Origin of the sequence: Microtetraspora sp. NBRC 13810 (assembly GCF_030268685.1) — a bacterium.
In the GTDB taxonomy this organism is placed as follows: domain Bacteria; phylum Actinomycetota; class Actinomycetes; order Streptosporangiales; family Streptosporangiaceae; genus BSRQ01.
The window spans coordinates 1-55,583 of record NZ_BSRQ01000031.1; the positions used below are offsets into that span (position 1 = coordinate 1).

Consider the following 55,583-nt stretch of genomic DNA (forward strand, 5'->3'; position numbering starts at 1 on the left):
GGCCTACGCCGCCGGCTGGGTGCCGTGGTTCTACTACGCCTTCGCCGACAACCGGACGATGTTCCTCTTCTACATGGCGCCGCTCGTGCCGTTCATGGTGCTGGCCATCGTGCTCGCCGCCGGGCTGGTCATCGGGCCGGTGACGGCCTCGCCGCGGCGACGCGTGCTCGGCGCCTCCGCCGCGGGCGCGCTGGCCCTGCTCGCCCTGATCAATTTCTGGTATCTCTACCCGGTGTTCACGGCTGAGATCATCCCTTACCAGGAGTGGTACGACAGGATGCTGTTCAAGAAGGGCTGGATCTGAGCTGAAAACGACCTGCTTACCACAGATTCCCTAGGCTGGGCGGCGTGCAAGACCCAATACGCACCGGTTTCGGTCATCGTCAGGGCTGGGCCAGATACGGCAGACTTCGAGGCATGCCTGCACCGGACGTGGCGGCGCTCCTGGCTGAGCTGGAGCGTTCCGAGCCCGACTACGTCGAAGACGCCAGGACCGCGGTCGAGTGGCTCACCGGCGGCGAGCCCCTGGAGACCGTCACCCAGCTCGACGTGTGCGAGTTCCTCTGGTACACACTGCCGATCAAGGTCAGTGGTGACGAGCGAGCCCACAAGGCCGTCGCCGCGGCCCTCAGCCGCCTGCTCACACTCGGCGGCCTGGACAGGTACGCGGCCATGTGCCGTTCGCACACGACGGCCAACATCCTGCACGCCTACGCCCGGTCGGGCGAGGAGGCCGGGATCGCCGCCTACCGGGCGGCCCTCGACGCCACCGGCGTGCTGCCCCCCGACGTGGCCGACCTGCGGTGGAGCTCCATCATGGGCCCCGAGGAGCTGGGCGCCCACCTGGCCTGCTCGGCCGCGCTGGAGCTGGCCATCGTCTCCGGCGCGCTGGAGGTCGGGTCGCCGTCGTGGAAGGCCCACCGGGAGGCGCTGACCCGGCGCTGGCTCACCGAGCCGCGGGCCGAGCTGGGCGGCGACAACTGGCTGCACCGCGTGCACGGCGAGCGGCTGAACCGCTGGGTGCTCGGCCGCGGCGCGGCCCGCAGGGAGCTGGCCCAGCCGTTCGAGGTGCGGCTGCACGCGCCGGTGCCGCTGCCGCCCGGGGAACACCTCGCGCCGCTGCGCTGGCTGCTCGACCGGGCGGCCGAGCCGGGCGGGCTGACCCTCACCCGCAGGCACAACCTGTCCCGCGCGTTGAGCGTGGAGGCGGCCCAGGCGTTCGGCTGGGCCGCCGGCGGGTCGCCGCGCGGGGAGGCGGACGTGCCGCCGCTGAGCGCGCTGCGGGAGGCGGCCACGGGTGAGATGGGGGCGCTGCGCCGTACGGGGCGCAGGCTGCTGCTCACGGCCGAGGGGACCGAGCTGATGGGCGACCCCGGCCGGATGTGGGACGCGGTCGCGGCGGCGCTGCTCGCCCCGGCCGAGGGCGAACGGGACTTCGAGGTGTCCGCGCGGGAGGCCGCGCTGCTCATCCTCGCCGACGGGGCCACCGTGACGGTGACCGGGCTGCGCGAGCGGGTCGCCGAGGTGGTCACCGGCGAGGGCTGGCGCTCCGCAACCGCCCCGGCCACCGCGACCGCCCGCGGCGACGAGCTGGACGTGCCGCTTACCGGCCTGCTCCGGCGGCTCACCGCCTTCGGCCTCGGGCCGGTCATGGAGCTCGACGCGGAGGAGCCGTCGATCCGGCTGACCGCCAACGGCCGGGCCGCCGCCCTCGCGGCGCTGCGCGCGCACGCCCTGCGCCCGAGGAAGTACGTGAGCCTGGGGGTGATCACCCGGCCCCGCGGCTGACCGGCCGGGTCAGGCGTCCCCGCCGGGCACGGACCGGTGGAAGTCGGCGAACGCGACGACGTTGTCGAGGTATTCGCCCTGGGACCGGTCATAGCGCCCGCCGCAGGTGACCAGGCGCAGGGCGGGCGCCCTGGTGGGGCCGTAGACCTCGCGGGCGGGGAAGGCCGCCTTGGCGTAGGCGCGCACGCCGCGCACGGTGAAGACGGCCACGCTGCCGTCGGCCCGGGTCACCCGTACCCGGTCGCCGTGCCGCAGGTCGCCCAGCCGGTGGAACACCGCCGGTCCCGAGTCCCCGTCCACGTGGCCGAGCAGCACCGCCGGGCCGCGTTCGCCGGGCGAGGCTCCCCGGTCGTACCAGCCGGTGACGTGCGCGTCGTGCGTGGACGGCACGGCGAGCGAGCCGTCCCACCGGGTGCCGACCGACTGGACGGGCGCCCGTACGGCGATCGCCGGGATCTCCACCCGTACCGGGACCGACCTGCGCATCACCGCTCTGGCGGGGACGGCGCGGTCGTGCGCGGCGGGCAGCGGCCCGGCCGGCGGCGCGGGGGGCGGGTCGTAGTGGCGGTTGACGTACGCGTCCACGGCGACCGCCACGCCGGCGGCCATGAAGAGCAGCCCGGCGGCCTTGAGCACGACTTCCGCGAGGGTCGGCACCGTCGGCTCCCCCGCTAGGCCCGGCGGGCGTTCCTGCGGCGCAGGCGCAGGAACGCCACCGCGCCCGCGATGACGCCGACCACCGCGACGCCGATGCCCGCGCTGGCCGCCGGGCTGACGGCGCGCATCGCCGTCACCCCGTCGCCGGTGGCGACCCCGCCGCTCGGCCACGGCCCGTCCTCGTCCCAGCCGCCGTCCCGGTGGGCGAACCAGCCGTCCTCGGCGAAACCGCCACCGTCGTACTGCTCCTCGGCGGACCAGCCGCGCCCGCCCCGGTCGTGGCCGCCGTCGAACCCGTCCCGGCCGCCGAGCCCCTCGAACAGGCGGCCCAGCCAGCTCTCGCCGAACCGGTCGTCCGGGTCCCCGGAGCGGTCACCCGCGCCGTCCCCGACGGTGAGCCAGGCGCCGCGCCTCGGCTCCCCGCCCCCGCATCCGCCGCGCAGCAGGTAGCGGCCGGGCGCCGCGGGCGCGGTGATCTCGACGCTGTCCCTGCCGTTGAAGCCGACCCGGCCGAACGCCTTGGAGGTCACGAAGGCGTTGGTGGCGTCGCGGCAGTCCAGGGCGACGTCGAAGACGCCTCCCGGCCGCACCGATGCCGGGCTGATCCGTATCTCTTCGGGCCCGTGGCCGGGGTCGAGGCCCCGGCCCGCCGCCACCGACCGGGTGCTGACCTCGGCACGGCTTCCGTGGCCTGACGCGACCGCCGAGGACAGCAGGATCGCGCCGGCGACCACGACCACCCCGGCCGTCCCATGAAACGCCTGCACGTTGGTCCCTTCGGAGAAATGTAATCAATGGTGTGATCCGTTCCCGGAACACCTTCACGGCACCCCCAAAGATCAACACGCCTTCTCCCATGGCCGGAGTGACCGGCGAGCCGAGCGCGTTCCCCACGCACCTCTCACCGTCTCCAGCTACGCCCGGTTGAGCCTCTATACAGGAACTCATGACGTTGTGTTGCCGATCGATTACCCTGAGTTTGCGGTTCGGGGCCGCAACAGGGCGGCCCCACTCAGCGCACAGGAGGCACCCGATGCGACGCACCGCCACCGCGCTCGGCACTCTCGCCGCGGCAGGGATGCTCGCCCTCGCCGTCCCCAACTCCGCGCACGCGGCCTACGGGGAGCTGGTCATCGGTCCGACCACCTACGTCAACCCAAGCGGCTGCTACGGAACCCGGGGGTGGTGGCCGCTCCACGTCCGCAACTGGACCGACGGGGTCGCCGCGGTCTACGACGCCCCGGGCTGCACCGGCGTGATCATCGACTTCGTCTATCCCAACGAGATCAAGACCTTCTCCATCGGACAGAGCGTCTACATCCGCTGACGGACAGCACGCCCCCTGCCGCAACGGAGCGGCAGGGGGCTGCTCCGGCCGGGCGGCGTCAGCGGGCCCGGTCGAGCAGGTCGTGCAGCAGCTTGACGACCTCGTCCGGGGCGAAGTCCAGGGTGTGCCGTCCCACGCTGACCTCGAAGGAGCAGCCGTATCCGCCGGGGGCCGTGCGCAACGCCGAGAAGAGGCGGGTGCCGTGGTCGGCGACCATGGCGAGCTGCGCCCGCTCGACCCGCGCCTTCGGGGCCGGCAGGTGGATGTGGAACATCGGGGTCTGCGGCGGGTCGGGCTGGGCGCGGGCGACGCCGTCGGCGTTGATCGCCGCCGCGATGGCGATGGCGTGCTCGCGGAAGGCCGGCATCCGGGGCAGCAGGTCGTCCAGCCCCGCCAGCGCCGCCAGCGCCAGCGGCCACGCGTCGGTGATCGCCCCGCCGAGCCGGTGCCGCCAGACCGCCGCCTGCGCCATCGTGTCCTCGTCGGCGGCGAGGACGGCGCCCCTGACCCCCTGCAGTCCCTTGTAGAGGGAGACGTAGACGGTGTCGAACAGCCCGGCGATCTCGGCCAGGGGCCGCTCGTAGTACGTCTGGGCCTCCCACAGCCGGGCGCCGTCCATGTGCGCCGCCACACCGCTCGCGCGTACGGCCTCGACCTGCTCACGCAGGTCGTCCCACTCCGGCAGCAGGCCGCCGAGATCGCGCTGCGGCAGCTCCCACAGCACGGCGGCCAGCGGCTCGCCGACCCTGGCGAGATCCGAGCCGGTCATCAGCTCGTTGCGGTCGCCCGCGGGATGGAACCGCAACCCGTGCACCGCGCCGTACCCGCGCATCTCCGCCACGTCGAGGTGGCACTGCGGATGGGCGGCGAACGCCGGCCGCCCGCGCCGCTCGGCGTGCACCCGCAGCGCGACCTGCTGCGCCATCGTCCCGGTGGGGAACAACAGCGCGGTCTCCTTGCCCAGCAGCTCCGCCACCCGCCGCTCCAGCAGCGCGACCGGCCCGTCGGGACCGTCCGGCGGGGTGTCCGGGTCCAGCCGGTCGAGCATCCGACGCAGCACGTCGACGGGCATCCGATGCTGCGCGGCGTGCAGGTAGAAGGATCGGCGAACCTGGTGGGAAGGGCGCATGAGCGCACCATATATCGGGGCGAACCATGAATTCCTCACTGCCGCCCGCTTCCCGGCGTGCTGGCCGCAACAAGATCGAGGCAATCCGCACCGCGCACGACGCGGGCTGGCTGTGGGCGGGTCCCGGTCAGTCGTTGCCCTGGTGGCGATCCTTGAGGAGCTGGCACAGCAGGCCCAGGGTGGCGCCGCCGGCCGCTCCGGCGCTGAGCAGGGCGGTGGGCCACACGGCGCCGGCCGCCAGCGCCAGGGCGCAGGTGACGGCGGCGGCCAGCGCGGCGGCCACGAGGGTGAGCAGGGCGGGCAGGGTGAACATCGGCGTCATCCTCGGTGCGCTGGAAGGGGGTGGCCGGTGGCGGTCGTCTCGTCGGCCCAGAAGTCGACGAGTTGCTCGGCGCTGTACTGGTCGTAGGGCGGCATCAGCGGGATCCGTTCCGAGCGCAGCGCCCAGATCACGACCAGCATCCCCGCCACCTGCTCGGCGCACGGGTCCGGCCAGGTGAGGGGCGGAGGCGAGGCGTCCTGACAGGTGGCGGCCATCGGCTGGGGGGCCTCGGCGAAGCACTGCATCGGGGAGTTTCCCCTTCGTCGGTCCGGTGGGTCGAGACGACGATGGCGGCTCGGCGGCGGGCGGGCCATCGCCTCCAACGCCTCCGAACGGCCTCGAACGAGATGGCGGCTCCGCCGATGGGATGTGACTCCGGTGACCGGTGGGGTTCGGGTCCGTCCTGAGCCGTTCGGGATCGTTCGGGATTCTTCTGGGTTCTTCGGAGAGCCTCGGTTCTGTCCGGTGGGGTGGGCGGTGAATCACATCGGACGATGTCGAATAGGTGATCGGCCCCGGATTGCCCTCAATTGGTGGGAGCATGCTGCCGTTACAGTCCGTCGATTCATGATCACGACCGGCAAGGGCGATGGCTGACAAACACCGCGTTGCTCATGACGCCTTTGTTGCCCAGCTCAACCAGCTGAGGGAGCGGGCCGGCTGCCCGACGTTCACTCAGCTGCACCTGCTGTCCAAGCGCGGATTCCCGGGCGAGGGCACCCGCAGGGAACTCGTCCCGAGCACCACGAACGAGATCCTGCACGGCAAGCGGGCGAACCTCCCCGCCTGGGCCTGGGTCGTGTCCTACCTCGCCGCCTGCAAGGACGCGGCGACCCAGAACCAGCTCGACGTCCACGTGGACACCCAGCGATGGTTCGCCCACTGGCGCTCCGCCCAGGACACCACCCCGCACCCCGCGAACCCCCGCCCCGGGGACACCGCCCCCACCGTCCCCGTGCCTGTCCCCGTCCCGGCCGCCGGGCACCGTCCCGCGCTCGTCGAAGACCCGTATCCCGGCGAACGGCCGCCTGCCCCCTCTCCGGGCGAGCGGCCCTCGTCCGCCCCCGCCGGACACCCCTGTTTCGGCGGTGAGCCCCGCGCCGAGGAGCGTCCGCCCGGCGTCGAGCACGGCGACCTCGCTCCCGCCCTCGCCGCCGCCGCGCAGGATGACGAGCTGTCGCTGGCCCAGGCCGCCCAGTGCTATCTGGAGGCGCACGGCAGGACCGGGGCACGGCTGTTCCGCTGGGCCCAGGACGGCGACGGCGACGCGTGCCTCCAGCTCTTCCTGATCACCCTGCTGAACGGCTGGTCCCACGAGAGCCTGCAGTGGCTCGAACGCGCCTACGAAGCGCGCAATCCCGACGCCCTGCTCCTCTTCCAGGCGGCCGACCGCAGATCCGCCGCCGCGACGATCGCCTGCCGCTACGGGTGCGCGTACGAGGCCGATGGAAAGGTCAGCATGGCCGCCCTGTTCCACGGGCTGGCGAACGCCGAGGCGGAACCCGCCGACCCGCCGGAACCCGCCGACCAGCGGCGCGGGAAGCACTCCCGCGACGAGACAGGCGAAGAGACAGGCGAAGAGGCCCGGGACGACGGCCCTGATGTGGCCTACTGGCGCACCCATCACCGCCCCACCCTGGAGGTCGGCGCGCTCAGGTTCCCGGACGACTACCCCCCGCCGCTCGGCGCCCCCCTCCCCGACGACGTCGATCTGCACTGGCCCTCCACGGTGACCGACCTGACCCCGCCCCCGCCGACCTGGTGGCGGGACTGGCCGCCCGCCCCCCAGCCGAGGCCCCGCGCCTCCGGCCATCCCGAACTGGACCCGGACCTGCGGAGCTGGTTCTCCCGGTGACCCGTCCGCCCGCCGGAGGGGGCCGAGCGGGGAAGTCCGATCTGGCACACTCGTCCCCATGGGTCGCCGATTCCGACAAGTAGACGTTTTCACCAGCAAGCCGTACTTCGGAAACGCTCTCGCCGTGGTGCTCGACGGGGAGGGGGTGAGCGAGGGGGACATGCAGCGCTTCGCGCAGTGGACGAACCTCTCCGAGACCACCTTCGTGCTGCCGCCGACCAGCGACGACGCCGACTACCTGGTACGGATCTTCACCCCGGCGCAGGAGCTCCCGTTCGCCGGGCACCCCACGCTGGGCACCTGCCACGCCTGGCTGGAGGCGGGCGGCACGCCGAAGCGGCCGGAGGTGATCGTGCAGGAGTGCGGTGCCGGGCTGGTGCCGGTACGGCGGGTCGGCACCGGGCTGGCGTTCGCCGCGCCGCCGCTGCTGCGGTCCGGGCCGGTGGACGACGAGCTGGCCGGCCAGGTGGCCGAGTCCCTCGGGGTCGGCAGGGCGGACATCGTGGACATCGAGTGGGCCGACAACGGGCCGGGCTGGATCGCGGTCCAGCTCGCCGACGCCGACGCCGTGCTCGCGCTCACGCCCGGGTACCTCGACGAGAAGGTGGGCGTGGTCGGGCCGCATCCGGCGGGGTCGCCCGCCGCGTTCGAGGTCAGGGCGTTCTTCCCGGTGGCGGGGGCCATGCGCGAGGACCCGGTGACGGGCAGCCTCAACGCGTCCGTGGCCCAGTGGCTGCTGCGCACCGGCCGCGCCACCGCTCCCTACCTGGCCACCCAGGGCACCGCCCTCGGCCGCGCCGGCCGGGTACACGTCACCGCGGACGAGAAGGACATCTGGATCGGCGGCGACACCGTCACCTGCGTCAGCGGAGAAGTCGAGCTTTGACGCGGATCACGGGGAGCGAGCGGGGTGGAGCTTTCTGATGAGGTGTGGCGGTTCGAGGGCGGGGTCGCGGTCGAGATGGCCGCGGCGGGGAGGGGGATCTCGGTACTGCCGGAGGGGATCGGCGGGCTGACCGGGTTGCGGCGGATCGACCTCGACCACAACCGGCTGCGCGAGGTGCCGTCGCGGATCGGCGACCTCGTCTCGCTCAGCGACTACCTCTATCTCAGCGACAACGGGCTGACGTCGGTACCGGCGTCCCTGGGCCGCCTGGCCCGCCTCGACTACCTCAACCTGGCCGGCAACCGGTTGAGCACGCTCCCCGCGTCCCTCGGCGACATGACGGCGCTGCGCGAGCTGCGCGTGTACGACAACCGGCTCGACCGGCTGCCCGGCTCGATCGGCCGGCTGTCCGGGCTGCGCGAGCTGCACGCCATGAACAACCGTCTCACCGGGCTTCCCCCGGAGATCGGCGACCTGGCCGACCTGCGCCACCTCGACCTGCGCAACAACCCGCTGGACCGCCTGCCCGAGACGATCGGCCGGTTGTCCCGCCTCGCCCACCTGGACCTGCGGGCCGCGAGGCTGCGCGAGCTGCCCGACGCGCTGGCGACCCTGCCGAGGCTGGAGAAACTGGACCTGCGCTGGACGAAGCCGGACCGGATCCCGGCCTGGATCGACACGCTGCGCGCACGCGGCTGCGCCGTGCTCCTGTAGGGGCTAGTCCTCGGCGAGGTCGGCCGGGATCGTGAAGAAGCGGACGAAGACCGGGCGGGATCCGGGCGGGGCGTCCTCGGGCCGGTGGCCGTGCCGCCGGAGGAGCTCGATGTAGTCCTCGAAGAACCGGTCCATGCCCTCTTCGGTGAGGTGCAGGAGTCCGCGCGATCCCTTCGTCCAGGCGGGGTGCCGCCGGGCCGCGTCGGCGAACCGGTGGAAGAGGTCGAGGTCCTCGGCGGCCTTGGTCCTGATGATCTCGTCGAGCACCGGGCGCTGCTCCTCGGGCACGTCGTCCCCGGCCGGCCAGCGCAGGTCGGTGGGGACGCCGCGCCACCAGCGCTCCCGGCCGGTGGCGCGCTCGGGCACCTCTTCGACGAAGCCCGCGCGCTGGAGGAGCCGCAGGTGGTAGCTGAGCGTTCCGGTGCTCTCGTCGAGGGCCTTGCCGAGGGCGGTGGAGTTGGCAGGGCCCTCGCGGGCGAGGTGGCGGAGGATGCGCTGCCGAAGGGGGTGTCCGAGGGCTTTCAGGGCTGCGGTGTCGACGGCGCGGGGGGCCATGCGGCCCAGTCTAGCCCGCGGAGACGCTTTGCAGAGGAAGTTCTGCAACGCCCGGACCAGCCCTTAGACGCCCCTGAGTTCACCCCTGAGATCCTCCTGCAGAGATTGTTCTGCAGAATTTCCTCTGCAAGTCTGGGTCCGCCAACCCACCCCACGGAGGATCCCCATGACGCCGCCTTCGACCGCCGCCGCCGATTACCAGATGTTCCTGTCCGGCGCCGCGCGACACCTGTCCATCACCGGAGCCATCGCCCCCACCCTCCCCACCATGGCCCGCACACTGGCCGCCATCGTCCCCAGCACACACCCCGTCACCGTCATCGAACTCGGACCCGGCACCGGAGCCGTCAGCACCGCCATCCACACCCGCCTCACCCCCGGCTCCCGCCACATCGCCATCGAAATCGACCCCCACATGATCAACCACCTCCACCACACCCACCCCTGGCTCGAAGTCATCCACGGCAACGCCACCCACCTCACCCAACTCCTCACCACCACCGGCACCCACCAAGCCGACGCCATCGTCAGCACCCTCCCCTGGTCCATGATCCCCACCCCACAACAAACCACAATCCTCCAACAAATCGCACAAACCCTCGCCCCCGGCGCCGCCTTCAGCACCGTCGTCGGACTCCACGCCCGACCCCTCACCACCAACGCCCGCCGCTTCCGCCACCACCTCACCACCACCTTCGACGAAGTCCTCACCACCAGCACCATCTGGCGCAACATCCCCCCATCCCGCAGCTACGTCTGCCGCCGCCCCCGTGTCTGACCTCCTCGGCACCCGCCGTGCACGGCGGTCACGAGAGCGCGCAGGAATGGGGATGCAAATGGGAAAAAAGCGTTAAATGTGGACATGATGGCCTGTGGTGGCGGAGATGTAGCTGAGATCAGGAGGGCTTTGATGGAGTAGAAGCGAGGCTCGGGAATGGACAACGTTGACGGACAGCACCGTCCGGGGGCGCCCCCGGCGGCGCACGGTGGATTTCCGAAAGGGAAGCGGTGGGCGCTGGTCGCCACCGTCATCGCGTGCTCGGCGGCATTGTTCTGCCACTTTCTTATGACGTTCTTCTACATCGCACCGCCGAACCCCTTGTACGAGCGCCACAGCGCGCTCGTCGACAGTTACATGCAGCCCTATTTCGCGCAGGACTGGCACCTCTTCGCCCCCGACCCGGCCGTCTTCAACCCACGGATCCTGGTCAGGGCCAAGGTCCGCACCGGCACGGCCGCGGAGCGGGAGACCTCCTGGCTCGACATCACCGGCCCCGCGGTGGCGAAGGTCGAAGGTCACGTGTTCCCGCGCCGGCTGTTCCGGGTGGTGGGCGGCGCCTCGCAGATGCTGCTCGGCGCCGGGATCAACCCGGCCACCGGACAGGCCGGACAGAGCGGACAGGGCGGACAGGGCGGACAGGGCGGACAGGAGACCGGCGAACCGACCGGCTTCCAGGCCCCCGCCGAAATGCCCGCGAACGAAGCACCCGCGAACGAAGCACCCGCGAACGGATCACCCGGGGCCGGGATGCCGCCCGGGCAGGAACCCGGCGGATTCGAGGGCGGCCAAACGGCGGCCCCCGCGGCGGACCCCGGGGCGGACCCCGCGGCGGACCCCTTCGTGGCGCGCACGATGCGCTACGCGCACACGCTGGCCACGCTCGCCGCCCGCGCCGAATGGGGGGACGGCGTGTCCGCGGTCCAGATCAGGTTCGCCGGCCACGTCTTCCCGGACTTCGCGCAGCGGAACAGCGGCCGGCCCGACCAGGTCAGCCGAAGTGACCTGGACTGGGCACCCCCGGTGAGCGTCTCCGCGGACTCGGTCCGCCTGTGGAAGGAGCGGTACCAGTGAGCGCGGAAACTCTGGCACCCCGTGCGGTGGCCGCCCGGATGGGCCGGCGGGCCGGGGATCTTCTGGACCGGGCGACCGGGCGGCGGTACGGGCTGTACGGGCTGGCCGTACTCCGGATCGGCTACGGCCTGGCGCTGATCGGCATCCTGCTGGTCAACTACGGTGACCGCAGGCTCCTGTGGGGGCCGGAGTCGCCGTGGACCGGCGACCTGTTCACCGGGACGCTGGCCGACCGGGGCTCGTTCTCGCTCTACGCGCTCCTGTCGTCCGGGCTGTGGTTCGAGGTGCTGTACCACGCGACGATCGTGGCCGCGGCGGTGTTCGCGGCGGGCTGGCGGACCCGGTGGGTGACGCCGGTGCTGCTGGTGCTGCTGTGGTCCTGGCACGAGCGGAACCCGTTGCTGGTCGACGGCGGCGACACCCTCATGCAACTCGTGCTGATCTACCTCTGTTTCGCCGACCTGTCCGCCCGCTGGTCGGTGGACGCGCGGCGCAGGGCCGGCCGGGAGGAGGACCGCGGGCGGTTGCGCTGGCGCGTCCTCACCGTGCTGCACAACACCGCCGTGCTCGCCACGCTGGCGCAGATGTGCCTGGTCTACGTGACCGCCGGGATGCTCAAGGTGCAGGGCGAGCGCTGGCAGGACGGCACCGCCCTCTACTACGCGCTGCGGATCGCGGAGTTCCAGCCGTTCCCCGCGCTCAGCCGGCTGTTCTACGACCACGAGTTCCTCGTCGTCACGTCCGGCTATCTGGCGGTGTTCGTCCAGTTGCTGTTCCCCGCGCTGATGCTCAACACGGTGACGCGCAGGCTCGGGCTGGTCGCGGTGATGGGCATGCACGTGGGGGTGGGCGTGCTGATGGGCCTGCCGTTCATGTCCTTCATCATGATCGTCACGGATCTGCTCTTCGTGCGCGACTCGACGTACGCCCGCGTCGCCGGGCTCGTCACCGCCGCCGTCCGGTCCCGGCGGGCCGCGCCGCCCGCCCCCGGCCCGGTACGGCCGGAGCGGAACGGACACGGCGCCGCCGAGCCGGAGTGGACCGGATCGGTGACGTGAGAGCGACGGGAGAGCGAGCTGGGAGCGACCGGCCCGGCGCGGGCCCGGTGACCGGTCAGCCCGGCACGTGCTGGCAGGCGGCGAGGTGGCCTTCCTCGCCGTCGTCGCTGATCAGGCGCAGGCCGGGCTCGGTGGCGCAGGCGGGCAGCGCGACCGGGCAGCGGTCCCGGTAGCGGCAGCCGCCCACCTCGGCGGTGGCGGTGGGCAGGGCCGCCGGGGGCACCGGCTCCGCCGGGATGGCGGTGGCCGCGCCGCCGGCGGCCACGTGCGTGACGAGCCGGGGCACGGAGCCGAGGAGCAGCCGGGTGTAGGGGTGCGACGGTTCGAGGAAGACCTGCTCGGTCGGGCCGGTCTCGATGATCCGCCCGCGGTACATGACCGCGGTGCGGTCGCTCACCTGGCGCACCACGGCGATGTTGTGCGACACGAAGATCATGGACAGCCCGAGGGTCTGCTTGAGGTCGAGCAGCAGGTTGATGATGTTCGCCTGGACGGAGACGTCCAGTGCGGACACCGGCTCGTCGGCGATCAGCACCTTGGGCTCCAGCGCGAGCGCCCGGGCGATCCCGATCCGCTGCCGCTGCCCGCCGGAGAACTGCCGAGGCGTCTGCCCCAGCGCCCGGTACGGCAGGCCGACCAGGTCCAGCAGTTCCCTGCTGCGCTTCGCGACCTGGTCGCGCGGCACGATCCGGTGGTAGCGGAGCAGCTCGCCGAGGATCTGGCCGACGGTCATCCGGGGGTTCAGCGAGCTGTAGGGATCCTGGAAGACCATCTGCACGAAACGCCGCTGGGCGCGGGTGGGGGTGCCGGCGATCGGTTCACCGGCCAGCCGTACGACGCCGGCGGTGGGCCGGTAGAGGCCGACGACGCAGCGGCTCAGCGTCGACTTGCCGCAGCCGGACTCGCCCACCAGGCCGAGCGTCTCCCCCTCGCGCAGCACCAGGTCCACGCCGTCCACGGCACGGAGGGCGGGCCGGGGGCGGCGGGCGATCCGGTCGGCGAGGCCGTACCGGCCCTCGAACTGCTGGACCAGGCCCTCGACGGCGAGAACCTCGCTCATCACACCTCCTCCACCGTGGCGAGCCCGGCCACCAGGTCGCTCCATCGATCGGCCTCCTCGTGACGCAGGCACGCGGTGGCCCGGTCGCCCGGCAGCGCCACCAGCGGCGGATCCTGTTCGCGGCAGGCGTCGGCCGCGAACAGGCACCGGGGCGCGAACGAGCACCCCGCCGCCGTCTCCATCAGGTCGGGCGGCTGCCCCGGGATGGTCAGCAGCCGGTGCACCGGCGCGTCCGGATCGGGCACCGACCGCAGCAGCGCGAAGCTGTACGGGTGCCGGGGCGCGCTGAGCACGTCGAGGATGGGGCCGCTCTCCACGACGCGGCCCGCGTACATGACGTAGATCCGCCGGCAGGTCTCGCTGACCACCGCCAGGTCGTGGCTGACCAGGATCAGGCCGACGCCCTCGGCCCGGCGCAGGCTCTCCACGACGCCGAGCACCTGGGCCTGGATGGTGACGTCCAGGGCGGTGGTCGGCTCGTCGGCGAGGATGAGCCGGGGGCGGCCGGACAGCGCGATCGCGATGCAGATCCGCTGCCGCATGCCGCCGGACAGCTCGTGCGGGTAGGCGCGGTAGCGGCGTTCCGGGTCCGGGATGCCGACGCGCTCCATCAGTTCGACGGCCCGCGCCTTCGCCTGCGCGGCGGACATGCCGAGCTTGCGCCGGGGCGCCTCGGCGATCTGCGCGCCGACCCGCATCACCGGGTTGAGCGCGGTCAGCGAGTCCTGGAAGACCATGCCCATGGCGCCGGTGAGCCGGCGGCGGCGTTCCCTGGCGGGCAGCGCGGTGACGTCGACGCCGTCGAGCACGATCCGGCCCGAGCTGATCCGGGCCGGCTGCGGGAGCAGGCCGAGCAGGGCGCGCAACGTCAGGCTCTTGCCCGAACCGGACTCGCCGACCAACCCGACAGCCTCCCCCGCGTCGGCGGTCAGCGATACCCCGCGCACGGCGTGCAGCGTGCCGTGCGGCAGCGGGATCTCCACGTGCAGGTCCTCGACCTCCAGCAGTGGGCTCATCGCAGGTTCATCCGTTCCACCAGGCCGTCGCCGATCAGCGCGAGCGCCAGACCGGTGATCACGACGGCGAAGCCGGGCAGTGCGGCCAGGTACCAGTGGGTCAGCATGAACTGCTGGCCGTCCTGGATCATGGATCCCCAGTCCGGCGTGGGCGGCGGCACGCCCAGGCCGAGGTATCCCAAGGTCACGATGGCGAGGATGGACAGCACGATGTCGCTCATCGAGAAGACGATCGCCTGGAGGACCACGTTGGGCAGCAGGTGCCGCAGCAGGATCCGCCAGGTGGGCAGGCCGCTGGCCCGCGCCGCGAGGGCGTACTCCTGGTTCTTGGCCACGAGCACCTCGCCGCGCACGATCCGGGCGTAGGCCACCCAGCCGACCAGCGTGATCGCGAGGTAGATGCTGCCCGTGCCGGGGCCGAGCGCGAAGACCAGCGCGATCACCAGGACGAAGAACGGGAACGCCACGACCATGTCCACGATCCGCATCACCAGCGTGTCGAACCAGCCGCCGAACCAGCCGCTGACCAGCCCGAGCACGGTGCCGATGAGGAACGGCGAGACCACCGCGAGCACGCCCACCCGCAGGTCGATGCGGGCGCCGTAGAGCAGTCGGGCCAGCGTGTCGCGGCCGAACCGGTCGGTGCCGAGGAGGTGGCCGCGCGATCCCGGCGGCAGCAGCGCCTGGGTGAGGTCCTGGGCGGTCGGGTCCGCCTTGGTGATCAGCGGGGCACAGATCGCGGCGAGCACGAGCAGCCCGAAGAGGATCAGCCCGGCCAGCAGCGGCCCGTTGAACCGGCGGGACCGGCGGCGCGGCCGGGGCGTCGTCCCGGCGGCCGGCACCGAACGGCCGGGCAGGGTCAGCGCCTTCACGACAGCCTCACCCGGGGGTCCAGGCCGGCGTGCGCCACGTCGGTGAGCAGGTTGACCGCGACCACCATGACCGCGAAGAACATCGTCACCCCCTGGACCACCGGGAAGTCCCGGTTGAAAATCGCGTCGATCATCTGGGTGCCGACCCCGGGCAGCGAGAAGACCCGCTCCACGACCAGGGTCGAGCCGACCAGGTAGGCGATGTTGACGCCGAGCACGGTCACCGAGGAGACCGCCGCGTTGCGCAGCGCGTGCCCGGCGATCGTCCGGCCCGCGCCGATCCCCTTGGCCCGCGCGGTGGTGATGTAGTCGCTGCCCAGTACGTTGATCATGCTGGTGCGCAGGCTGCGTACCAGGATCGGGGTGAGCGCCAGCGCCACCGTCAGTCCCGGCAGGATGATCCCCTGCACGTGCTGGGCGAAGGTCGTGCCGTACCCGGAGACCGGGAAGAGGCCGAGTTTGAGGGCGAAGAGCAGGATCAGCATGATTCCCAGCCAGAAGGCGGGCATGCCCAGCCCGAGCAGCGGGACGGTCCTGATCACGTGGTCCGCGAGTCCGCCGCGGCGGCTCGCCGCCCACACGGCCAGCGGCACGCTGACCAGCACGGCGAAGATCGCCCCGGCCAGGATCAGCCACAGCGTGGCGCTGATCCGGCCCAGGATCAGGCTGGTCACACTGGACTGGTAGAAGAACGAATGGCCCAGGTCACCGTGCAGCAACCGGCCGAGGAAGTCCAGGTACTGGCGCCAGACCGGCTGGTCCAGGCCCATCTGGGCGTGCAGCGCCGCCACCGCCTGCGGCGTCGCGTGGGTGCCGAGCAGTGTCACCGCCGGATCGCCCGGCACCAGGTGGATCATGAAGAACACGATCAACGTGGTGCCGAACAGTACCGGAACGGCGGCGAGCAGGCGGCGGCCGATGTAGAGGACGAACCCCATATCTGCCTCCTTCGATGTCGCGAGGCCGGGTCAGGCGGTGAAGTAGACGTTCTCAAGGTGGTAGCTGCCGGTCGGCAGCACCTGGAAGCCTGCCACCCCGCTCCGCGTGGCATAGGGGAACGGCTGGTAGTAGAGGAACGCCATGTACGCGGACTCCGCGGCCTTCGTCTGGATCTCGCTGTAGAGCTGCTGGCGGGCCGTGGTGTCGAAGGTCTTCTGCGCCTTGTGCACCAGGTCGATGGTCGCCTTGTCGTCGTACCCGGTGTTGAAGGAGTGGCCGCCGGTCGTCGGGTCCAGGGCGTACTGGGCGAGCTCGTCGGGGTCGGCGATGTCCATCGTCCAGTAGCTGTGGGTGATCTCGAAGTTCAGCTTCGTCTGCAGGTCGTGCACGGCGCTCGGGTCGGTGTTCTGGATGTTCATCGTGATGCCGAGCTGCTTGAGGGACGCCTGCATGATCTGCGCGATGGCGGCGTCCGTGGAGTCGCCGGAGGAGGCGAGGTAGGTGGTGGTGAAACCGTTCGGCACCGACGACTGGGCGAGTTCCGCCTTCGCCTTGGCCATGTCGAACTGGAGGCCGGGGGTGTTCGCGTCGTAGTAGGGGACGGTCGGCATGAAGACCGAGTTGGCCGCCTTGCCGTTGCCGAAGAGCACCGACTTGACCAGTGCGTTCCGGTCGATCGCGTAGCTGATCGCGCGCCGGACGTGGATGTCGTCGTAGGGCTTCTTCGTGTTGTTCATCATCACGTAGTCGGTGCGCGTGGAGGGGAACACGTCCACCTTGACGGTGCCGGAGGAGCGGAGCTGGTCCAGCGTGGAGAACGGCGGGTTCTCGTTGATGTCGGCCTGGCCGCCCTGCACCATGAGGTTCCTGGTGTTGTCGTCCGGCACGACCTGCCAGGTCACGCTGTCCACCGCGGGCTTGCCCTGCTGCCAGTAGTGCGGGTTCTTCTTCAGCGTCAGCGAGCTGCCCTTGGACCAGCTTCCCCACATGAACGGGCCGGTGCCGACCGGCGCGTTGTAGAAGTCGTCGGCCGACCTGCCGCCGTAGTTCTTCGGCACGATGCCGTTGTTCGGGCAGGCCAGGTCGGCCAGCAGCGGCGCCCACGGGTACTTCGTGGTGATGACGACGGTGGACGCGTCCGGCGCGGTGACCTTGTCGATCGCGCTGTTGATGAACTCCCATCCGCCTTTGGTCGAACCGGCTTTGTCAAGGGAGAATTTGACATCTTCGGCGGTGACCGGTTGACCGTTGCTGAACAGCACTCCGGAACGCAGTTTGAACGTCCAGGTGAGCTTGTCGTCCGAGGTCGTGTAACTCTCGGCGAGCCACGGCTTGACGCTCTTGCCGTCCGGGGCGTTGGTATAGAGCGTTTCGAAGATCTGCTGGAACACCCAGATCGACGCGTTGCTGAACACCATCGTGTTGTTCATGGAAACCGCGTCCTGGCTGCGGACGATCTTCAGGTCGCCGCCGACCCGCTTCCCGCCGCCCCCGCCGCCACCTGCGGCGGTGTCGGTCCCGTCGCCGCCGCCTCCGCAGGCGGCGAGCAGGCCGCTCACGCCCACCGCCCCGAACAGGCCCAGCGCGTGGCGGCGGCTCATGCGGTAACGGGAGAGCTGAGCGTGGACGGGACCGGGCACCCGGCTGTCATTCTGATCGGAATTGGGCATGTTTTTGACCCCCAGGGGACATGGTCAATCAGCGCGGAACCCGCGATAAGGGCCGGCCCTGCCGCCGAACGGCGGCTACCGACGGGCCTGACGGTATGAACTCGATGTGCCGGTCAGGCTACCTGGCCGTTACGGTCCTATTTCCGGACGTTGATAATAACTATTATCAGTCATGCCAAATTGGCAGCAATCGTTCAGGTGACCTTCAGCTCGGGCAGTGCCTCGGCCAGGAAGTCGCGCATGGTCCGCTGGAAAAGATCGAATTCCTCGATCTGCGGCGAATGCCCGGACTTCTCGAAGACGACGAGCTTCGCGCCGGGGACGAGCGAGGCGATGGTCTCGGAGCAGGAGACCGGGGTGACCCAGTCGGTCCGGCCCACCGTCACCAGCGTCGGGCACCGCACGCCCGGCAGGGCCGGCTTCACGTCGTAGTTCGGCTCGTTGTACTGGAAGCACCAGTTGTGCGCCTCGTGCCGGTAGATCCCGGCCTCCACCCTGGCCGCCGCCTGAACCGGGTCGTACTCGTAGTCGTAGAGCGGGATCAGCTCGGCCCAGCACGCCTTCAGGTCGGCGTCGTCGCGGATGTTGCCGCTCCAGTACCGATGGAAGTTGTCCCAGTCGATCTCGACCCTGGTCTGGTTGCGGGCGTTCTCGAAGGCCAGCTCCAGGCTGGAGCCGTCCGGGGAGGTGTCCCGCAGGATCATCGCCCTGACCCGGTCCGGGTAGGCGATGGCGTACTCCATGGCGATGAAGCCGCCGTAGGAGCCGCCGGCGACGACGACCTGCTCCGCGCCGATCCACTCCCGCAGGCCGTCCACGTCCGCGGCCCACTGCTCGTGCGAGTACGGCGGGACGCCCTCGCTCAGGCCGCAGCCGCGGGCGTCGAAGACGACCACCCGGAACAGGTCGGCGAGCGGGCCGAAAGTGGCCTTCGGCTCGGCCAGTGAGCCGATCCCGCCGCCGCCGTGGTGCGCGATGAGGACCGGCCGGCCCGCCTCGCCCAGGACCTCGACGTTGAGGTCGGCACCGTTGATCTCGACGATCACGTGTACACCCGCCTTTCACGCGGTGGAGTTCGCAGGTCGCCGCCTCAGAAGAGGGAGTGCCCGCCGTCGATGGAGATGACCTGGCCGGTGATCCAGGAGGCGTCGGCCGAGGCGAAGAACTTGACGCCGTTGGCGATGTCCTGGGCGGTGCCGAGCCGGCGCAGCGCGATGCCCTCGACGAGCGCGCGCTGCCCTTCCTCGCCGTAGCTCCGCCACTGCTTCTCGGTGGTCGGGTTGGAGCGGACGAAGCCCGGCGCGATGCAGTTCACCGTGATGCCGAACCGGCCCAGCTCGTGCGCCATCTGCCGGGTGAAGCCGATCTGTCCGGCCTTGGCGCCGGCGTACGCCTGGATGCCGGTGAGGCTGAAGCTGCGCCCGGCGCCGGAGGAGATGTTCACGATGCGCCCGCCGCCGGCCGCCTTCATGCCCGGCACCACCGCCCGGGTGCACAGGAAGGTACTGGTCAGGTTGGCGTCGACGACGGCCCGCCAGTCCTCCTCGGACACCTCCTCCAGGGGACGGTGGACCTGGCCGACCACCCCGCCGGCGTTGTTCACCAGCACGTGGACCGGACCGATCCGGTCGACCAGCGCCGCCACCTGGGCGGCGTCCGTCACATCCGCCGTGTCCCGGTCGACGCGGTGCACGGCCGCGCCGAGCCGCTCCAGGGTGTCGGCGATCGCCGAGCCGATGCCCTGCGCCGTGCCGGTGACCAGCGCCGTCTTCCCCGCCAGCTCACTCATTCCGCGATGCCCCTGGTCAGCAGCACCGCGACGACGAACGTCTGGTAGAGCCGCAGCGGGTCGTCGTCGGTGATGGTCACGGTCTTCTCGTCCACCCGCCGCACGCCGCGCAGCATGGCGGCCATCTCCGCGATGTCGCCGTTGCGGAACCGCACCTTCAGGGTGGCGGGCAGCTCGATCGCGGGCGGCCTGAAGTCGCCCAGCCGCTCCAGTGCCCGGCGCGCCCCGTCGTGGATCAGCTGACGGGCCCGCACCGGGTGCGGCGAGGCCGCGGCGAACCGGCTCACCGACTCCTTCACCACGACCGTCTCGATCCCCGGGCAGAACGGCTCCGCCTCCTCGCCGGTGGTCCGGTCCCCGGTGATCAGCACCACCGGCACCCCGTGCCCCAGCGCGACGAGGGCGTTGATGCCGGACTCGCCGGCGATCGTGCCGTTGAGCCAGACGTCGGAGATCGCCCTCGGGTTGTACGTGTGCGACAACGCGGAGGACGCCGAGCTCATCGAACCGTGGTAGGAGACGTAGAAGATCGCGTCGAAGGAGGAGTCCAGCCCCTCCATCATGTAGCGCGGCTTGTGCCGCCCGGACAGGTAAGCCGCCTCGCCGTGCAACTGGTCGGGCCGCAGGTTCTGCATGGTCGAGTGGGAGTCGTTGACCAGGAACTCCGTCGCGCCCGCGGCGGCGGCGCCGTCGATCGCGGCGTTCACCTCGGCCTGGAGCAGGCCCCGGTAGTACTCGTACTCCGGGCTCGGGCCGCTGCACTGGGACCAGTCGACGACGCCGGTCGTGCCTTCCATGTCGCTGGAGATGAAGACCTTCACAGCACACTCCTGTCGAGCATCGCCGGTTCGGTGTCGCCGGGTCTCATGACGGCGTACCTCGCGCCGGGCTGGGAGGCGGCGCCGCCGTGCCTGCCGTCCGGGGTGAGCGCGAGCACCCGCAGCTCGGCGCGGTACTCGTCGGGCAGGATGGCGGCGTCGGCGAGTGCCGCCCGGCAGGCCGCGGCCGGGTCCTCGCCCGCGCCGAGGAGGTCGACGACCCGGCGGGCGGTGCCGGCGCGCATGGACAGCTCGCCGCGCCCGGTGCAGGCGGCGCCGCCGGCCCGCAGGTCGCAGTAGTTGCCGGCGCCGGGGATCGCCGAGTCGCCCACCCGGCCGGGGTACTTCCACGGGTAGCCGCTGGTGCTGACCCCGACGCACATCTCGCCGTGCGCGTCCAGGGCGATGATGTTGATGGTGCCCCACGGCCCGTCGTGCGGGGCCATCCGGCGGACCAGTTCCAGCGCGGCGCGCCGGTAGAGCAGGTCGCCGTCCTGGGCGGCGGTGTTCTCGCCCTCCACCGACTCCTCGCCGGCCTGGAGCAGCGTCTCCCGCCACATCTTCTCGGCCTCGGGGGTGAGCAGCTCGGCGGTGCCGAAGCCGCACTCGGCGGCGAAGGTGGCGGCGCCCTCGCCGACCAGCAGGCCGTGCTGCGGCAGCCGGTCGAGGACGGCCCTGGCCACCGAGATCGGGTTGGGGTAGCCGCGCAGGCCGGCCACGGCGCCGAAGGCGCGGGAGGAGCCGATCATCAGTGACGCGTCCAGCTCGACCTCGCCGCGGGCGTTGGGCAGCCCGCCGGTGCCGACGTAGTGGTCGGCGGTGTTGTCCTCGCAGACCCGCATCGCGGCCTCCACCGCGTCGATGGCGCTGCCGCCGCGGGCGAGGATCTCGACCCCCGCCGGCAGCCCGACCTCGCTGCGCTCACTGCCGATCATGACTGGTGTGGATTCAGGCATGTTCCTCCGTCCGGGTCGCCCTGGAACCGTCGCAACCTCGTGGAACGCAGCCTAGACATCTGACATATCAGTTGTCGACAAGTTGTTGATGACAGGTATGCCATGCGATGGTGGACGGCATGCGCTTCACCATCATCGGCAGCGGGGCCATCGGCGGCACGGTCGGCGCCCACCTGGCCCGCGACGGCCACGACGTGCTCTTCTGCGACGCGGACGCCGCCCACGTCGCCGCGATGAACGAGGGCGGCCTGCACATCGAGGGACCGGTGGACGCCTTCACCGTGCCCGCCCGCGCGGTGCTCCCCGGCGACCTGCCCGACCGGCTGGACCGGGTCGTCATCGCCGTCAAGTCACACCACACCGAGGCCGCCGCCGCGCTCGTCGCCGGCCGCCTCGCCCCTGGCGGCTACGTGCTCTCGCTGCAGAACGGCCTCACCATGGACGTCCTGGAGGAGGTCGTGGGCGCGGACCGCCTCGTCGTGGGCTTCGTCAACTTCGGCGCCGACTACCTCGCCCCCGGCCGGATCCTGCACGGCAACGTGGCGACGTTCCGGATCGGCGAGCAGTCGGGCGAGGTCACGCCCAGGGTCGAGGAGCTCGTCAGGGCACTGCCGTGGGCGGAGGCCACCGGCAACATCAACGGATACCGGTGGGCGAAGGAGGCGTACGGGGCGATGCTCTTCGCCACCGCCGTCTCCGATCTGTCCATCGCCGACGCGCTGGACGACCCGGCGTACCGGCCGCTGATGCTCGGGCTGGCCCGGGAGGTGCTGGCGCAGTCGCCGGTGACGCCCGAGCCGTTCGACGGGTTCGACCCGGACGACCTGGAAGGGTCGATCGACCGGCTGGTGACGTTCAACCGGGCGAGCGCGAAGAGTCACAGCGGCGTCTACCGCGACCTGGCCGTGCGCAGAAGGCCCACCGAGGTCGGCGACCTGGACGAGCTGGCCGGGCCGCTGACCAAGCACGTCGCGGCGGTGATCCGCGCGATCGAGCGCGGCGAACGGCGCTGCGAGCGGGCCAACCTCGACCTCCTGGCCGCCTACGAGCGGGCCGAACGGCTGGGCCGGCCGCTCAACGCCGTCGTCGCGCTGCCGCCCGCCCCGGCGCGCGCGGCGGACGGCCCGCTGCTGGGCACCCCGGTGGCGGTCAAGGACATGATCGACATCGCCGGTCTGCCGCGCGGCAACGGCAACCCGGCCGCGATGGCGGGCCCGCCGGCCGCCGCCGACGCCCCGGTCGTCGCCCGGCTGCGGGCCGCCGCCGCCGACGTCTTCGCGACGGCGAGCCTGCTGGAGTACGCGGCCGGCGCGCCGCACCCTGACCTGCCGGAGGCGCGCAACCCGGTCGATCCGGCGTTCACCGCGGGCGGCTCCAGCGGCGGTTCCGCCGCGCTGGTCGGGGCGGGGGTCTGCGTCGCGGCGCTCGGCACCGACACCGGCGGCTCCATCCGGGTGCCGGCGCACTACTGCGACGTCGTCGGCGTCAAGCCGAGCGCCGGCCTGGTCCCGCTGGACGGCGTCGAAGCGCTCGCGCCCAGCCTGGACACACTCGGCGTGCTCGCCGCCGACGTGCCGACCGCCCGCCGGGTGCTGGCGGTGATCGCCGGCCGCCCGCTGGACGCCCCGCCGCCCGCCGGTCCTCCGGCCGGTCCGCTGCGCCTGGGACTGCTCGCCGACCAGCTCGGCCACCCCGGCGTCGAGCCCGCGGTCCGCGCCGTGCTCCAGGAGGCGGTCGAGGCGCTGCGCCGGGCCGGTCACCAGGTGGTGGAGCTGGACGGCGCGCCGCTCGCCGCGCTCAACGACGTGTTCGGCCCGATCGTGCTGCACGAGGCGTGGCAGGTGCACGGCGCGCGGTGCCTCGCCGATCCCGGCCACTACGGCGCGACGACCCTGCGCCTGCTCCGTGAGGCGGCGACCGTGGACGAGGCGGCCTACCTGGCGGCGCTGCGCCGCCGCGACGAGCTGCTCCCGGCCGCCGCCGCCCTGCTCGACGGGGTGGACGCGCTGATCGGCCCGGCCGTGGCCTACCCGGCCCCGGAGCTGACCCCGCCCATCGACACCGCGGAGGGCGAGCTGGAAGGGCTCTTCACCGGGCCCTACAACGTCACCGGGCAACCGGCGATCTCGCTGCCGGCCGGCCGTACGGATGCCGGGGCGCCGGTCGGGCTCCAGCTCGCCGGGGCGGCCGGCGCGGACGCCGCGCTGCTCGCGGTCGCCGAGAAGGTCGCCGCCGCCCTCGCCGTGCGGTGAGGGCGGGCCGCGGGTCAGAAGAGATTCTGCAGGCTGGCGCGTGACGTGCCGACCAGGTGGCGGATCTCCCGCTCGGCGGCGTCGGGATCGCGCCGCCGCAGCGCCTGGAGCAGCGTCTCGTGTGGCTGGATGTGCCCGTCGGTCACCATGCGGTTGCGGTGGCAGTAACGCCAGAAGCGCAGGTTGTGCAGGTGCAGCGACTCGGCCAGCGGGCCGAGGAAGTCGTTGCGGACCATCTCGGCGAGACGCACGTGCGCCTCGTGGTCACGCGCCAGGAAGTGCAGGTAGTCACCGGTCGCCCCGGCCTCGTCGACCGCCTTGAACAGCATGGTCAGCTCTTCCAGCTCGGCGTCGGAGACCTTGCCGCACAGCTCGCGGACGAGGCCCGTCTCCACGATCAGCCGGGCCTCCATCAGGTTGAGCACCTCGGTGAGACTGAGGTTGGCGATCACCATGCCGCGGCGCGGGATCACCCAGATGAAGCGCTCCTGGGCGAGCCGGGCGACCGCCTCCCTGATCGGCATCCGGCCGATGCCGAGCGCCTTGGAGAGCTGCAACTCGTTGACCATCTCGCCGGGAGGATAGGTGAGGTCGACGATGCGCGCCCTCAGCTCCTGGTAGGCGGTCTGGCTCACCCGCGCCGGCGGCTCCGGCGACGGCACGGCTCCCAGCTCTGCCGGCGTGCTGGGCACGGGCTGGGACCGCGTCTGTCCGGACATGATGATCAACCTCGTCCAAGCTCTCGGGGCGCCGGGGGCATCCAGAAATATCAGATGGAATCCCTTTGATATTACAGGGCGAGGATACCTGACGGAGGCCGGTCAGAACGACACGGAAAGGACCTCGAACTAAAGAGCAATATTCTGCCCGGACATATCAGTGCCGTAATTCACTTCGAAGCCGGGAATCCGCCGCGATAAGCGCTGTGCCGGCCACTCGTCATCCGAGGCAAGCCGAAGTGAGGTGACCTTCGCCGCCTGCGACGCCTCGCGGATGTCACGCGAACGCCAGGCGTCGCCGGCGTGCCTGTAGCGTCGTGCCGTGCCGATTCAACGCCTCGCGTTCGTGGCTCCTCTCGACGAGGACGACGACGTCGAATGGGACGCGGACGGCGGGTGGTGTCACGTCGTGGCCGGCCATCCGTTCGTTGCGTTCGCCGCAGAGCAGGGATGGGAGTCGATGCCCTTGCCCGAGTCGTACGAGGACGGCGACCGCGCCGTGTGCGCCTGGCGCACCGCGGACGGCACACTCGTACGGCTGACGCTGGACACGGTCATCGCGGTGACTCTTGTCGAGCTGCAGGGTGACTCGACCACGGCGACGGAGGCGATGATCCGGTCAGTCTGGGAGTGCCGGACCTGTGCCGAAGCGCTGTCCATGCTCGCCCTGGTAAGCACGCTCGGGACCGCGCAGGCCAGGCGGGAGCTCCGGTCGCTGGCCGCCACCGGGCCGGCGGATCCGGATCCACGAGTGGTCCGGGCGGTCGAGGCCGCGGTCCACGACGCGCGACCTGCGGTGCGTTCGGAGGCGATGACGGTCGTCCGGTACCTCAAGTGGCAGGAGTTCCGCCCCAGTGTGGAACACCTTGTGCGCGTGGAAGCTGACGATGCGGTCGGGTCGAACACGCGTTTCCTGCTGGACATGATGAGGCAGGCGGCCGGCACCTGACCGTCAGGCCGCCGGCAGGGTGGACAATCGACGCCATGCAGTTCGGCATCCTCGGGCCGCTGGAGGTGCGTTCGCCCGCCGGTGAGGTGATCCCGGTGGGCGGGGCCAGGCCGCGCGCGCTGCTGGTGATGCTGCTGCTCGACGCGGGCCGGATGGTGGCCGTCGGCGGCCCGAAGGCGCCCACCTTCTTCGTCTTCGCCTCCGAGCAGCTCGACTACGACCGCGACGACCCCGAGCAGCACCGGCGCGTCCTCGCCGACGCCTACCGGGGCGCGGGCTGGCGGCTGCCGGAGATCATCGCCAGGTTGCCGCGGGCGCGTGACCTCTACCTCGACTCGATCAGCAGGGTCGAGATCGACGAGTACGCCAGGGGCAGGGTGGTGCTGCTCGGCGACGCCGCCTACGGCAACACCCTGGGCGGTTTCGGCACCGGGCTGGCGGTCGTCGGCGCCTACGTGCTGGCTCTCAAGGACTATCCGGCGCTGGTGCGTCAGCGGGGCGGGCCGCCCTCCCGTCCGGCCACGGTGACCAGGCCGCTCTCGTAGGCGGCGATGACGAGCTGCGCGCGGTCGCGGGCGTCGAGCTTGGTGAGCAGACGGCCGATGTGAGTCTTGACCGTGGCGAGGCTCAGGTGCAGGTGGGTGGCCAGCTCGGTGTTGGACAGGCCGCGGGCGATCAGGGTGAGCACCTCCCGCTCCCGCTCGGTCACGCCCGCCAGGCCGCGGGCGACCGGCTGGGCGGGGATGCGCGCGAACTCCTCGATGAGCCTGCGGGTCACGGTCGGCGCGAGCAGCGCCTCTCCCGCGGCCACCACCCGGATCGCGGCGAGCAGGTCGGCCGGCGGGGTGTCCTTCAGCAGGAACCCGCTGGCCCCGGCGCGCAGGGCGGCGTAGACGTAGGCGTCGAGGTCGAACATCGTGACGATCAGCACCTTGGCCCGCCCGCCGATCCGCCGGGTCGCCTCGATGCCGTCCATCACGGGCATCCGCACGTCCATCAGCACCACGTCGGGGTTCTCCCGCGCGGTGAGCTCGACGGCCTCGCCGCCGGTGCCCGCCTCGCCGACCACGGTCAGGTCGGGCTCGGAGTCCAGCAGCAGCCGGAAACTGCCCCGGAGCAGGGCCTGGTCGTCCGCGACGACGACCCGGATCACGACGCCGCCTCGTACGGCAGGCGGGCCAGGACGCGGAATCCCGTGCCCGGCGCGGGGCCCGCCTCGAACGCTCCGCCGTACATCATGACCCGCTCCCGCATGCCGATCAGTCCGTGTCCCGCGGTCTGCGCCGGGGACGTCCTGCGGCCCGGACCGTCGTCGGTGACCTCGATCCGCACCTGCCTCCCGTCGGCCTCCACCTCCACCCGGCACCGGGCGGGGGCGGCGTGCTTGACCACGTTGGTGAGCGCCTCCTGCACGATGCGGTAGACCGACAGCTCGACGCCCTGCGGCAGGCCGGTCGCGCCGCGTACGTCGAGTTCGACGGCCACGCCCGCCTGGGTGGCCCGGTCGGCGAGCTGGGGCAGTCCTTCGACGCCGGGCGCGGGGCCGAGCTCGGCCGGGTCGGTGCGCAGCACGCCGAGCAGGTGCCGCATCTCGACCAGTGCTTCCCTGCTCGCGGTCTCGATCACCCGCAGGGCGTCGTGCGCCTCCTGCGGCCGGGTCCGCATCACGTGGTTGGCCACGCCCGCCTTGACGGCGATCAGTCCCATGCTGTGCGCGACCACGTCGTGCAGTTCGCGGGCGATCCGCAGCCGTTCCTCGATCACCGACTCGCGGGCCAGCCGTTCGGCGGTCTCGGCGGTGTGGGCCCTGCGTTCGCCGACGACGAGTCCGGCCGTCCAGGCCACGCCCAGCACCACCAGCCCGAACAGCGCGTCGTCGAAGGCCGTGCCCCACCACGGGGACGTCAGCGCCAGCGCCGCCATCACGGCCACCAGGGGGACGGCGACCGGCAGCGGCGGCAGCGGCGCCCTGCGGCCGTGCTCGCTGATCGCCACCGCGTAGAGCGCGTAGGCGGGCGCGAGGTACGGCGCGCGCATCATCTGGAGGACCACCGCGACCAGGGCGATTCCGAGGACGACGCAGAACACGCTCCTGGGCCAGAGCCGCCGGACCGCGAGCGGCAGGCCGAGGCCCAGCGGCACGGCGACCTTCGCCCATCCGGGCACGGCGGAGTCGGCCGCGGCGGGGGCGAAGCCGATGACGACGCCCGCCCCCGCCAGGCAGTCGAACGCGACCAACTGGCCACGGCTCAGCCGCCGGGTGAAGAGAAGGCGCATCTTGTCCACAGCCTGACGTTATCGGCCGTGCCCCGGTGCCCGCCTCAGCCCGTGGCAGGTCCGACCCTGGGCTGATGTGCTCGGGGGCCGCCGTGGGCCACCGTTGTACGGGTGATCGAAGCGAAAGAGCCGACCGGCCACCGTGGGAGCGTCGTCACCGTGGACGGCCGCACCGAGTCCGGGCGGATGTCGGGCGAGGAGTACCGGATGTTCCTGTCCGGCGCCGCGCGACACCTGTCCATCACCGGAGCCATCGCCCCCACCCTCCCCACCATGGCCCGCACACTGGCCGCCATCGTCCCCAGCACACACCCCGTCACCGTCATCGAACTCGGACCCGGCACCGGAGCCGTCAGCACCGCCATCCACACCCGCCTCACCCCCGGCTCCCGCCACATCGCCATCGAAATCGACCCCCACATGATCAACCACCTCCACCACACCCACCCCTGGCTCGAAGTCATCCACGGCAACGCCACCCACCTCACCCAACTCCTCACCACCACCGGCACCCACCAAGCCGACGCCATCGTCAGCACCCTCCCCTGGTCCATGATCCCCACCCCACAACAAACCACAATCCTCCAACAAATCGCACAAACCCTCGCCCCCGGCGCCGCCTTCAGCACCGTCGTCGGACTCCACGCCCGACCCCTCACCACCAACGCCCGCCGCTTCCGCCACCACCTCACCACCACCTTCGACGAAGTCCTCACCACCAGCACCATCTGGCGCAACATCCCCCCATCCCGCAGCTACGTCTGCCGCCGCCCCCGTGTCTGACCTCCTCGGCCATCTCCCGGGGCCGCTGCTGGTGATCGTCGCCGGACTGCTCCTCACCGCCGAGTCCGCCCTCGTCCTCGGACTGCTGCTGCCGGGCACCGGGCTGCTCTTCGCGCTCGGCCTGTTCACCCACCTCGGCGTGCTGACCCCGGCGACCGCCCTGACCACCGCCATCGGCGCGGCGCTGTGCGGCGGCAACCTGGCCTACTACTTCGGCCGCCGGCGGCGGAGCCTGCCGTCCATCTCGCCGCTGGCCGCCATGGTCCCCGAGCCGGCGTGGCACCGGCTGCGCGCGCTCACCGCGCGGCACGGCGGCTGGGCCGTGGCCGTGTGCCAGTGGCTCGGCGGCACCCGGCCTCTCGCCGCCCGCGTCGCCGGCTGGTCCGGGATGCCGTACCGCACCTTCGTCACCGCGCACCTGCCGTCGGCCGCACTGTGGGCGACGACCCTGGTGCAGATCGGGCGGTTCGCCGGGGAGCAGATCCAGAACCTGATCAGCGGGGGGCTCACCCTCGCCGGGCCGATCGTGATCGGTGTGCTGCTGCTGGGCTTCTGGCTCCGGCGCCGCTGGCTGCGCCAGGACGGCCACCTGCGCCGGGACGAGCTCGTCGGTTAGAACGCGTAGCGCAGGATCCGGCCCGCGTCGCGGAAGCCGGGCAGCGCGGCCATCACCCGCATGGCGATCCTGCCCCCGGCGGGGAACCTCTCGATGCCGGGCATGTCGACGGCGCGCAGGTCGTCCAAGCAGCGCAGGCCGTCGTGCCAGCCTTCGAGCTCGCGCGGGTCGTCGATGCCCCAGTACAGCGTCGCGCCGGCGTTGCGGACCGGGCGGTTCAGCTTCTGGATCCGGATGCCGAAGGTGCCGTAGCAGTCGAAGAGGAGCTGGCCGGTGCCGAACCGTCCGGTGATCCGCTGGATGAGCCGTCTGCCTTCTTCCTCGCGCAGGTACATCGTCAGGCCCTCGAAGACCGCCACGGTCGGCCGGTCCGCGGGCACCTCCGCCAGCCACCCGTCGTCGGTCACCGAGGAGGCGATCGTCCGGTAGTCGCCCCCGGGCCGCGGGAGCAGCCGCTCGCGCAGGTCGAGGACCTCGGGATAGTCGACGTCGAACCAGCGGACCGACGGCGGCGGGGCCAGCCGGTGCGGACGGGTGTCCAGGCCGCAGGCGAGGTGCAGGACGGTGGCCTCCGGGTGGGCGGCCAGGAACTCGGCGGTCCACTCGTCGAGCTGCCTGGCCCGGAGCGCGACGCCCGCCGCGGTCACCCGCCGCATCCCGGTCCCGGCGAAGTCGTAGGCGATGCGCTCGACCGCGCGCCCGGCCTCCCGGTCGCCCAGGATGGGGCTGGCCTCGCGGTTGTCCAGCGCCCTGCCGTACAGCGTGGCGAGCAGGGTCTCCTGGGCGCCGCTCAGGGTGATCTTCTCCTGGTGCATGGTTCCTCGATTCGAGACCCGCTTTCCTTAGCAGCGCTAAGCTAACTTAGCGCTGCTAAGGTCGTCAACGATGGGCGGGAACAGAGGAGCCGGGCTCACCCGGGAGATGCTGATCGGCACGGCGTTGCGGCTGCTGGACGAGGTGGGGCTGGCCGGGCTGACCGTGCGCCGGCTCGCCGCCGAGCTGGGCGTCCGGTCCCCCGCGCTGTACTGGCACATCCGGACCAAGCAGGAGCTGCTCGACGGGATGGCCGAGGCGATCGTCCTGGAAGCCGGGATGGGGCCCCCGCACGACGGCGAGTCCTGGCAGGAGTGGCTCGCCCGGCGGGCCCGCGCCTACCGCGGGGCGGTGCTCGCCCACCGCGACGGAGCCCAGCTCGTGGCCGCCGCCCGGCGGCTGAGCCCGGCGACGGTGCGCCGGTTCGAGGAGGAGCTGGCCGCGATGGTCGCCCTCGGGTTCACCCCTTCGCTGGCGCTGCGCACGATCACCGCCTTCACCTACTACATCAACGGCTCGGTGCTGCAGGAGCAGACCGCCGCCGGGGAGACGGAGCTCTCCGCCGAGCAGCTCGCCGCGCTCGCCGGCGCGCTCGAAGGCGGCGCGTCGTCCCCGTTCTTCCAGGCCGTCCGCGACCTCGGCGCCCCCATCGGCGACCAGGTCTTCGAACACGGCCTCCGCTCACTCATCGAGGGCACCGCCGCCGAACTGGCCCGGTCCGTGAAGGGGGACACCCCATGACGACCACGCCGCCGGCGGTCTCCCGCGCCGTCACCTGGGGGGTGGGCGTGCAGGCCGCCGCGCGCGGCGCCCGGTGGTTCGCCGGGCGCCGCGGGGCGGGGCTCAGACGGAGGCGAGGAGCTGCGACTTGAGGCGGTCGAGGACGCGGCGGAGGATGCGGGAGACGTGCATCTGGGAGATGCCGAACTCCGCGGCGATCTCCGCCTGCGTCTTGTTGCCGTAGAAACGCATGAGCAGGATGTCCCGCTCACGGACGGGCAGCTCGTCGATCAGCGGCTTGATCGCCTCACGGTCGATGAGGCCGGCGATCTCGTCATCCGCGTCCGGGATCACCTCGCCCAGCGAGAAGGTGTCGTCGTCGGCGCCCATCGGAGCGTCCAGCGACAGGGCGCTGTAGGCGGCGGAGGCGTCCAGGGTGAGCAGCACGTCCTCCTCGGAGATCTTCATCCTGGCGGCCAGCTCGGCGACCGAGGGGGAACGGCCCAGCTCCTGGTTCAGCTCGGCCACGAGGCGGTTCAGCTCGGAGCGGCGCTCCTGGTAGACGCGCGGCACCCGGATCGCCCAGGTGCGGTCGCGGAAGTGGCGCTTGATCTCGCCGGTCATGGTGATCATGGCGTAGCCGCGGAAGGCGTGACCCAGGGTCGGGTCGAAGCCGTTGATCGCCTTCATCAGGCCGACGTAGGCCACCTGGAGCAGCTCCTCCAGCGGTTCGCCGCGGTAGCGGTAGCGGCGGGCGATCTCCATGGCCAGCGACGCGTGCAGTTCGACGACGCGCTCACGGATCCGTGCGGTGGCGGCCGGGTCGGCACCGGGCCTCATGGACTCGGCGAGCATTTCCTCGACGGTCGGTTCGGTGCCGGTGATGTCAGTGCGGTCGGGCGCCTGGACGGTCATCGCTTGGACTCCTCTAAGAGGCAGCTGGCGCGCCGTCCACATGAAAAAAGGCCCACGCAGACAGCCCGCCTCGTACGTTCGAGACAGAGGCCGCTGCTGGACCTCGGTGACAATGTTTCCCCATACTACGGAAGATCCACCCTCCTTTGATAACAGAACGGTTGCGATCTGATCAGTGGCGCTCCTGCCGGGGCAGCACCACTTCGACGAGGATCAGTTGCAGCGCCGCCGCGACCGGGATCGCCAGCAGCGCGCCCACGATGCCCAGGAGCGCCCCGCCGATCAGGGCGGCGACGATGGTGGCCGCCGCCGGCACGTCGATGGAGGTCTTCATCACCCGGGGCGCGATCAGGTAGTTCTCGATCTGCTGGTAGACGACGAAGAACACCAGGCAGGCGATCCCCACCGGCAGCGAGACGAAGAACCCGACCATGGTGGCGACGGCCGCGCCGATCACCGCGCCGACCAGCGGGATCAGGTCCGTGATGGCCACGATGATGGACAGCGCCAGCGCGTACGGCACGCCCGCGATGGACAGGAACAGGAACGTCGTCACACCGGCGATCAGCGAGATCAGCAGGTTGCCCGCCACGTACCCGCCGACCCGCCGCAGGATCTCGTCGCCGAGGAGCTGGACGCGCCGCCGCCGGCTCCTCGGCAGCAGCCGGTAGCCCAGCCGGGTGAGCGAGCGCAGCGACGCCAGGAAGTACAGCGTGAGGATGAGCACCGTCAGCGCGGAGAACACCGCGCTGATCACCACGCCGGCCACCCCCAGCAGCCCGCCGAACGCCTGCCGGCCGAGATCCCCGCTGGTCAGGTACTGCTGGGCGCGGTCGAGCAACTGGTACTGCCGGTCCAGCTCGCGGATCTGCGGATGGTTCTGCAGTTCGGTGAGGTAGGCCGGCAGGCGGCTGAAGAACTCGCTGGTCTGGTCGGTCAGCGCGGGCGCGATCGACACGCCGAAGACGACGAAGAAGACGATCATCGCGGCGAACACCACCGCGATCGCCGCCCCGCGGGACAGGTTCCGCCGCTCCAGCCACTCCACCGCGGGATTCAGCCCCACCGCGAGGAACAGCGACACCACGATCAGGATCAGCGCGGACGCCGTGCCGGCCAGCGCCTGCGCCAGCAGCCACGCCGTGAGCACCCCGAGCGCCGCGGTGAACCCGAACACGAACGGGTTGCCGCCGAACGGGTTCCCGGGCCGCCCGAACGGCGACCGCGCCCCCTGCCCGCCATCCCCGTCCGCGTCCCGGCCGACCTCCTGGTCCGCGTCCCGGTCGGGGCCACGGTCGGGGCCACGGTCGCGGCCACGGTCGGGGCTGGTGTGGGTGCCGGGAAGGTCGGCATCCTGGGCGGTCGCGTCACGTCCGGTCATGGGGGCTCCTCAGGCACGAGAACTCGCTCCTGCCCTGCCACCCGCCCTTCATTCCCGGCAACCAACCGGCCGTGGAGCCACCCGAGGAGCCGGGCGGGGGCCGCATGAGGGGCCGCGTGAGGGCCGCATGGATGGGAGGGCACCCGGGAGCCGGGTGGGGCCGGGCGCGGATGCGGCCCCGCCCGGGGTCGGGGTCAGGCGAGCGCGGTCTCCCAGCACTTCTGCCCGAAGATGCCGTCCTGGGCGAGGCCGTTCGCCTTCTTGAAGGCGTTGATCCGGCCGCGCAGGTCCTCGTCGTTCTGGGCGTACGTGTGGGAGAACAGGTCGGCCGGCGGGAAGCCCCGGGCGTGCAGGAGGGCCCGTACCGTCTTCACATGGGTGTGCGTCATGCCCGCCCGGATCTCCGGCAGTTCGTTCACGAGCCTCTCCGTCCAGTTCGTCACCGGTCGGGGCGCGCCCCTGCGCACCCACGCGTACAACGCGTCCCCGGGGCACGCGGTGGCGTAGCCGTCCCGGTGTCCCTTGATCTCGCGGCCCGCGTTGCCCTTGTCCCGCAGGTACTCGACGGCGTCGACGATGCCGTTCAGCATGGCGTCGGACGGCCGGGTCAGCCCGGACGCGCCGACCAGCCCGAGCACGGCGTAGTGCCCGGAGTTGAGCCCCGCGCCGTTCGCCGAGGGCAGCACCAGCGGGCCGCGTCCCATGAACACGTAGCCGTGCGGGCAGACGACCATCGAGTAGCCGATGTCCGCCCAGCCGTTGCCGTCCATGTGGCCGTTCTGCACGCCGCGCACGGCGTCGTCGCAGCGACCGTGGTCGGTGGCGAGCGCGGGATCGACCCGGCCGCCGGTGTAATGCACCTTCACGCCTTTCGTACTGCTGAGGCGTGTCACACCACGGGGCCCGCGAGCCTTCCACTCGGAGCGTTCGACCAGCTTCACGTCTGCTCCTCCATCAGCAGTCCCTTCTCCTCGCCCGGACGGTCCCGAATGATGACGACCAACCTCCCGGCGCGGATTACCGCTACACGCGAAGCCACCGCTACCCAATCCACCGCGGACCGCACCGGCCGGCCCCGCCGCGCGGCACCGCGAAGGCCGCTCCCGACCGGAGGGAAGCGGCCTTCCATCGGGGAGTTCCGGAGGTCAGACCGGACTCCACACCTTGAACACGGGACCCGCCAGCCGATAGGCCTTCTTCGCCTTCTTCAGACCTTTGTCGATGTCCCCTTCGGCCATCAGCTGGAGGGCCTCCTTCGCGGAGAGGACCGCGGCCGCCCCCGCGGAGGCCGAGCCGATGATGATCAGCATTTGCGCCGTCGCGGCTATCGCCGTCGTCACACCGTAGGACTGGGCGGTCATCGCGGCGCTCTTGGCCAGGACCAGCAGGCCGTGCCCGTGGGAGGTGACCGCCAGGCCCTTGACTATGAGCGCGAGCTTGGCCAGCGCGGCCTTGCCCAGGACCAGCTTGAACAGTGCGAGCAGGGAAAGAGTGATCGGTTCCATCGGTTCTCCGATCCGCGTCTACGTCCTTCGTCGCCCACAGCCTGCCGCCCACTCCTTGCGGTGAGCTTGCCGGCACGGTTCGTGATGATCAGCGGTTCCGGGAGGCGGGACGGTCGACGACGACCCGGCCGAGGCTGAGGCCGCCGGCGATCGCCAGGCCGATGGTGGCCGCCTGGCCGATGGCGAGGAATCCGGCGCCGGCCTGGCCGTGGCTGAGGTCGAGCAGGCCCTGGTAGATGGTGTAGCCGGGGGCGAGCGGGGCGATGCCGGCGACCGTGTGCGGGAGCGCGGGGCCGTCGGTGCGCCGGGCGTAGGCGTGGCCGCCGAGCCCGATGAGGATCGCGGCGACCGCGGCGGCCAGCGCGGGCGGCAGGTCGTACTCCTGCCAGAGGACCAGGTAGACCGTCCAGCCGCCGCCGCCCGCGAGGCCGGCGGTGAGCATGGTCCACCTGGCCGCCTGGACGCTGAAGGCGAAGCAGACGCAGACCATCATCGCGGCGGGGACCTGCACGGGGAGCCCGGCCCAGCCGTCCGGGGTGAACGCGCCCGGCTGGACCGGCGGGACCCGCAGGTCGGCGCGCGCGGCGGCGTAGAGGACCGCGCCCACTCCGGCCACGATCGCGGCGACGACCACCGCGACCTCCATGGCCCGTGCGGCGGCGGTGACCAGGTAGCCGGCGATGGCGTCCTGCACGGCGCCGACGAACGCCAGCCCCGGCAGCAGCACCGCGATCCCGCCCGCGACGATGAGCGGGGCCTGGTTCGTCGCGCCGGTCAGGAAGAGCCCGGTGGCGACGGCGGTGGCCACCGCTCCGCCCAGTACCGCCTGGTGGAACGCCGGTACGCCGCGGCGTGCCAGCCGGCGGCCGGCCAGGTCGATGAAGGCGGTCACGGCCGCGGCGGCGGCGAAGACGACGAGCCCGCCGCCCAGCATCACGGTGAAGAAGCCGCCCAGGAACGCCCAGGACAGGGTGACCTGCCAGGCGGGGTGGGCCGGCCGGGCGGTCTCGATCTCGGTCAGCCGGGACGCCGCCGCGGCGAGGTCGAGCCGGTTCTCCCCGATCCGGTCGGCGAGGCGGTGCACGGCCTCGATCCGCCCGTAGCCGGGGGCGGCCGACCGCACGATGCGGACCTCGGTCAGCGGCGCCGCCCGGGGCCCGCTCCGGTAGGACAGGGTGAGGGAGCCCGACGTGACGTCCACCGCGCAGTCCCGCAGCCCGAAGGCCGCCGCCACGCCGGTGACCGTCGTCACCACGTCGGCCGCGGGCGCCCCGCTGCGCAGCAGCAGCTCGCCCATCCGCGACGCGAGCAGCATGATCTCGCAGGCGTCCTCGTCCGTCGGCGCCGCCGTGTCACGGGACTCGCCGACGGTCATCGCCCCGTCCCCGGATAGCTCATCATCACCCTGCTCGCTCCACCCCAAACCCGCACTAAAGGTACATAGGACTCCACGTGTCGAGACAACCCGTCGCGCACCACCTGTAAGAAAAGCCGCGAAATGCTCACTTCCCTGGTGATGACACCCCTCGAAATCGCCGAGTCGGTGACGGAGAAGGCGGCCGTACAAACCCCCGACACGGCCGGCCGGTACTGGCACACCCGAGGCGTCAACTCGGGCGCCCTGCTGCGCGGCGACCGGCCGACCCGCGGCGCCTGCCGGGACGAGACCTGGGTGGCGAGATCCCCGGCGGACCCGAGCTGGTGGATCGTGCACTCCTGGACCCGCCTGGACGCCGCCGAGGGCGGGGAACCACCCGGGCCGGGCGCGTCCAGCACGGACCAGGCGCACTACGCCTGCGCCCGCGGCAACCGGGCGATCACCTCCCCGGAGGGCGAGACCCCCTACGCGCAACGGCTGAACAGCTTCGCCGAGCCCGGGTCGAGCTGGCCCGACGTCAACGGCAGGGCGGTCTCCGTCGCCGAGATCGAACGCCTGCCCACCGATCCCGGGGCGTTGCGGGAGGTCCTGGTCAGGTGGCAGGGGCCCGGTGAGACCGACGACCGGCTGCGGGACCAGATCGTCTTCGACCAGGCGGCCGAGCTGCTGCTCGAACTGCCCACCCCGGCCGGGGTCAGGGCCTCGCTGTTCCGCCTGATGGCCGACCTGCCCGAGGTCCGCTCCCTCGGCGACGTACGAGACCCGCTGGGCCGGGCCGCCGTCCTGGAGTCCGGCTGGACCGACGCCGCACCTGACCTGCCGCCGGGCGTCAGCGGTAAGAAGTGAAGAACTCCCGGATGTCGGCGATCAGCAGGTCGGGGGCCTCCATCGCGGCGAAGTGGCCGCCACGGTCGAAGTCGGACCAGCGCACAACGTTGTTGATCTTCTCCTCGTCCCGGCGGAGCGCGATGTCCTGGACGGTGAACTGCGCCACGGCCAGCGGCACCGGCGAGTACCGCTGCTCGCCCCACGCCTGGGCGTCCTCGTAGTAGAGCCCGGCCGAGGAGCCCGCCGTGCGGGTCAGCCAGTAGATCGAGACGTCGGTGAGCAGCAGATCCCGGTCGACGGCCTCGTCGGGGAGTTCCTTCGCCAGGTCGGTCATGTCCCTGATCTTGTCGAGGATCCAGGCGAGCTGGCCGACCGGCGAATCGGTCAGGCCGTAGGCGAGGGTCTGCGGCCTGGTCGACTGGATGGCGATGTACCCGCCGGCCTCGCCCATGAACTCCGCCATCCGGCGCACCCTGGCGCGTTCCCGCTCGGTCAGCGTGGGGTCGTCCTCCTGGGCGCTCGGATAGGTGGTGCCGCCGTTGACGTGCACGGCGACGACGTTGTCCGGAGCGATGACTCCCAGCTCGCGGGAGACGCCGCCGCCGAAGTCGCCGCCCTGCGCGCCGTACCTGTCGTAGCCCAGCCGGCGCATCAGCTCCGCCCACGCGGCGGCGACGCGGGCCGACGTCCAGCCGGGCTCGGTGACCGGGCCGGAGAAGCCGAAGCCGGGGAGCGACGGGATGACCAGGTGGAAGTCCCGGGAGAGCGGCTCGATCAGGTCGGCGAACTCCACGAACGAGCCCGGCCAGCCGTGCGTGAGGATCAGCGGCAGGGCGCCGGGGTCGGCGGAGCGTACGTGCAGGAAGTGGATGTCCTGCCCGTCGATCTCGGTGGTGAACTGCGGGTGGGCGTTCAGCCTGGCCTCCCAGGCCCGCCAGTCGTAGTGGTCGGCCCAGTAGGCCGCCAGTTCCCGCAGGTAGGAGACCGGGACGCCCCGCCGCCAGCCCTGCCCGGCCACCTCGGCGGGCCAGCGGGTACGGCCGAGCCGGTCGCGGAGGTCGTCCAGGTCGGCCTGCGGGATGTCTATGTGGAAGGGACGGATCTCGATGTCGTTCGTCACGGGCTCGACGCTAGGAGCGGGTGAGGACGGATCCGGTCCTAGGTGCGCGGCAGGATGGGAGCCGTGGTGGAGACTTCGGCCCGGCTGCTCAGACTGCTCTCGTTGCTTCAGGTCCGCCGGGACTGGCCGGGGGCGGAACTGGCCGCGCGGCTGGGCGTGACCCCGCGCACCATCCGCCGCGACGTGGAACGGCTGCGCGGGCTGGGCTATCCGGTGCACGCCAGCGCGGGGGTGACCGGCTACCGGCTCGGCGCCGGGTCGGAGCTGCCGCCGCTGCTGCTCGACGACGAGGAGGCGGTGGCGGTCGCCGTGGGGCTGCGCACCGCCGCCGGCGGCACCGTGACCGGCATCGCGGAGAGTTCGGTGCGGGCGCTGGCCAAGCTGGAGCGGGTGCTGCCGGCCCGGCTGCGGCACCGGGTCCGCGCGCTGGGCTCGATGACCGTCCCGCTGCCCGCCGCCGGGCCCGCCGTACCGCCGGAGACGCTCACCGCGATCGCCGGCGCGTGCCGCGACCACGAGAGCCTGCGCTTCGACTACCGCGCGCACGACGGCGGCCGGAGCACCCGCCTGGTCGAGCCGTACCGCCTGGTGGCCACCGGGCGGCGCTGGTACCTCGTCGCCTACGACCCCGCGAAGCCCGGCTGGCGCACCTTCCGTCTCGACCGGCTGAGCCTGCGGACGCCGAACGGCCCGCGCTTCACCCCGCGCGAGCCGCCCGGCCCGGACCTCGCCGCCTACGTCTCACGCGGCCTGTCCGGCGCCCCCTACCGCTACCGGGGCCGGTTCACCGTGCACGCGCCCGCCGCCGAGGTCGCCGAGCGCATGCCCGCGACGGTGGCCGTGGTCGAACCCCTCGGCGCGGGGACGTGCGCGCTGACCGCCGGCTCCGACTCACTCGACGAACTGGCCCTGTGGGTGGCCCTGCTCGGCGTCCGCTTCGAGGCGCACGAACCGCCCGAACTCGTCGCCCACCTGCGTGCGCTCGCCGGGCGCCTCACGGCCGCGGCGGACGCCGGCTCCTAGCGGCGGTCAGAACCCGGGGAAGACCCGGCGCAGGTCGTCCAGGGTGAGGCCGTCCCCGGTGAGCTCCACCTCGGCCGGGGTGTGCTCGGCGGCGTGCCGGCCGGAGACCAGACGCAGCCACCACTCGGCCGGAGCGGTGAGCACGGCGTCCGGCTCGGCCGGCACCGCTGTTATGGCCACCTTGTCGCGGATATCCAGCCCGAAGGACCGCTCGGGGGACGTGACGTGCACGGCGACGGCCGCCTGCCGCCCGCCGAGCCCCTCCGGTTTGCCGAGGAAGCCGACGAAGGCGTCGCCCTGGGTGAGCAGCAGCCTGACGGCCTCCGGGTCCAGTCGCGCCGCCGGGTCGAAAGCGATCTTGACGTCCCAGGTGTGCTGGGCGAACTCGCTGAGCCGCATACCGCCCAGGGTGGCCACGTCCACCGGCGCGGACGGGAACCACAGCTCGATCCGGAGGTCCTCCCTCGCCCCCCGGTCCAGCTCCTCGAAACGGCGCAACAGGGCGTCGTTGACGGTGACGAAGTCGTCGGCCCGCTGGGTGCGGGACATCCCGTCCCAGCGCGCCCACACCTCCCGGATGTACTCCCCGGCGGGGGCGCCGGTGCCGTTGACCGCCCCGTCGAGCGCGGCCGAGGCGATTTCGGCGCCGCTGCCCAGGTGGCTCAGCACCTGGGACACGTCCCACTCCGAGGCCCCTGACCTGCGGGCGAGGTCGCCGGTGGTGAAGCCGCCCACCAGCTCGGCCAGCTCGTCGAACCCTGAGCGCAGCACCTTGATGGTCTGGTCCGCTCGGTCGGTCATCGTATCTCCTGTCCACCCGACGGCCCGGTTGCCGGCCGTCGCGCCCTGTAACTCATGGGTGATGTCTGCCATGTCGATGGATATCACCGGACAGGCCATACCAGCGAAGGTGATGTGGGTCACATCGGGTCGTACCGCGTCACAACCGGCCGGGCCTACGACCGGCGCGCTCCGGTGGCGAGGCCGAGCAGGAGGCCGTCGGCGAGGACCGCGGGGCTGGAGGTCAGGAACAGCGGGCAGCCGTCGTCCGGCGCGACGACCCGGTGCAGTTCGCCGCCGAAGGGGTCGAGCACCGCGCCGAGCACGTCACCGGCCCGCACCCGGTCGCCGGGGGACACGGCGGGCTGCCACCAGCCCCGGACCGGGGTGCGTAGCCACACCCACCCGCTGTACTCGGTCACCGGCGGGACGGGTCCGGCGTCCCGCGCCGGCAGCATGCCCAGGTGGGCGCACACGTTGCCGAGGCCGCGCAGATGACCGGCGACCGACTCCTCGTCACACAGGCCGTTGGCGCCGATCTCCGCGATGATCGCCGGAATCCCGGCGTCCGCGGCGGCCGTGCTGGTGCTGCCGCCCACCGTGCGCGACGCGCGGCTCTGCCGTACCACGTGCGGGTTCCCGTAGCAGTGCGCGAGGGCCCGCGCCCGTTCCTCGACCGGGGACTCCTCGTACAGGCTGAACGGGGCCAGCGACTCGGGGATGTCGCCGGCGTGCAGGTCGAGCAGGTAGTCGCTCGGCGCGATGAGGTTCGCGAAGATCCCGTGGGCGAGCGCCTCGGTGTAGGAGCCTTCCGGGTCGCCGGGGAAGCACCGGTTGAGGTTCCTGCCGTCCGCGGGGACCACGAAGGCGGTGCGGCTCCAGAACGCGGGCTGGTTGAGGATGGGGACCGCGGTGACGGTGCCGTTGAGCCGCTCGGGATCCAGCAGGCCGATCCACCGCATGATCGCCGCCATCCCGGTGTACTCGGCGCCGTGCACCCCGGCGACGACCGTGAGATGAGGACCGTCGCCGCGCCCCTCGATCCTGGCGTACGGGATCTCGACCGGGTCGCCGGGCAGTTCGTCGAGGATAAGGGTCTTCCTGTCCATGTCATGGCCCCTTCCCGGGTTGCGTGCAGCAGGGCCGGACCCCGGCCACCCGGCCGAGGATAGTCCGCCGTCCGCCCGGCCCACCCGGCGCCCTTTCACCGGGCCGGCACGGCATCCGGCCTGGTGGGAGCAGGAGCGTCACCGCCGCGATCAGGCCGCCGATGGCGACGAACGTCCGGCGCAGGTTCACGGCGACGGCCCTGCCGGTCAGGAAGTTGCCGGCGACCCCGGCGGCGCCGTAGGCGAGGAGGACGGCGCTCGGCCTCGGACGGGGTCGCGGCCGGAGTGCGAGACACCCCGGCCCCGCGTCCCTAGAGCGATCGGGCGAGCCGGAAGCCCAGGTCGTCGATCCGGAGGGTCGGGTGACTCTTCCGGCGGCACGACGCCCGGCACCCCCGGGGCAGATCGTGCGCGCCCCCGCCGCGGAACACCCGGTAGGGGCCGTAGACGCCGGGATCGTAGACGTCCCAGCACCACTCCCACACGTTGCCGATCATGTCGTGGAGGCCCCACGCGTTCGGCGCCCTGGTCCCGACGTCGTGCAGCCGGCCGCCGGAGTTGCCCCGGTACCAGGCGATCTCGTCCAGCTCCCCGTAACGGACGCCCGGCGTCCCGGCCCGGCAGGCGTACTCCCACTCGGCCTCGGAGGGCAGCCGATGACCACCGGCCGCCCAGTCGCAGACCACGTCCTGACCGTCGGGATCGTCGCCGATCGTGTAGCACGGTTCGAGCCCCGTCGCCCGCGAGAGCAGGTTGCAGAACCGGACGGCGTCCAGCCAGGAGACCTCGGTCACCGGCGTCCGCGGCCCCGCCGGGCTCGCGGGCGCCTCGCCCAGGACGTCGCGGTACAGCTCGCGGGTCACCGGGTACCGCGCCAGCCGGAAGGCCCCGACCTCGATTCGCCACTCCGTCCTGGTGCCCTCGTCCCGCAGGACGATCTCCCCGGCCTCGATCACGCGTTCCGGCGCCGGCTCACGACTCATCGCGGCGTCTTCCCCGTGCCGGGAAACGTCCCCATGACGACCAGCAGCTATTTCTAGAAAGCGTTTCAGACATAGTCGTCCGCCCTTTTATGAAAAAGAAAGAAAACAGCCGACGTCACTCAGGTACGTCGAGGAGAAACCGCCGGTGAAGCGGCGTGACGATGCGTCAGACGCGACAACAGAAGAAGGCCGCCGGGTCACAGGCGAAGCGGCCCATCACGGTCGCCACCTGCCTGTTCATCATCCGGCTCCAGCCTGCTTCGTCGTCGGGCGGCGGAATATTCACACCCGGTCGTCATTTTCCGGATGACGGTAGCAGCGGATATCCGCCTCGTCAATCGAGCGTGACAACCACAAGCCGGGCCCTCGGAAACACGACAGCCCCCGCTTTCGCGAGGGCTGTCGCCGTTAGTGCCGTTCCGAGTACCGGAGCCGTCAGGTCCGATCGGGGGCGCGCAGGTAGGCGAAGGCGAAGTGGGCGTCGGCGAGCCGTCGTGCGGCGTCGTAGCAGTGCACGATGATGCGCAGTTTCCCCGGAGCGCCGTAGGAGTTCCACGACAGCGCCCGGCACGAACGTACCTGCGGGCCCACGGCGGTGACGTCGACCAGGTCGGCGGGGTAGGTGTACGGGTTGCCGATGGCCTGGTAGTTGATGTCGTACACGCCGGGCGCGGTGCGTGCGATGGTCGGCACCTCGCCGGTGCTGCTCCACGAGCGGAGCGAGTCGATCGCCGGCGCCGACGGCTCGCCCTCCGTACTCGCGTACGCCGCGGGCACGGAGGGGTCGTGGTGCGCGCCGACGCCTTCGGTGTAGGTCAGCAGCCACGGCGTGCTCCGCGGCTGGAAGGCGGCGTCGACGCACTCCACGCCGATGCGCAGCTCCGCGCCGGCGTCCTCGACGCTCGCCGCACGGCACCGCGCGCGCACGTCGTTGAGCGCGGTGACCCGTGGGTATCCGGTGGCGTCGAAGACCGCGCCCACGGCGGTCACCTCGTAACGGCCCTCACCGGTCCGGCGCACCGACACCGGCCCGGTGGTGGAGTTGTAGGTGTCCTCGTTCACCAGCGGCACCGCGTTGCCGAACCCGCCGACGGTCTCGTAGCGGATCTGGAGCTGCGGACGCGGGCCGGCGCTCGGCCCGCTGGTCCAGACGGCGAACGGCAGGTTCTTCGGCGTTCCCGCGCCGTCGAAACAGGCCACGTCGAGTCGCCTGTCGGCGCCGCTCCCGGTCACGGCTCTGAGCTGGCACCAGGCCGCGTCGGTGTAGCCCCACGACACGCCCGCGCCCGCGTGCGCGACACCGGGGACGGACCCCAGGCCGGGCATCGTCACGGTGTACCGGCCGGTCGCCGTGCGGACCATGGTGGCGTGCCTGGCCGCCTGCTGCGGATCGCGCCGCCAGGTGCCCCACTGCCAGTTCGGCTCCAGGGTCACCTCCTCGCCGACCGGCGCGTCGTACTGCAGGGCGCGCGTGGAGGCGTACCCCCAGCTCGTCGCCGGCGGCGCGACGACCCGGACGACGACGTCGCAACGGGAGGTGTGCCGCGGGTCGGCGAGCCAGGTGGCCTCCGGCCACAGGCGGTAGGAGCCGGATGCGGCGTCCGCCGGGGTGGTGACGAGCAGCCGGCCCGACGTGGTCTCCTTGGCGCCGAGGTCGGCCGTCGTCCCGCTCCACGACCAGCCGGGGCCCGGCTCTTCCGCCAGGCCCAGGCCGATCGCGCCCGCCTCCTCGGCGGTGTTCTGCACGGGGAGCCTGAGGGCGACGGTCTGCCCGGCGATGACCTGCACCTCGCGCCGCCGGCTCTCGGTGTAGCGGTCGAAGCAGTCCACGGCGGCGCCCGGACCGGGCACGTCGAAGTAGGCCGTCGTCGTCGGCCCGGCCTCGTAGACCATGCGCACCGCGACGCCGCCGGGCGTGCCGTCGCGCCACGGGCCGGTCATCTCCCGCTGCGGCGTCTGCGGGTCGCTCGCGTCCCAGGCGTGGTCGGTGCACGCGTAGTCCGGGCAGGGCCCCTGGAGCCTGATCGGGTAGGCGTCTGGGGCGTCGTTGTAGTACTGGCTCTCGTCGATGCGCCACACGGCCAGGCCGTTGTCCCGCACGTCCACGTCGTAGGTGCCGGGGCGGCCCCACCGGTTCTCGACCAGAAGATAGTCGTCGGTGCCGCGGTCCGGGTCGTAGAGCAGGAACGCGGTGTCGCTGGTGTCCCAGGCGGGGACGCTGTAGTAGCCGTCCCGCGTCACGACCGTCGGTTTCGCCCAGCCCAGGTGCATCTTGTGCCAGGAGTTGAGCTCCACGTACCACTCCGCGCCGGAGGCGGTCCCTCCCATGAGGTCGAAGCCGGTGATGGGGTATCCGTGGAAGTCGCGGCCCACGCCGAAGGCGGCGTGCATGACCTCGTGGGCGAGGGTGATCTGGTTGAGCGCGCTCTGCGCCCAGATGTTGGGCCGCCAGTCCAGGTCGATCCCGTCGAGCGCGGGCCCGGGGAAGACACCGCGGGTCGCGCCGTTTCCTCCGATGCTGTCGCCGGTGTCGAACGGCACCGGCTGCAGGACGGCGATCACCACCTCGTCCTGGCCGAGCCTGTGATCGCCGTTGCGGTCGAAGACGGAGTAGTCCACCAGGGGGTCGGCCACGTTCACGCCGTGCCGCATCTTCTGCTCGTCGGTGAGCGCGTCCCACTGCGCGTTCGTGATCCCGTAGTCGACGGTGACGACGCCGTCGTCGTGGACACCGGAGCGCTCGCGGGCGCGGCTGAAATCCACCCGGCCGTCGGAGCTCTGCACGAAGTAGTCGCGCACGCTCGGGTAGCCCCCGAAGAACCGCCGCCCGAGCCAGGCGTCGTCCTTGGCCGCGGGCCAGGGCAGGTCGGTGAACCCGCCGCGGATGATCAGGATGGGCCGGCTGGTGGCCGCGTTGACCGGCTGGTACCCCGAATAGTGCGGCGCGTTCGGATGGGCGAAGTCCGGCAGCGGATCGGGGTAGTCCATCGCTGCGGTCAGAGTCACGATCAGTGTCATGACCACCGCCGTGACGAGCTTTCCGGCGAGCGTGTACGGCATGCCTACTCCTCCGAGGTCAAACGCCAGACGATGTAGGAGATCCTGAGCGGGGCGTCGCCGGTCGGGATGGCGGAGAACCGGATCGCGACCAGGTTGCCCTCGGCGGTACGGGCGCAGGCCCAGGAGCCGGGCGTCAGCCTGCCGACCTCCACCTGGTCGTAGTCCCGGGCGGCCAGCTCCCGCGCGCAGCCGGCGGAGTCCGGGCGCGCCTCGACGGTGGTGATCGGGTATTCGCCCCCGCCCGCCGTCCACAGCGAGCGGTACGGGCTGACGTACCACAGGTCGCTGGCGGCCGGGTCGATCGTGCCGATGCGGCCGGTCTCGACGTCGAGGTAGTCCTGGTCGCGCAACGACGCCTCGGCCTCGCGGATCACTCCCCCGGCCGGCGGTGAAGCCGTGGGCCGGGGGACGGTGGTCGGCGCGCCCGCGGTCGGGGCCGACGGGGTCGGGGTCGGGGTCGGGGGCGGCGTGGTGGAGGCGGCCGGGGTCGCAGTGGAGGCGGCCGGGGTGCCCTCGGCGCCCGCGTCCACGCGATACTGCTGGATCATCGCGCCGGTCAGCCCGGCGCCGACGGCGATCAGCGCGACCATCACCATGGCCCGCAGCTGGACGGGCCGCCCGTAGAGCTGGATCAGCCCGAGCGTCCCGGCCAGCACCGACAGCAGACCGGCGACCAGGACCCCGTGCCGTGACTCCGTGGTGACCAGTTGCGCGATCGCCGCCACGTCGGCGACCGAGCCGAGTCCCGCCAGCGCGGTGGCCCGGCGGACGGCGCCGCGGCCTGATTCGTCGTCCTGCTCCGATGGAGCGCGCGACTGCGTCTCCGTGTTCACCCGCCGACCTCCGTATGCCGTAATTCCGTCCCCCGTTCACGGCGGACCATAGCGTCCCAGGAGGTCAGCGGAATCCGATATACGAAGAAGTTCGTAGTGCATTTCCGGCGCCATTCATGATTCGCTCGTGAGCCGGTGTGTCGATCATGCACAATGTGGTCATGACGGCCCTGTCGGGACACGACGCCAGACGCATTCACGACCTCGCGAAGGCGATCCTCACCGAGCGCGAGCCGGTGCGCGTGTGGCCGCTGCTCATGGAGAGGCTGACCGCCGATCTGCCCGTGGATCTGGCCGTGCTCATCGATCTGGACTGGCGGGCCGGCACCGGTCACGCCCAGACCGGTTCACCGGACTGGTTGCACGAGGCGCCGCTGGACGCCCTGATCCACGCCCACATGCGCACGCACCCGCTGCTGCGTCACTACGCGCACACCGGCGACCGTACCCCGCTGACCCTGGACGAGATCGCCGACGACCGGTGGTGGAAGAGCGAGGCGTATCACGCGGGCAAGGCGGCCATCGGGATCGACCGTCAGCTTGCGCTGCCGCTGAACTCCCGCCCCGGACAGATCCGTGGCGTCATCATGAGCCGCAGCGATCGCGGTTTCACCGATCGGGACCTCGAATACGCCGACCTGGCCCGTTCCCTTCTTGACACGGTGGCCGCGCACGAAAAGGCCGTATTCAGCATCCCGGAACTCGGCGATCCGACCGAATACCGAATCACCTCTCGCGAAATGGCGGTCCTGGTCCTCCTGGACGAAGGGCTGACCGCCCATGCCATCGGCAGCAGACTCCAGATCGCGGAAAGAACCGTGATCAAGCACAAGGAGAATCTCTACCGCAAACTCCGCGTACACGATCGCGTCACGGCGCTCAGAAAGGCACGCGGCCTCGGCCTGCTCCCCCCGGAGCCGACCGCTGCCGCGCCCCGGGCCGGGCGCACCGACACTTAGCGGCGTTCGACAAGATCGGCGTGCCGGCGAGGCCCGCGGCCGGCAGGGCGCCGCCCGGTCGCGCACTCCCGTGGATCTGGAGTCCCCGCCCTGGCCGCGCCCTGAGTCCCCCGGCGGTCCGGATCGGGTCACCGCGGAGGACGGTCGCCGGACGCCGCTGCCGTCTCCGGGCCGCTCAGGCGGGGGTGACGGTGTAGTCGGTGGCGCCGCGGAAGACGTCGGCGTTACGTCGGGCGAACTCCGCGAAGGTGGTCGGCTCGATGCCGAAGTGCTCGTGGCTGGCCAGGTCGACGGTCGAGCGGCCCAGCCGGCTCCGCTCCCGGAAGAGCTGCGCGAACGCGCTCGCGCGTGGCGGCGGGTACCCGGCCGCCAGCCAGTCCCGCTGCTTTTCCTCGGAGGTCACGTCGCGGTAGCGGACCGGGCGGCCGACGGCGTCGGAGATGTGGCCGGCGATGTCGGTCATGGTGAGGGCCTCGGGGCCGGTCATCGGGTACGTCCTGCCTTCGTGGCCGGGGGTGGTGAGCACGGCGTAGGCGATTCTGGCGATGTCCTCGATGTCGATCGGGGCGAGCGTCGTGTCACCGAGCGGCAGGCGCAGCTCGCCGGAGGCGACGATGTCCGGCACCTCCTCGAAGTACACCTGCATGAACTGGCTCGGCCGGAGCACGGTCCACGGCACGCCGGAGGCGACCAGGTACCGCTGGATCTGCTCGTGACTCCGGCTGGAACGGAACCTCTCGTTGTCGAACCCGTCGATCGAATCCTTGCCGGAGAACTTCACGATGTGGCCGACGCCGGCCCTGATCGCGGCGTCGATGAACGTGCACTGGGTCTCCAGCATCAGCGGGCCGGCACTGGAGATCATCAGCACCCGGTCCACCCCGGCCAGCGCGGACTCCAGCGTCTCGGGCCAGAGCATGTCGCCGTACGCGACCTCGACGCCCGGCAGTGCCCGCAGATCGCCCGCCTTCTCCGGGTCCCGCACGAGTGCGCGAACCGGCGTGCCCTGCCGGGCGAACTCGCGGACGGCGGCCGATCCGGGACGTCCGTTCGCCCCTGTGATGAGGATCATTGCTCCTTCTTCCTGTTGGGGAACGATTGGAGATTACATAAAAGTACCTCCTAGTATAACTTCGATACCAAGCACATCAGTATCGGAACCGGCCATCGGATAGACTCGCCGGGTGTCAAGCACGCGAACCTACGGCGACGCCTGCGCCGCCGCCCACGCCCTCGACCTGGTCGGCGAGCGGTGGGCCCTGCTGGTCGTACGCGAGCTGCTTCTCGGTCCCAAGCGCTTCAGCGACCTGCGCAGCGGGCTGCCGAACGCCGGGCCGAACCGCGTGTCACAGCGGCTGCGCGAGCTCGAACAGTCCGGCATCGTGCGTCGCCGCAAGCTCGGCCCGCCCGCCCGGTCCTGGGTGTACGAGCTGACCGACTGGGGACGGCAGCTCGAACCGGTCCTCGTCCACCTCGGCCGCTGGGGCCGGCTCTCACCGTTTCGTGATCTCGACGCGGACATCAGCGTCGACGCCCTCATGCTGGCGCTTCGCGGGGACTTCGTCTCCGAGGCGGGCGGCGGCCTGTCCGCGACCTACGCGCTGATCTTCGGCGACGACCGCGTCACCGTGCGCATCGCCGACGGCACCATCGACATCACCCGCGGCGAACCCGACGCACCCGACGCGACCGTCACCACCGACACCACAACCTTCGCCGCCGTACTGACCCGAAGGCGCCCCCTGGAAGAAGCCGTAGACGCCGGAGACGTCACCGTGTCCGGCGACGTGAGCACGGTCGAGCGTCTGATCGGCTCCTTCCCCCGCCCGGAAACGGCCGAGACGCCGTCGGCCTGACCGGGCGCCGTCACTCCCTGGTGAACACCGCCCGGCGTGGGCCTTACTCGACGCAGTCTTCCCGGGCACCCTGTCTGGGCACGGGGCAGTGCGCGGGAATCTCCGGAGGGGTGTCCGTCCAGGTGGCCCGCTGGTAGACGAGGGCGTGATAGACGGTGCCGGCGGGTAGCCCGGCAAGCCCCTCGTCACCGGAGTCCTTCGACCACGGCTTGACGACGACGTGCTGGAGCGAGAGCACCTGGCCGGTGGACTCGTCCACGATGAGCTGCTGCTCGCTCTGTCCGTCACCCTGTGGCCGAGCCCATCCGACGCCGACCCCGAGGCGCCCCCCGGCGTCGCGGACCTGCCCGAGGGCTCGGGTGCCGGGCAGGTCGGCCACCATCCGGTACAGCGCGGCGCGGGTGCCGCCTGATATGGGCGCCGTCTGCAGCAGTTCCAGCGACAGGGTGAGGAGCCAGGAGTCCTTCGTCGGCAGGGACGCCCCTGCCGGCGGTGCGGGCCATCCGGCCATGCCGGCCTCGTACGCCGACCAGAACGACAGCAGACGCTCCTTCAGCACGGCCGGGTCCCGAGGCAGGTCGAGAAGTTCACCCGCCGAGAGGGTGAGCCCCTGATCATGGTAGGGCCACGTGCCGGGCATGAAAATGAACCTGGTGCGCCCGAGCGGCGCCGTGTCGTTCTCGCAGTCGGTGTCGTCGCCGCAGAGCTCGGGCGCTCCCGCGCGCCGCCATGCCTCCTGGTCGGACGGGGAGGTGGGCACGGTGGGCAGGCCGCGCTCGGTCAGCACCACGTACGGGCCGGGGTCGCGCGGAGCCCATCGGCTCGTCTCGATCCGGGTCCTGATCCGGTACCGACCGTCCGGCGGCCCGATGACCTGCTCCTGCAGGATGAGCCCCTCGGTGTGCCAGTAGTCCCCGGGAGCCTGCCGCGTCTCGGCCGCCCGGTCCGCCGCCCCATCAAGCGTGTGCCCGGTGGACGCGACCATCGAGGGGGTGGCGGTGCCGGCGTACATCAGCCGCGGAATCGCCACCGCACCGATGACCGATACCGTCGCCAGCGACGCGGCGACCACCACCCATCTGGCTCGTCGCGCTCTCACGGGGGCGGGCAGCTCTTCGGCCCTCAGGGGGGAAGTCCCGGCGAGGTCGAGATCGGCGGGACGGGCGGCCGCCAGGATGTCCAGTACGTTCTTGCGCTTCACTGCTCCCCCTCCGGGACGAACGCGTGCCGCCGACGAGGCGAAGGCAGGTCGTTCATGACCGCCTCCAGCCGCCGCCGGGCCCTGTGCAGCCGCACGAAAAAGGCCGAGCGTGAGCTCCCGACCACCTTGGCCGCCTCCGCGGAGGTCAGCCCGTGCCACGCGACCAGCGTCAGCACCTCCTTGTCCCCGTCACTCAACATGGCCAGAGCCCTCAGCACCGCGGCCCGCTCGGCCACCTCATCCGCCGGGTCCGGTTGAACCTGGTCAGCCCACGACCGCAACGCCTCGTTCAACGCCGCCCGCCGAAGCTCACCGCGATGCAGGTCGCGGATCACGTTGTGTGCGACACCCAGCAGCCACGGCAACCGCGCCTTCGCGGGAATGTCACCCCGCCGCCGCCAGGCCACCGTGAACGTCTCACTGACCACCTCCTCGGCCAGCTGGCGACCACACCGGCTCACCGCGTACGCGTACACCCGAGGCCGGTACGCGTCGACTGTCGCGGCGAACTCCTCATCGTTCAGCACACAAGCTCCTTCGACGACTCTCAACGGGTAATGGCCGAAGCAGAGGAGGTCTTACGCCAGTGAGCCGGTTTCTCTAATCGGTCACTCTCGCAGCGCGTTCGGTTCGAGTCGATCGAGGACCTGATCCACCATGGCCACGGTCGTGTCATCGCCGATCCCGCCGAGGAGCCGCTGGATGCGCAAGCCTTCGATGAGGCAGAGCAGTTCCCGGGCGTCGCCGTCGGGGTTCGCCACGCCGGCCCGTCGGAACTGATCGGCCACCGAGGTGTGCAACAGCGCGTACTGCGGACGGAAGAGCACCGCGAGATCCGGGTCCGCCGCGGCGCGGATCGTGAAGGCCGCGGCCACCCTCGCCTCGACGGCACGCTCCTCGTCCAGCGGAAGCAGTTCCATCGCGATCGCGCGCAGCACCCGGTTGGGCGGCGCAGAACCCTACAGGTGACCAAAGGCCAACTTCTGCCAACAAAGCGGCCTTTGACATAGATGAATATTTGGCGAAGCCTCTAAATTACACCAAGGGCGCACTCTAGAATGTGAGTACTGCATGGCTGTAGCGAAACTCTACGCTCGCTCCCCGCCGCGACGGTTTTCGTGCTCAAGCCACTCTTTCCCTTCCGCGGCGATTCCCTCCAAAACGTGCAGGGTGTAGTGAAGACCCGAAGCGTCCAGCGTCACCTCGGATACCGCTCCGGGGGTCTCGCCCTCCTGGAGCACTTCCGTTCCCGGGTCCATCACCTGAACGCTGATCTTCTGTCCATCCACGATAGCGAGCTCGAAAATGCTTTCGCCGTCATCTCCCTGCCTCACCCGTACGGCTGCGATCATGTCGAAGCGGTAGTTGCTCCGCTCCCGCACACGGAACGCGCCTTCGTCGAAATTGAGGTCGACGGTGAGCTGGCGCACACCGTCCGCAGTGAGAAGGAAAGCCAGGAGCCGATACTTCCTGTAGCGCCAAGGACCGCCCGTCACCCGTGCACGCCTGGTGGAGGGGGCAGGCGCTTCGATGAAGGCGTGCGCGATGACGTTGCTCATTGTCAGCCTGTAGTGCTTGAGCACCTCGTCCAGCACCAATTTCCGCTCGCAGTCCAGCCAGACAGCCATCTCCCGGTCTTTGGGCTTGTCCGCTAACTTCGCCCGCCATTGCCCCAGGGCTTCCCGGTCCCCGTCTAATGTCTGCATGCTCTCGCGCTTGTCGGCGGCGAACCGTCGTCGCTCCAATAAAACGCCCAGCACAGCGCGGACACCAAGCCATCCACTCGCCAGCCCGAGAACCGTCGAAAAGAAGGCGCCCAGAGGAGCGACGAGCAGCGCCTCACTCACCGCCCAGGTCCCGCCAGCTACAGAAGCAGCAAGCCCGAGGACCGTCCCAGCTTTGGTGGACAAGGGCGTGGCAAGCTCCCCACGGTAACTCCACAGCGTGCCGGCCTGCCAGCGACGTCGGACAACGCCAACCCGGTGCCGGATCAGCCAGTCGATCTTCTCTACCCCGACCCGCTTCTCCCTGTAGATCTCGACCAGTTCGTCGCGTAGGCTCCTGCGGATCCCTGCTGTGCTAGCCAGCCAAAGCTCACGGTCCACACCAGAGGGAACATATACGGCAAAGTAGTGATCAACACGATGATCCACTCTTTTGGCGAACCCCTCGGGCTGCCCGTCGCTCCTGCTGGCCGAAGGCGGCCCGTACTCCATGTCTTTCGCACGGCGCCGTAGTACGCGGAAGCGCCACTCCACCCCCTTTCGCACGCCGTAGTACCCGCCGACGATGCTCGACAAGTAGGCCAGAAGGGCAATCACCCTGCCACCCTGGACCAGCATGTAACCGAGATGGACCGTCGCCGCAAGGAAGACAGCCGTCGCCATTACGATTCGGACATAAACGCCGAGAGGAGTATTCGGCTGTTGCACTACCTGTTCCCGCAGCCCCAACGGAGCGGGCTCGAAGAACTTCCAGAGCCGGTTCGCCCGGTCGCCAGCCATTTGCTCTCGCTTGGCCTGCGACAGGGCACGGTGCCACATCTGTTCGGCGATCGGGCCATCCAGGAACTGTTCCAGATGTCGCAAGATCATGGCACGCTGGGGCTCGCCGAGCTCATCCAGTTCCTTCAACAGGACACGAGTATCCGCTTCCTTCCTTCCCGCCGAGTCGAGCAGACGGCGAATGGTCCGCACGCCCTCCGCCCACTCATCGTCGCCTGTGAGGCGGAACAGATTCCGCTCGTTCCGCAGCATTGCCGCCTCTTCCTTGGACAGCCCATACCGCGTTCTCCCGCTCACCAGGGCGAGCAGCCAGTGGAAACAGACCTTGTTGGTCCGGTAGCCGCCTGCAACGGCATCTTGAATGAGCTGCCAGGCTCGCCCCGGCATACCACCGTCGAGGAAATGAACGCCTGCCTGAAACTTCCTCTCAGGCGGGCTATCCGCGTAGGTCATATACTGGTTGACATCACCATGCACGACGCCGGCTTGCACGAGGACGTGCGCGGAATCTTCAGCAACGTTCGTCGGTGTGGCCCCTGGTTCTGTCACGACAGGCCCTGGGCCAGGGCAATCACGATCGACAGGTTCGCCGCCAGTTCGGCCACGTCAGCGATGAGCCCACGCACCTTCTTGAGCGCCAGGGTAAGCGTGCTTCGGCTTTGCGGCGTGTCCGACTGGAGCGCCTCCTCGGCCACAGCGAGTTCCGCCTCTGCCGCCGAGTAGGTGTCCTCGTCCAGCCTCCCGGCCGCCCGCGCCCGCTGCATTCGGGCGCGAAAACCGGCGAGCGCCTCCGCCAGGTCGACGGGCTGGCCCGGCCCGGAGGTGCTGCGGATGCCGCCGTAGACAGTGCCGGCCTGCACACCCACTCGGGCGTTGTCCTTCGCGACATTGTGCGTCGTCTCGTGCATGCGCGAACTCCCCATCGGTTCCGTGGCCATAGGTTCACCGTGCTGTTCATCGGTAGCCAGCCCTTCGGCCAGAGCTGCGGCGAACGCCGCCGCATTGGCCACCGCTCGCGGCTGCCATGCCTCTCGATCCGTGACTTCCTTACTGCCGTCTGCGCGGTCACTGATTCCCCGCACCACGACCACCGGAAGTGCCCGGTTCAGCTGCCCGGCCTGCGCCACACCGGCACCTTCCATTTCGATGGCCACCGCGTCGTTGTAGTGCTCTCGGATCCAGCGAGCGTGCGCGGAAACCCGAGAATTCAGGACCACCTCGCCAGCGGCAATCGGCCCGAAGTGGACTTCGGGAACAGGGCGGTCAGCAGGGAGATCACGTATCCAGGAGCGGCTACGGCTGATGTGCCGGGCGATCTGATCGGCGACGTGCGAGGTCTCCCAGACCCGGGGCCGTCCCATGAACCCGTCGTCCTGACTCGTACCTCCGTGGAACGCGTAGACATGCGTGGCCATCACCACATCCCCCAAGGCGATGTGAGAATGCAAGGCGCCGGCCACACCGACGAAGAGCAGTGCGGCAGGCTTGAACACTGCGATGGCGCGTTCGGCCAGCACCGCCGCGGAGTGATTACCTTTGCCGACGTGGGCCAGAGCCACTCGGGCTCGGCCGTCCACGAGACGACCGACCTCGAAACGAGTGCCCTGAGGATGCCGGCGCAGTCGCGGAGCGGCCAGCTTCTCCCGGATCGCCTGGTACTCCAGGTCCAGCGCCGTGAGGATGACGATCGGTGTGTTGCTCACTTCACTGCTCCTTCTGGCTGGGCGGTTCGGAGGGCCGGACCATCGGCGGGTACAGAAGCTCACGAGGGCCGGCCTGGAACAGCCGGGCCGGTCGTCCAGTAGCGGCCTTCCGCACCGAACCGACCCCCACGATGAACCCTTCGGTCTTCTGGACCTTGCGGTAGAAGTTCCTGGGATCCAGCGGGATCCCCCATACCGCCTCGTACACCTCCTGCAAGTCCGTGATCGTGAAGATCGGCCCGCAGAAGGCCGTGGCGAGGGCGGTGTGCTCCAGCTTGACGCGGGCACGCTCGACGCCGTCCGTGACAATCCGCCGATGGTCGAAGGCGAGGTCCAGGTCTCCAGACAGCACCCGCTCGGCCGACTGCCATCTGGCGCTGGCCGCGTCCGTTCCGGCGATCGGCTCTGGCAGCCGTGGCGCGATCGCGAGGTAGGCCACGGACACCACCCGCCCGCGCGGGTCACGACCGGGAGCGCCGTACACCCCCAAGTGCTCCAGTCGTAACGCCTTCACGTCCAACTCAGTCTCCTCGGACAGCTCACGGTTGGCCGCGGCGGTGAGGTCCTCCTCGGAATGCTGCAAGAAGCCGCCAGGCAGCGCCATGGCGCCCTTGTAAGGCTCGATGCCGCGCTCGACGAGCAGAACGTGCAGCTTCAACTCACGCAACGTCAAGATCACCAGATCGACCGCGAGCAAGATACGCGGCGGTTCCCATCCGTCATCGGTCATGCATGGGAGCCTAGCTTTTTGTCGTACTGACAAAAAAGGCAGCATGCTGTCACTTTTGGACGCACGTCCTGGCACCTGGCGCTACAGCGACAAGGCAGACGCGTCGACTTCGGCGCTTGGCCGTCGGAGCCCCGAACTCGGACCTCGCCGGGACACAGCCAAACCATCTGTGGAGTGTCAACCAGCCCCAGGATGGGAGGTGCACAGGTCGCACGAGAAGCAAGGCTGGAAGCTCGTAGCCGTATTTCGCTGCTGTATGGGCACGAAAAGGCCACTTCCGATGATCGGAAGCGGCCTTACCCTGGGTGGGGTGTTCACGAGTGAGTGTGAGCTGGGGTGGGTCGGAGCCCTGGTCTTGGGATAGCCCCAGGAATCCTGCCCGGCGTTGTCTTCACCGAGACCGCTTGGGTCCCGGGGTGGGGATCGGTCAGGCGTTGCCGGGTTTGGCGAACTCCTCGATCAGTACGGGATACTGCTCTCCGCCGTGTCCGGCAGCGATCGAGCGGTCGGCCATCGACTTGATCAACTTTGGCAGTTCGGCGTTGACGCCCACCGCCTCGCTCTCCTCGATCAGGTGTGCCATCGCGCGCGCGTCGGTCTCCAGGGCCGACACCTCGGCCGGGAAGGAGCCGCTGTCGATCTGCTCGGCATACCCGGGCAGCCATTCGGCCACGACGGTAGCGATCTGCTGGGCGAACGGCGCATACCTTGCGGCGTCGACACCGGCCGTCCTGAGCAGGGCCGTGCCCTGGAGCCAGGCGTTCAGGACGCTCCACATCATGGCGAGGCCGGCCACGTCGTACAGGGACGCCAGCCCATGGTCCGCGCCGAGGTAGGTGGCGGTGCCGAGCGCGTCGAGCGTTGACCTGTGCGCCTCGAAGTCCGGCTGCGGCCCGCTGTGCAGAATCACCGCCTCGGCGGTCCCGATCGCCGGGGGGATGGCCATGATGGCGCCGTCCAGGTAACGGGCGCCGCGCTGCTCGGCCCACTGGGCGGCTTCCCTGGCCTGGGCGGAGTCGCCCGAGGTCAGGTTGATCACGATCTTGCCGTCCAGCGCGCCGTCGCTCGCGCCGAGCAGTTCGTGCACGGCCTGGTAGTCGGTGACGCAGATGATCGTCAGGGAACTCGCCTTGAACGCGTCGCCAACCGTTGGCGCCAGCCGTGCACCCTGGGCCACCAGTTGGCCGGCCTTCAAGGTCGTGCGGTTCCACACGGTTGTGGGATGCCCGGCTTTCAGGAACGCGCCGGCGAGTGCCCGGCCCATGAGTCCGAGTCCGATGACTGTCACGGGTGTATCGATTTTGCTGTTCATGGCAGCATCGT

Annotated in this window: 56 protein-coding genes and 1 pseudogene; 19 read left to right on the forward strand and 38 right to left on the reverse strand. The window is 71.1% G+C overall.

Translation table 11 applies throughout. The features are described from left to right. Positions 1 to 304 (forward strand): annotated as a pseudogene (locus tag QSK26_RS38710) (phospholipid carrier-dependent glycosyltransferase); the annotation flags it as partial. Between the two features lie 113 nt (positions 305 to 417). Further along, entirely contained in the window at positions 418 to 1,788 is a 1,371-nt protein-coding gene (locus QSK26_RS38715) for a hypothetical protein (RefSeq protein WP_285780339.1), read from the forward strand. 9 nt (positions 1,789 to 1,797) lie between these two features. Here the strand turns inward: QSK26_RS38715 and QSK26_RS38720 are convergent, their stop codons facing one another. Both QSK26_RS38720 and QSK26_RS38725 read right to left on the reverse strand, forming a co-directional pair. Then, positions 1,798 to 2,445: a class F sortase gene (locus QSK26_RS38720; RefSeq protein ID WP_285780340.1), complete on the reverse strand. Its 648-nt coding sequence runs from the start codon at positions 2,443 to 2,445 to the stop codon at positions 1,798 to 1,800. Positions 2,446 to 2,459: 14 nt separating this feature from the next. Continuing rightward, positions 2,460 to 3,212, reverse strand: a complete 753-nt coding sequence (locus QSK26_RS38725; RefSeq protein ID WP_285780341.1) for a hypothetical protein — start codon at positions 3,210 to 3,212, stop codon at positions 2,460 to 2,462. 266 nt (positions 3,213 to 3,478) lie between these two features. On the opposite strand from QSK26_RS38725, the gene QSK26_RS38730 reads away from it, so the two are divergent. Beyond that, positions 3,479 to 3,772 (forward strand): hypothetical protein, encoded by a 294-nt coding sequence (locus QSK26_RS38730; RefSeq protein ID WP_285780342.1) that lies wholly within the window; start codon positions 3,479 to 3,481, stop codon positions 3,770 to 3,772. A 58-nt stretch (positions 3,773 to 3,830) separates the two neighbouring features. Here QSK26_RS38730 and QSK26_RS38735 read toward each other — a convergent pair whose 3' ends face one another. From QSK26_RS38735 to QSK26_RS38745, 3 genes are all read right to left on the reverse strand, one after another. Then, positions 3,831 to 4,901 (reverse strand): threonine aldolase family protein, encoded by a 1,071-nt coding sequence (locus QSK26_RS38735; protein ID WP_285780343.1) that lies wholly within the window; start codon positions 4,899 to 4,901, stop codon positions 3,831 to 3,833. Positions 4,902 to 5,028: 127 nt separating this feature from the next. Next, the gene (locus tag QSK26_RS38740) at positions 5,029 to 5,214 is read right to left on the reverse strand and encodes a hypothetical protein (protein WP_285780344.1); all 186 of its coding nucleotides are present in this window, start codon (positions 5,212 to 5,214) and stop codon (positions 5,029 to 5,031) included. Between the two features lie 5 nt (positions 5,215 to 5,219). Beyond that, the gene (locus QSK26_RS38745; protein ID WP_285780345.1) at positions 5,220 to 5,468 is read right to left on the reverse strand and encodes a hypothetical protein; all 249 of its coding nucleotides are present in this window, start codon (positions 5,466 to 5,468) and stop codon (positions 5,220 to 5,222) included. 344 nt (positions 5,469 to 5,812) lie between these two features. Between QSK26_RS38745 and QSK26_RS38750 the strand changes: the two genes are divergently transcribed. From QSK26_RS38750 to QSK26_RS38760, 3 genes are read left to right on the forward strand one after another with little or no spacing between them, the layout of a single operon-like run. Further along, positions 5,813 to 7,078, forward strand: coding sequence for a hypothetical protein (locus tag QSK26_RS38750; RefSeq protein ID WP_285780346.1), 1,266 nt, complete (start codon positions 5,813 to 5,815; stop codon positions 7,076 to 7,078). Between the two features lie 58 nt (positions 7,079 to 7,136). Continuing rightward, positions 7,137 to 7,964 (forward strand): PhzF family phenazine biosynthesis protein, encoded by an 828-nt coding sequence (locus QSK26_RS38755; protein ID WP_285780347.1) that lies wholly within the window; start codon positions 7,137 to 7,139, stop codon positions 7,962 to 7,964. Between the two features lie 24 nt (positions 7,965 to 7,988). After that, entirely contained in the window at positions 7,989 to 8,678 is a 690-nt protein-coding gene (locus tag QSK26_RS38760; RefSeq protein ID WP_285780348.1) for a leucine-rich repeat domain-containing protein, read from the forward strand. Positions 8,679 to 8,681: 3 nt separating this feature from the next. Here QSK26_RS38760 and QSK26_RS38765 read toward each other — a convergent pair whose 3' ends face one another. After that, the gene (locus QSK26_RS38765; RefSeq protein WP_285780349.1) at positions 8,682 to 9,233 is read right to left on the reverse strand and encodes an ArsR/SmtB family transcription factor; all 552 of its coding nucleotides are present in this window, start codon (positions 9,231 to 9,233) and stop codon (positions 8,682 to 8,684) included. Between the two features lie 166 nt (positions 9,234 to 9,399). Here QSK26_RS38765 and QSK26_RS38770 point away from each other — a divergent pair, with 166 nt between their 5' ends. From QSK26_RS38770 to QSK26_RS38780, 3 genes are all read left to right on the forward strand, one after another. After that, positions 9,400 to 10,011 carry a class I SAM-dependent methyltransferase gene (locus QSK26_RS38770; RefSeq protein ID WP_285780350.1) on the forward strand — a complete coding sequence of 204 codons (612 nt, stop codon included), beginning with the start codon at positions 9,400 to 9,402 and terminating at the stop codon, positions 10,009 to 10,011. A 156-nt stretch (positions 10,012 to 10,167) separates the two neighbouring features. Next, complete coding sequence (locus tag QSK26_RS38775) at positions 10,168 to 11,085, forward strand: DUF5819 family protein (protein WP_285780351.1); 918 nt, start codon at positions 10,168 to 10,170, stop codon at positions 11,083 to 11,085. Continuing rightward, positions 11,082 to 12,143, forward strand: a complete 1,062-nt coding sequence (locus QSK26_RS38780; RefSeq protein WP_285780352.1) for an HTTM domain-containing protein — start codon at positions 11,082 to 11,084, stop codon at positions 12,141 to 12,143. Before QSK26_RS38775 ends, QSK26_RS38780 begins: the two co-directional genes overlap by 4 nt. A gap of 55 nt (positions 12,144 to 12,198) precedes the next feature. Here QSK26_RS38780 and QSK26_RS38785 read toward each other — a convergent pair whose 3' ends face one another. The 9 genes from QSK26_RS38785 to QSK26_RS38825 all read right to left on the reverse strand — a co-directional run bounded on the left by QSK26_RS38785 (position 12,199) and on the right by QSK26_RS38825 (position 21,242). After that, a complete protein-coding gene (locus tag QSK26_RS38785; protein WP_285780353.1) occupies positions 12,199 to 13,203 on the reverse strand; it encodes an oligopeptide/dipeptide ABC transporter ATP-binding protein in 1,005 nt (334 codons plus the stop codon). Further along, the gene (locus QSK26_RS38790; RefSeq protein ID WP_285780354.1) at positions 13,203 to 14,219 is read right to left on the reverse strand and encodes an ABC transporter ATP-binding protein; all 1,017 of its coding nucleotides are present in this window, start codon (positions 14,217 to 14,219) and stop codon (positions 13,203 to 13,205) included. The genes QSK26_RS38785 and QSK26_RS38790 overlap by 1 nt, the downstream gene beginning before the upstream one ends. Beyond that, positions 14,216 to 15,091, reverse strand: a complete 876-nt coding sequence (locus QSK26_RS38795) for an ABC transporter permease (RefSeq protein WP_285780355.1) — start codon at positions 15,089 to 15,091, stop codon at positions 14,216 to 14,218. Before QSK26_RS38795 ends, QSK26_RS38790 begins: the two co-directional genes overlap by 4 nt. Next, positions 15,088 to 16,029 carry an ABC transporter permease gene (locus QSK26_RS38800; protein ID WP_285780356.1) on the reverse strand — a complete coding sequence of 314 codons (942 nt, stop codon included), beginning with the start codon at positions 16,027 to 16,029 and terminating at the stop codon, positions 15,088 to 15,090. The genes QSK26_RS38795 and QSK26_RS38800 overlap by 4 nt, the downstream gene beginning before the upstream one ends. Before the next feature lie 30 nt (positions 16,030 to 16,059). Next, on the reverse strand, positions 16,060 to 17,631 hold the full coding sequence (locus QSK26_RS38805) for an ABC transporter substrate-binding protein (protein WP_285780357.1): 1,572 nt from the start codon (positions 17,629 to 17,631) through the stop codon (positions 16,060 to 16,062). A 263-nt stretch (positions 17,632 to 17,894) separates the two neighbouring features. Next, complete coding sequence (locus QSK26_RS38810; RefSeq protein WP_285780358.1) at positions 17,895 to 18,746, reverse strand: alpha/beta fold hydrolase; 852 nt, start codon at positions 18,744 to 18,746, stop codon at positions 17,895 to 17,897. Positions 18,747 to 18,790: 44 nt separating this feature from the next. Beyond that, on the reverse strand, positions 18,791 to 19,489 hold the full coding sequence (locus tag QSK26_RS38815; RefSeq protein ID WP_285780359.1) for an SDR family NAD(P)-dependent oxidoreductase: 699 nt from the start codon (positions 19,487 to 19,489) through the stop codon (positions 18,791 to 18,793). Next, on the reverse strand, positions 19,486 to 20,310 hold the full coding sequence (locus QSK26_RS38820; protein ID WP_285780360.1) for a M55 family metallopeptidase: 825 nt from the start codon (positions 20,308 to 20,310) through the stop codon (positions 19,486 to 19,488). Before QSK26_RS38820 ends, QSK26_RS38815 begins: the two co-directional genes overlap by 4 nt. Next, positions 20,307 to 21,242, reverse strand: a complete 936-nt coding sequence (locus QSK26_RS38825) for a glycosylasparaginase (RefSeq protein WP_285780361.1) — start codon at positions 21,240 to 21,242, stop codon at positions 20,307 to 20,309. Before QSK26_RS38825 ends, QSK26_RS38820 begins: the two co-directional genes overlap by 4 nt. A 140-nt stretch (positions 21,243 to 21,382) precedes the next feature. Between QSK26_RS38825 and QSK26_RS38830 the strand changes: the two genes are divergently transcribed. Continuing rightward, positions 21,383 to 23,515 carry an amidase family protein gene (locus QSK26_RS38830; RefSeq protein WP_285780362.1) on the forward strand — a complete coding sequence of 711 codons (2,133 nt, stop codon included), beginning with the start codon at positions 21,383 to 21,385 and terminating at the stop codon, positions 23,513 to 23,515. Between the two features lie 14 nt (positions 23,516 to 23,529). Here QSK26_RS38830 and QSK26_RS38835 read toward each other — a convergent pair whose 3' ends face one another. Continuing rightward, positions 23,530 to 24,234 carry a GntR family transcriptional regulator gene (locus QSK26_RS38835; protein WP_285780363.1) on the reverse strand — a complete coding sequence of 235 codons (705 nt, stop codon included), beginning with the start codon at positions 24,232 to 24,234 and terminating at the stop codon, positions 23,530 to 23,532. Positions 24,235 to 24,556: 322 nt separating this feature from the next. Between QSK26_RS38835 and QSK26_RS38840 the strand changes: the two genes are divergently transcribed. Both QSK26_RS38840 and QSK26_RS38845 read left to right on the forward strand, forming a co-directional pair. After that, positions 24,557 to 25,183, forward strand: coding sequence for a hypothetical protein (locus QSK26_RS38840; RefSeq protein WP_285780364.1), 627 nt, complete (start codon positions 24,557 to 24,559; stop codon positions 25,181 to 25,183). A gap of 35 nt (positions 25,184 to 25,218) precedes the next feature. Then, positions 25,219 to 25,728, forward strand: coding sequence for a Rossmann-fold NAD(P)-binding domain-containing protein (locus tag QSK26_RS38845; RefSeq protein ID WP_285780365.1), 510 nt, complete (start codon positions 25,219 to 25,221; stop codon positions 25,726 to 25,728). On the opposite strand, the gene QSK26_RS38850 is transcribed toward QSK26_RS38845, so the two are convergent. Beyond that, positions 25,674 to 26,336, reverse strand: a complete 663-nt coding sequence (locus QSK26_RS38850) for a response regulator (protein ID WP_285780366.1) — start codon at positions 26,334 to 26,336, stop codon at positions 25,674 to 25,676. The genes QSK26_RS38845 and QSK26_RS38850 overlap by 55 nt on opposite strands. Continuing rightward, positions 26,333 to 27,460 carry a sensor histidine kinase gene (locus tag QSK26_RS38855; protein WP_285780413.1) on the reverse strand — a complete coding sequence of 376 codons (1,128 nt, stop codon included), beginning with the start codon at positions 27,458 to 27,460 and terminating at the stop codon, positions 26,333 to 26,335. The genes QSK26_RS38850 and QSK26_RS38855 overlap by 4 nt, the downstream gene beginning before the upstream one ends. 111 nt (positions 27,461 to 27,571) lie before the next feature. Here QSK26_RS38855 and QSK26_RS38860 point away from each other — a divergent pair, with 111 nt between their 5' ends. Both QSK26_RS38860 and QSK26_RS38865 read left to right on the forward strand, forming a co-directional pair. Continuing rightward, positions 27,572 to 28,243 carry a class I SAM-dependent methyltransferase gene (locus QSK26_RS38860; RefSeq protein ID WP_285780367.1) on the forward strand — a complete coding sequence of 224 codons (672 nt, stop codon included), beginning with the start codon at positions 27,572 to 27,574 and terminating at the stop codon, positions 28,241 to 28,243. Further along, complete coding sequence (locus QSK26_RS38865) at positions 28,236 to 28,859, forward strand: DedA family protein (RefSeq protein ID WP_285780368.1); 624 nt, start codon at positions 28,236 to 28,238, stop codon at positions 28,857 to 28,859. The genes QSK26_RS38860 and QSK26_RS38865 overlap by 8 nt, the downstream gene beginning before the upstream one ends. Here QSK26_RS38865 and QSK26_RS38870 read toward each other — a convergent pair. Beyond that, positions 28,856 to 29,674: a class I SAM-dependent methyltransferase gene (locus QSK26_RS38870; RefSeq protein WP_285780369.1), complete on the reverse strand. Its 819-nt coding sequence runs from the start codon at positions 29,672 to 29,674 to the stop codon at positions 28,856 to 28,858. The genes QSK26_RS38865 and QSK26_RS38870 overlap by 4 nt on opposite strands. Before the next feature lie 70 nt (positions 29,675 to 29,744). Here QSK26_RS38870 and QSK26_RS38875 point away from each other — a divergent pair, with 70 nt between their 5' ends. Further along, positions 29,745 to 30,413, forward strand: coding sequence for a TetR/AcrR family transcriptional regulator C-terminal domain-containing protein (locus tag QSK26_RS38875; protein WP_285780370.1), 669 nt, complete (start codon positions 29,745 to 29,747; stop codon positions 30,411 to 30,413). A gap of 102 nt (positions 30,414 to 30,515) precedes the next feature. On the opposite strand, the gene QSK26_RS38880 is transcribed toward QSK26_RS38875, so the two are convergent. From QSK26_RS38880 to QSK26_RS38900, 5 genes are all read right to left on the reverse strand, one after another. Further along, positions 30,516 to 31,307 (reverse strand): SigB/SigF/SigG family RNA polymerase sigma factor, encoded by a 792-nt coding sequence (locus tag QSK26_RS38880; RefSeq protein WP_285780371.1) that lies wholly within the window; start codon positions 31,305 to 31,307, stop codon positions 30,516 to 30,518. A gap of 172 nt (positions 31,308 to 31,479) precedes the next feature. Continuing rightward, on the reverse strand, positions 31,480 to 32,688 hold the full coding sequence (locus QSK26_RS38885; protein ID WP_285780372.1) for an AI-2E family transporter: 1,209 nt from the start codon (positions 32,686 to 32,688) through the stop codon (positions 31,480 to 31,482). Positions 32,689 to 32,882: 194 nt separating this feature from the next. Continuing rightward, entirely contained in the window at positions 32,883 to 33,554 is a 672-nt protein-coding gene (locus QSK26_RS38890; protein WP_285780373.1) for a peptidoglycan recognition protein family protein, read from the reverse strand. Positions 33,555 to 33,833: 279 nt separating this feature from the next. Next, the gene (locus QSK26_RS38895) at positions 33,834 to 34,193 is read right to left on the reverse strand and encodes a hypothetical protein (RefSeq protein ID WP_285780374.1); all 360 of its coding nucleotides are present in this window, start codon (positions 34,191 to 34,193) and stop codon (positions 33,834 to 33,836) included. 88 nt (positions 34,194 to 34,281) lie between these two features. Next, the gene (locus QSK26_RS38900; protein ID WP_285780375.1) at positions 34,282 to 35,568 is read right to left on the reverse strand and encodes a threonine/serine exporter family protein; all 1,287 of its coding nucleotides are present in this window, start codon (positions 35,566 to 35,568) and stop codon (positions 34,282 to 34,284) included. A gap of 141 nt (positions 35,569 to 35,709) precedes the next feature. On the opposite strand from QSK26_RS38900, the gene QSK26_RS38905 reads away from it, so the two are divergent. Next, positions 35,710 to 36,417, forward strand: a complete 708-nt coding sequence (locus QSK26_RS38905) for a hypothetical protein (protein ID WP_285780376.1) — start codon at positions 35,710 to 35,712, stop codon at positions 36,415 to 36,417. Here QSK26_RS38905 and QSK26_RS38910 read toward each other — a convergent pair. Next, positions 36,401 to 37,519, reverse strand: coding sequence for an epoxide hydrolase family protein (locus tag QSK26_RS38910; RefSeq protein WP_285780377.1), 1,119 nt, complete (start codon positions 37,517 to 37,519; stop codon positions 36,401 to 36,403). The genes QSK26_RS38905 and QSK26_RS38910 overlap by 17 nt on opposite strands. Before the next feature lie 63 nt (positions 37,520 to 37,582). Between QSK26_RS38910 and QSK26_RS38915 the strand changes: the two genes are divergently transcribed. After that, positions 37,583 to 38,542 carry a helix-turn-helix transcriptional regulator gene (locus QSK26_RS38915; RefSeq protein WP_285780378.1) on the forward strand — a complete coding sequence of 320 codons (960 nt, stop codon included), beginning with the start codon at positions 37,583 to 37,585 and terminating at the stop codon, positions 38,540 to 38,542. 6 nt (positions 38,543 to 38,548) lie between these two features. Here the strand turns inward: QSK26_RS38915 and QSK26_RS38920 are convergent, their stop codons facing one another. The 5 genes from QSK26_RS38920 to QSK26_RS38940 form a co-directional block, all read right to left on the reverse strand. Continuing rightward, positions 38,549 to 39,343, reverse strand: coding sequence for a maleylpyruvate isomerase family mycothiol-dependent enzyme (locus QSK26_RS38920; protein WP_285780379.1), 795 nt, complete (start codon positions 39,341 to 39,343; stop codon positions 38,549 to 38,551). Positions 39,344 to 39,498: 155 nt separating this feature from the next. Continuing rightward, on the reverse strand, positions 39,499 to 40,431 hold the full coding sequence (locus tag QSK26_RS38925) for a succinylglutamate desuccinylase/aspartoacylase family protein (RefSeq protein ID WP_285780380.1): 933 nt from the start codon (positions 40,429 to 40,431) through the stop codon (positions 39,499 to 39,501). A gap of 311 nt (positions 40,432 to 40,742) precedes the next feature. Further along, positions 40,743 to 41,414 carry a formylglycine-generating enzyme family protein gene (locus QSK26_RS38930; protein ID WP_285780381.1) on the reverse strand — a complete coding sequence of 224 codons (672 nt, stop codon included), beginning with the start codon at positions 41,412 to 41,414 and terminating at the stop codon, positions 40,743 to 40,745. A gap of 435 nt (positions 41,415 to 41,849) precedes the next feature. After that, a complete protein-coding gene (locus QSK26_RS38935) occupies positions 41,850 to 44,474 on the reverse strand; it encodes a hypothetical protein (RefSeq protein ID WP_285780382.1) in 2,625 nt (874 codons plus the stop codon). Between the two features lie 2 nt (positions 44,475 to 44,476). After that, a complete protein-coding gene (locus QSK26_RS38940) occupies positions 44,477 to 45,307 on the reverse strand; it encodes a hypothetical protein (RefSeq protein ID WP_285780383.1) in 831 nt (276 codons plus the stop codon). Between the two features lie 146 nt (positions 45,308 to 45,453). Here QSK26_RS38940 and QSK26_RS38945 point away from each other — a divergent pair, with 146 nt between their 5' ends. Next, entirely contained in the window at positions 45,454 to 46,266 is an 813-nt protein-coding gene (locus QSK26_RS38945; RefSeq protein ID WP_285780414.1) for a helix-turn-helix transcriptional regulator, read from the forward strand. A gap of 175 nt (positions 46,267 to 46,441) precedes the next feature. Here QSK26_RS38945 and QSK26_RS38950 read toward each other — a convergent pair whose 3' ends face one another. Further along, positions 46,442 to 47,338 carry an SDR family oxidoreductase gene (locus QSK26_RS38950; protein WP_285780384.1) on the reverse strand — a complete coding sequence of 299 codons (897 nt, stop codon included), beginning with the start codon at positions 47,336 to 47,338 and terminating at the stop codon, positions 46,442 to 46,444. A 112-nt stretch (positions 47,339 to 47,450) separates the two neighbouring features. Here QSK26_RS38950 and QSK26_RS38955 point away from each other — a divergent pair, with 112 nt between their 5' ends. After that, the gene (locus QSK26_RS38955; protein WP_285780385.1) at positions 47,451 to 48,122 is read left to right on the forward strand and encodes a winged helix-turn-helix transcriptional regulator; all 672 of its coding nucleotides are present in this window, start codon (positions 47,451 to 47,453) and stop codon (positions 48,120 to 48,122) included. A gap of 43 nt (positions 48,123 to 48,165) precedes the next feature. Here the strand turns inward: QSK26_RS38955 and QSK26_RS38960 are convergent, their stop codons facing one another. From QSK26_RS38960 to QSK26_RS38990, 7 genes are all read right to left on the reverse strand, one after another. After that, complete coding sequence (locus tag QSK26_RS38960) at positions 48,166 to 49,323, reverse strand: CU044_5270 family protein (protein WP_285780386.1); 1,158 nt, start codon at positions 49,321 to 49,323, stop codon at positions 48,166 to 48,168. Then, a complete protein-coding gene (locus QSK26_RS38965) occupies positions 49,320 to 49,850 on the reverse strand; it encodes an RNA polymerase sigma factor (protein ID WP_285780387.1) in 531 nt (176 codons plus the stop codon). The genes QSK26_RS38960 and QSK26_RS38965 overlap by 4 nt, the downstream gene beginning before the upstream one ends. 81 nt (positions 49,851 to 49,931) lie before the next feature. Beyond that, entirely contained in the window at positions 49,932 to 50,261 is a 330-nt protein-coding gene (locus tag QSK26_RS38970; protein ID WP_285780388.1) for a TetR family transcriptional regulator C-terminal domain-containing protein, read from the reverse strand. 150 nt (positions 50,262 to 50,411) lie between these two features. Further along, positions 50,412 to 52,376: a hypothetical protein gene (locus QSK26_RS38975; RefSeq protein WP_285780389.1), complete on the reverse strand. Its 1,965-nt coding sequence runs from the start codon at positions 52,374 to 52,376 to the stop codon at positions 50,412 to 50,414. Further along, on the reverse strand, positions 52,373 to 53,530 hold the full coding sequence (locus QSK26_RS38980; RefSeq protein WP_285780390.1) for a 5'-methylthioadenosine/S-adenosylhomocysteine nucleosidase family protein: 1,158 nt from the start codon (positions 53,528 to 53,530) through the stop codon (positions 52,373 to 52,375). Before QSK26_RS38980 ends, QSK26_RS38975 begins: the two co-directional genes overlap by 4 nt. A gap of 1 nt (position 53,531) precedes the next feature. Next, positions 53,532 to 54,260 (reverse strand): NUDIX hydrolase, encoded by a 729-nt coding sequence (locus tag QSK26_RS38985; RefSeq protein WP_285780391.1) that lies wholly within the window; start codon positions 54,258 to 54,260, stop codon positions 53,532 to 53,534. A gap of 427 nt (positions 54,261 to 54,687) precedes the next feature. Then, positions 54,688 to 55,548: an NAD(P)-dependent oxidoreductase gene (locus tag QSK26_RS38990; protein WP_285780392.1), complete on the reverse strand. Its 861-nt coding sequence runs from the start codon at positions 55,546 to 55,548 to the stop codon at positions 54,688 to 54,690. Positions 55,549 to 55,583 lie beyond the last annotated feature (35 nt).

Coding starts and splice junctions, on each gene's coding strand:
- QSK26_RS38805 (WP_285780357.1), bottom strand. CDS start 17,631: ATGAGCCGCCGCCACGCGCTGGGCCTGTTCGGGGCGGTGGGCGTGAGC.
- QSK26_RS38895 (WP_285780374.1), bottom strand. CDS start 34,193: ATGGAACCGATCACTCTTTCCCTGCTCGCACTGTTCAAGCTGGTCCTG.
- QSK26_RS38855 (WP_285780413.1), bottom strand. CDS start 27,460: ATGCGCCTTCTCTTCACCCGGCGGCTGAGCCGTGGCCAGTTGGTCGCG.
- QSK26_RS38830 (WP_285780362.1), top strand. CDS start 21,383: ATGCGCTTCACCATCATCGGCAGCGGGGCCATCGGCGGCACGGTCGGC.
- QSK26_RS38715 (WP_285780339.1), top strand. CDS start 418: ATGCCTGCACCGGACGTGGCGGCGCTCCTGGCTGAGCTGGAGCGTTCC.
- QSK26_RS38740 (WP_285780344.1), bottom strand. CDS start 5,214: ATGTTCACCCTGCCCGCCCTGCTCACCCTCGTGGCCGCCGCGCTGGCC.
- QSK26_RS38835 (WP_285780363.1), bottom strand. CDS start 24,234: ATGTCCGGACAGACGCGGTCCCAGCCCGTGCCCAGCACGCCGGCAGAG.
- QSK26_RS38775 (WP_285780351.1), top strand. CDS start 10,168: ATGGACAACGTTGACGGACAGCACCGTCCGGGGGCGCCCCCGGCGGCG.
- QSK26_RS38730 (WP_285780342.1), top strand. CDS start 3,479: ATGCGACGCACCGCCACCGCGCTCGGCACTCTCGCCGCGGCAGGGATG.
- QSK26_RS38905 (WP_285780376.1), top strand. CDS start 35,710: ATGACACCCCTCGAAATCGCCGAGTCGGTGACGGAGAAGGCGGCCGTA.
- QSK26_RS38845 (WP_285780365.1), top strand. CDS start 25,219: ATGCAGTTCGGCATCCTCGGGCCGCTGGAGGTGCGTTCGCCCGCCGGT.
- QSK26_RS38750 (WP_285780346.1), top strand. CDS start 5,813: ATGGCTGACAAACACCGCGTTGCTCATGACGCCTTTGTTGCCCAGCTC.
- QSK26_RS38885 (WP_285780372.1), bottom strand. CDS start 32,688: ATGACCGGACGTGACGCGACCGCCCAGGATGCCGACCTTCCCGGCACC.
- QSK26_RS38785 (WP_285780353.1), bottom strand. CDS start 13,203: ATGAGCGAGGTTCTCGCCGTCGAGGGCCTGGTCCAGCAGTTCGAGGGC.
- QSK26_RS38920 (WP_285780379.1), bottom strand. CDS start 39,343: ATGACCGACCGAGCGGACCAGACCATCAAGGTGCTGCGCTCAGGGTTC.
- QSK26_RS38770 (WP_285780350.1), top strand. CDS start 9,400: ATGACGCCGCCTTCGACCGCCGCCGCCGATTACCAGATGTTCCTGTCC.
- QSK26_RS38880 (WP_285780371.1), bottom strand. CDS start 31,307: ATGACCGTCCAGGCGCCCGACCGCACTGACATCACCGGCACCGAACCG.
- QSK26_RS38935 (WP_285780382.1), bottom strand. CDS start 44,474: ATGCCGTACACGCTCGCCGGAAAGCTCGTCACGGCGGTGGTCATGACA.
- QSK26_RS38765 (WP_285780349.1), bottom strand. CDS start 9,233: ATGGCCCCCCGCGCCGTCGACACCGCAGCCCTGAAAGCCCTCGGACAC.
- QSK26_RS38815 (WP_285780359.1), bottom strand. CDS start 19,489: ATGAGTGAGCTGGCGGGGAAGACGGCGCTGGTCACCGGCACGGCGCAG.
- QSK26_RS38825 (WP_285780361.1), bottom strand. CDS start 21,242: ATGATCGGCAGTGAGCGCAGCGAGGTCGGGCTGCCGGCGGGGGTCGAG.
- QSK26_RS38950 (WP_285780384.1), bottom strand. CDS start 47,338: ATGATCCTCATCACAGGGGCGAACGGACGTCCCGGATCGGCCGCCGTC.
- QSK26_RS38985 (WP_285780391.1), bottom strand. CDS start 54,260: ATGACCGATGACGGATGGGAACCGCCGCGTATCTTGCTCGCGGTCGAT.
- QSK26_RS38870 (WP_285780369.1), bottom strand. CDS start 29,674: ATGCACCAGGAGAAGATCACCCTGAGCGGCGCCCAGGAGACCCTGCTC.
- QSK26_RS38945 (WP_285780414.1), top strand. CDS start 45,454: ATGCACAATGTGGTCATGACGGCCCTGTCGGGACACGACGCCAGACGC.
- QSK26_RS38755 (WP_285780347.1), top strand. CDS start 7,137: ATGGGTCGCCGATTCCGACAAGTAGACGTTTTCACCAGCAAGCCGTAC.
- QSK26_RS38745 (WP_285780345.1), bottom strand. CDS start 5,468: ATGCAGTGCTTCGCCGAGGCCCCCCAGCCGATGGCCGCCACCTGTCAG.
- QSK26_RS38875 (WP_285780370.1), top strand. CDS start 29,745: ATGGGCGGGAACAGAGGAGCCGGGCTCACCCGGGAGATGCTGATCGGC.
- QSK26_RS38790 (WP_285780354.1), bottom strand. CDS start 14,219: ATGAGCCCACTGCTGGAGGTCGAGGACCTGCACGTGGAGATCCCGCTG.
- QSK26_RS38800 (WP_285780356.1), bottom strand. CDS start 16,029: ATGGGGTTCGTCCTCTACATCGGCCGCCGCCTGCTCGCCGCCGTTCCG.
- QSK26_RS38930 (WP_285780381.1), bottom strand. CDS start 41,414: ATGAGTCGTGAGCCGGCGCCGGAACGCGTGATCGAGGCCGGGGAGATC.
- QSK26_RS38925 (WP_285780380.1), bottom strand. CDS start 40,431: ATGGACAGGAAGACCCTTATCCTCGACGAACTGCCCGGCGACCCGGTC.
- QSK26_RS38900 (WP_285780375.1), bottom strand. CDS start 35,568: ATGACCGTCGGCGAGTCCCGTGACACGGCGGCGCCGACGGACGAGGAC.
- QSK26_RS38735 (WP_285780343.1), bottom strand. CDS start 4,901: ATGCGCCCTTCCCACCAGGTTCGCCGATCCTTCTACCTGCACGCCGCG.